The organism is Dellaglioa carnosa (assembly GCF_026948345.1).
Classification (GTDB): Bacteria; Bacillota; Bacilli; order Lactobacillales; family Lactobacillaceae; genus Dellaglioa; species Dellaglioa algida.
In genome coordinates this window covers 461374-519044 of the sequence record NZ_JANXLI010000001.1, presented here as the reverse complement: position 1 = coordinate 519044, position 57671 = coordinate 461374, and the positions used below count along the sequence as shown (strand labels likewise).

Genomic DNA, 57671 nt, shown 5'->3' with positions numbered 1-57671 from the left:
ATCACGGATGAACAGCCGTTAATTAACGAACAAGATCAGTTAAACCAATTACGAAATGATTTTTCGACTAAAAAAACTAAATTTGATTTAGTCGGTAGTAAGTTAGCCAACGAGGAACAAAGAATTGCTGAGTTGAAAACCAATTTAAAAGTTGATGTTAAATCCTATGAAAATCAGCAACGTAATTGGTTTGAGGCATCAAATATATTACAACAAGCAAAAAATAAAAAAGATAATTTACAGTCAATTCAAAATAGTTATAACGGTTACTATCAAGGTGTTAAAGAAATTTTAAAAGAAAAGGCTCAGTTCCCCGGGTTGTATGGTTCTGTTGCCGAGTTAATGACAGTGCCAAAAGAAATTAATACAGCAATTGAAACAGCGTTGGGTGCACAATTGCAACAAGTTGTTGTCCAAAATGAGACCGTCGCTAAAAGTTCAATTAAGTTTTTAACTCAAAAAAATTACGGACGAGCAACGTTCTTACCAATATCAGTTATTAAAGGTCGGATTTTGAGTAGCACACAACGTTCTGTTTTAAGTCATGCTGGTGTAATTGGTGTTGCCGCTGAGTTGGTTCAGGTTGATCCTCGATTCTCCGAGGTTAACAACTACTTATTAGGAAGTACGATTATTGTTCAAGATATGGATGCCGCAATTACGGTTAGCCGTTTATTGAGCCATCGAGTTAAGGTTGTTACACTTACCGGAGAAGTTATGAATGCTGGTGGGTCAATGACTGGTGGTAAGCAACAACGAACGGGTGGCTTATTAAATCAAAAACAAACTATTGTACAGTTGGACGATAGTATCAAAAAAATGCAACAAGAATTGGATACTCGTGAAACTCAAGGTAACCAGACAAGAATGGCTATCGAAAATCAAAAACAGGTTATTGAGTCGATTGAACTATTGATTGTCGATTTAAAAAACCAGTATCAAGAGACGCAGTCGCAGTTAACAACGGGTCGTTTAACTTTAGAGCAACAAGAATTAATGATGAATGAAAAAAGTATTACGTTGAAAGAAAATCAAACTAACCAAATTAATAATGAAAAAAAATATAAAATTAACACGGAAAAAATAACTGATTTGACGCAACAAATTGAGACAGTAAACATCGAAATTACTGAAATTAATGTACAGTTAAAAAATACCGGTCAGTTTGAAAAACAACAACGGGTAAGAAAACAAAATCATCGTGAGAGTTTATTAGTTTTTCAAGAACAATTAAAACAACAAAATGGGCACATTACTCAGTTAAATGCTGAGATTAAACATTTAACGCAAGAGCAGGTGTCAGCTATAGAACGCTACCAAGAACTAATTAAGCGAACTGAAAGTAGCCGGATGCAAGCAGGTGAAATTCAAGAAAAAATTCAAGAATTTCAAAAGAAAATGGACAATTCTGACCAAAAATTAATTAATTTTAAACAAAAACGTTCTGAAATAAATCAGGTGCTGACTGAAGAAAATGAGTATTTATCTCGTATATCTGAATTACAGCGAAATGTTATTGCTGATAAGATAAAAACTGAAAATCAGCGACAACAACTTGATGACTCACTTGATACATCTTTAAATAAGTTAAGTAGCGAGTTTCAGAAAACTTTTGAGGAAGCAACAAAATCAGAAAGTAAGCAGACTTTTGAAGCGATTTTGCTACAACAAAAATTGTTGAAAAAAGGGTTAAAAGAAATTGGTGACGTTAATGTCGCATCAATTGATGAGTTCGAAAGAGTCAATGAGCGTTATTCATTTTTATTGGCGCAACAAGCGGACTTATTAGAGGCTGATGAACAATTGAAAAAAACGATGTTTGATATGGATACGGAAGTTGAAAAACGATTTAAACATAGTTTTGATGAGATTTCAAAGGCATTTGAGGCTATTTTTCCAGTTATGTTTGGTGGCGGTAAAGCACGGCTTCAATTAACTGATCCAGATAATCTTTTGACAACCGGGATTGATATATTGGTTCAACCACCTGGTAAGAAAGTTCAAAGTTTAAGTTTACTTTCTGGTGGGGAACAAGCCCTGACGGCGATAACGTTATTATTTGCTATCTTAAGGGTTAAACCTGTTCCTTTTTGTATTTTAGATGAGGCTGAAGCAGCACTTGATGATGCTAACGTCGCCCGATTTGCGAGTTATTTGAAATCATTCCATCAAGAAACGCAATTTATTGTGATTACTCATCGAAATGGAACCATGGTTGAAGCAAATACGCTGTATGGTGTCACCATGCAGGAATCGGGTATATCTAAGATGGTTTCGGTATCATTAGATAATGTGGTTTGATATACTACCAAAAGACTAGGAGGCGCTAAAATTGGGAATATTTAGTAGAATTAAACAGGCCTTTACGGGTGAAGAACCAGAATCTTCTGAACAAGAAAAATATGATAAGGGTCTCGAGAAATCAAGAAAAACTTTTGGACAACGATTAAATTCGTTGTTTGCAAATTTTAGAACGGTCGATGAGGACTTTTTTGAAGAACTAGAAGAAACTTTAATTGAAGCTGATGTAGGGTTTGAAACGGCTATGACAATTAGTCGCGAATTACAAGAAGAGGTTAAATTACGAAATGTTAGTGATCCAGATGCCGTCTCTGCTGCAATTATTGAAAAGTTGGTTGATTTATACGAATCAGAGGGTGAAAACGAAGATAATTCGATTGCGCAAGCTGAATCGGGTCCAACTGTTATTTTATTTGTTGGCGTAAATGGTGTTGGTAAAACGACCACAATTGGTAAATTAGCACACCGTTACCACGAAGAAGGCAAGAAGGTGCTTTTGGCTGCTGGAGATACATTTAGAGCCGGAGCAATTGAACAACTCGCTGAATGGGGACGTCGTGTTGATGTAGAAGTCGTACGTGGTCCAGAAAAAAGTGATCCCGCATCAGTTATCTTTGATGCCGTTAAACGGGCTAAAGAAGAAGACTATGATGTCTTACTTGTTGATACAGCAGGTCGTTTACAAAATAAAGTTAATTTGATGAGCGAATTGGATAAAATTAAACGCATCATCTCCAGAGAAATTCCTGACGCGCCTCACGAAGTCTTACTTGTCTTAGACGCAACGACGGGTCAAAATGCATTAATTCAAGCTAAGCAATTTAAGGAAACAACTGACGTTAGCGGTATTGTTTTAACAAAACTTGATGGTACTGCCCGTGGTGGTATCGTTTTAGCAATTCGTAATGAAATGCATTTACCGGTAAAACTTGCCGGATTGGGTGAACAGATGGATGATTTACGTGATTTTAATGCGGAAGATTTCGTTTATGGCTTGTTTAAAGGACTCGTTCGAGAACAACCTACAAAAGAGGAAGCAGAAACAACAGAAGAATAAAGTTAAGAAGTCGGATTTAATCTGGCTTCTTTTTGCTATTGACGTTTAGCCTTAAAATCGGTACCCTTCTAATAGGACTAAATGAAACAAAACGAAGGAGTTTTTTTAGTGGCGATTGATAAAACAAATCGAGTAAATGCATTGTTTGAATTTTATGAATCATTATTAACTAAAAAACAAGCTGAATACATGGCTATGTATTATGGCGATGATTTCTCACTTGGAGAAATTGCGGATAACTTTGATGTCAGTCGACAAGCCGTCTATGACAATATAAAGCGAACCGAAAAAATTTTAGAGGATTATGAAGAAAAATTAAATTTATATCATAATTTTATTAAACGTAATGAAAAATTAGATCAAATTAAACAGTACACAGATAGCAACTATGAAGAAGACCAAAAATTAACCGATCTAATTAATCAATTAGAAGAATTAGACGAAGAATAAGGGTAGGTAGTTAAAATGGCATTTGAAGGACTAACAGAAAGATTACAAAATGCGATGACGAAGCTTCGTCGTAAGGGTAAAATCTCCGAGACTGATTTAAAGGAAGTTATGCGTGAAATTCGCTTAGCCTTGCTTGAAGCTGATGTTAACTTTACGGTCGTTAAAGAATTCGTTAAAGTCGTTCGAGAACGTGCAATTGGGTCAGAAGTTCTTGATAGTTTAACGTCATCACAACAAATCGTAAAAATTGTTAATGAAGAGTTAACTAAAGTTATGGGTGAAACGGCTGTTCCGTTAAATAAATCACCTAAAATTCCAACTATTATTATGATGGTTGGGTTACAAGGGGCTGGTAAAACAACGACAGCCGGTAAGTTAGCCTTAAAATTAAAAAAAGAAGAAAATGCTAGACCTTTGATGATTGCGGCCGATGTTTATCGTCCAGCTGCTATTGATCAATTACAAGTATTAGGTCGTGATTTAGAAATTCCCGTTTTTGAATTAGGTACAAAGGTTAATCCTGTAGAAATCGTTCGACAAGGGTTAGCACAGGCCGCAGAAAATAAAAATGATTACATTATTATTGATACGGCCGGTCGTCTACAAATTGATGAGAATTTAATGGATGAATTAGCTCAAATAAAAGCATTAGCCGCACCTAACGAAATTCTTTTAACAGTTGATTCAATGACTGGACAGAGTGCCGTAGACGTGGCTAAGGGCTTCAATGAGCAATTAGACGTTACCGGTATTGTCTTAACTAAATTAGATGGTGATACTCGTGGTGGTGCTGCTTTATCAATTCGCTCCGTAACAGGTAAACCAATTAAATTTATTGGTCAAGGCGAGAAAATGACTGATTTGGATGTATTCTATCCCGATCGTATGGCATCAAGAATTTTAGGCATGGGCGATATGCTCACGCTGATTGAAAAAGCGCAACAAGATTTTGATGAAAAAGAGTCAGCTAAAATGGCTGAAAAATTCCAAGAAAATACATTTGATTTTAATGATTTCTTAAGTCAAATGGATCAGTTACAAAATATGGGTCCTATGGAAGATATCATGAAGATGATCCCTGGTATGGCTAATAATCCAGCCATGAAGAATGTTAAAATGGATCCTAAGGATATTGATCATATGCGAGCAACCGTCTATTCAATGACACCACAAGAACGTGAAAATCCAGATGTCTTAAATCCAAGTCGCCGCCGTCGAATTGCCGCCGGTGCAGGACGTCCAATCGTTGAAGTTAATCGTATGATTAAACAATTCGGCGAGATGAAAAAAATGATGAAGAAAATGAATAGTGGTAATTTTGAGGGAATGGAAGGAATGCTTGGTAAGGGTGTAACAGGTCGTTTAGCTAAGATGTCCATGAATTCAATGGTTCGTAAAAACAAGAAAAACAAGAAAAAACGTATGAAAAAAAATAAAAATTCTAGAAAATAATCGATAAATAAACCAATACCCGTGTGGCTTTAAAGGCATTTTTAAAATTTATTTTAACTGTCAAGAAAAAAACCTTTACAAGCCATTAAATAACTGGTATATTAATTATTGTTGAAGTAGATATCAGGAGGTGTATATTAATGTCAGTAAAAATTCGTTTAAAACGTATGGGTTCTAAAAAGAGACCGTTCTACCGTGTCGTTGTAGCTGATTCACGTTCACCACGTGATGGCCGTTTCATCGAAAACGTTGGTACTTACAACCCATTAACAGAACCACAAACAGTAACACTTGAAGAAGAAAGTATTATTAACTGGTTGAACAATGGTGCACAACCATCAGATACTGTTCGTAACATTCTTTCAAATGCAGGCATCATGAAGAAATTCCATGAAGCTAAATTCTCTAAAAAATAAGGACGATTAAATGACTGAAGCAGAAGTGACAAATTTAATTTTAACAATTGTCAAACCGCTTGTTGAAAATCCTGATGATGTCCAAGTTGGACAGAAGCAAGATGATCATTATGTCTATTTTGAATTATCTGTGAATGCAGATGATATTGGCCGTATTATTGGGAAGCACGGACAGGTTGCGCAAGCTATTAGAACAATAATCTATGGTGTGCGTCTAGCAAGTTCGAAACGAGTGCGTCTAAACATATTAGATTAAAATAGTAACTCTTGAATGAAGCAGGAATGTTTTGTTTAGGAGTTTTTATTTTACAATGAAAAGGAGCAAATATGGATTATTATCAAGTAGGAACCATCGTCAATACTCATGGGATCAGAGGAGAAGTCAGAATTATGGCAACAACTGACTTCGTTTCTGAACGTTTTAAAAAGGGAACCGTCTTGTATCTGTTTGATAAAAACGGTAAACAAGTTATTTCATTAACGGTTATGACCTATAGACATCATAAAAATTTTGAACTCGTGACGTTTGAAGGATTACAAGATATTAACCTGGTTGAAAAATATAAAGGCCTGGATTTAAAAGTGGCTGATGAGGGTCTTCAAGAATTAGAAGAAGGTAATTATTATTACCATCAAATTATTGGGTTAGACGTTCAAAACGAAGACAAAGAAAAAATCGGAACCATTTACGAAATTTTAAGTCCGGGTGCCAACGATGTCTGGGTTGTTAAACGACAAGGTAAGGGTGATTTATTATTGCCCGTTATTAAAGATGTTATTAAAAATGTAAATATCGATAATAATCTTGTAACAGTTGAACTTTTAGATGGATTGGACGACTAAATATGAAAATTGATGTTTTGAGTTTGTTCCCAGAAATGTTTGATGGACCGATGAAACAATCAATTGTTGGTAAGGCAATTGATAATAATGTTCTTGATTTAAAATTAACTAATTTTAGAGATTTTACGACTGATAAACAGAACCATGTTGATGATTATCCATATGGCGGTGGCGCAGGGATGTTACTACAGGCGCAACCGGTTTTTGACGCTCTAGAAGCTGTTCAAAAAGAATCTAACACAAAAGGTAAAGTTATTTTGTTAGACCCAGCTGGCCGTAAATTTGATCAAAAAGTTGCCGAAGAATTTGCCAATGAAGAACATTTAACTTTCATTTGTGGTCATTACGAGGGATACGACGAACGTATTCGTGAACTTGTAACAGACGAGGTTTCACTTGGTGACTATATCTTAACGGGTGGTGAACTCGGAGCAATGGTTATGATCGATGCAACGGTTCGTTTATTGCCTGAAGTTTTGGGTAATAAAGAATCAGCCCCAGGAGATTCTTTCTCAAATGGTTTGTTGGAATATCCACAATACACACGACCAGCGGATTTTAGAGGGATGAAGGTGCCAGATGTATTAACAAATGGAAATCATAAATTAATTGAAGAGTGGCGTCAAAAAGAATCATTAAGACGAACACTTGAGAGAAGACCGGACTTGTTGGAGGATATCCAACTATCTAAGCAACAAGTTGAATGGCTAGCCGATATAAAATCAGAGAAGTAAAGGAAATTACCTTTACGCCTCTAAATTAATATGATACACTTTCAAAAGTGGTTAAAAGCCACATAAAATTACGATATTCCGCTGGCATATAAATGTGTATGAATTTCTGTCGAAAAGGAGATCCAAATTATGAGTCCAATGATCGCAAAACTTACAGAAGCACAATTACGTACAGATATTCCTGAGTTCCGCCCAGGTGATACTGTTCGAGTTCACGCCCGTGTTGTTGAAGGCACACGTGAACGTATCCAACTTTTCGAAGGTGTTGTTTTAAAACGCCGTGGTAAAGGTATTAGCTCAAGCTACACTGTTCGTAAAATCAGTAACGGTGTCGGTGTTGAACGTACTTTCCCATTGCATTCACCTCGTGTTGCTAAAATTGAAGTTATCCGTCATGGTCGCGTACGTCGTGCTAAATTGTACTACTTACGTGCTCTTAATGGTAAAGCTGCTCGTATTAAAGAAGCTCGCCGTTAGAAAGACGTTGAAAAGCCCTGTTAATCAAGGCTTTTTTATTTTAATTTGATTTCTAATTAGTTAGTGAAAATAAATATACTTTTAAATAAATGGCATCATAATCTCAGAATTTTCGGGTCTACGATCTGTCTCCAATTTTGCTATTTGATGAATAATACTAGACAACGTTATCTGACTCATTTCTTTCTCAATAGTTTCTTGAAGTAACGCATATTGGTCGGATAAAACATCTTGAATGTTACCACCGACAAAGCAGGCAGGATTTGTTTTAGGATCTACTTGAATTAAATTGGTATCATCCTCAATACTTTTGTAAATATCTAATAAACTCATTTCTTTGGGTGACTTTGCAAGTAACGCCCCAGCCTGCCCATTAGTGGTTATAATCAAATTAGATTTTTTTAAACGACTCATAATTTTTCTGACATTTGATGGATTCGTTTCAACACTATCTGCGATATTTTGACTGGATAAAAGATTTGTTCCTTGCGACATTTCAATATATGCAAGAATATGAATTGCATCGCTAAATTGGACTGAATATTTCATGATATTAATGCTCCTTCTTAAATGTAAGTCTTGACTATTTGCTCGATAGGTATTATTCTATACCTGTAATAAATAAATGTACAGGTAATTTAAAATATAATTTAAGGGGCGATTAATATGACATATTTAGTAACGGGTGCAACTGGTGGTTACGGTAGTTATGCATTGAAGGTTTTAAAGGAGTTGGTGCCAATCTCAGAGACTTACGTGTTGGCTCGTAGCGAAGAAAAAGGTCAGGCACTGAAAGATGCTGGTTATCACGTTCGCATTGGTACATATTCTGATGAGGTATCAATGAAGGAAGCCTTAATGGGTATTGATCGATTACTTTTTGTTTCAATGGGTACTGACAATCGACAAGCTAATCAAAAAAATGTTGTGAGTGCCGCAAAAGAAGCGGGTGTGTCGTATATTGCATATACAAGTTTTCCAGATGCAGATAACTCTAAGAGCGGTCTTTCAGGTGATCATCGATTTACAGAAAAGCTAATCAAAGATTCTGGAATTGCGCATACTTTTTTACGTAATAACTGGTATTTAGAAAATGAAATGCCTATTATTGGAGCTGCCATGGCTAGCGGTAAATTCGTTTATGCTGCGGGAGAAGGTAAGACGGGATGGGCATTGAAACGGGAATATGCCGAGGTTGGTGCGAAGGCGCTCGCTGGATCCGATTTCCCGGAAGTACTTGAATTATCACGTAAGCCAACAACTTACGTGGAACTCGCTGAAGCATTGGAAAAAGGGACAGGCAAGAAATTAGAAGTGATTTCTGGTAGTGATCAGGCGTTCATTGATAGTTTGATGGCTGTCGGTTTACCTGAAAATGTTGCAGAGATTTTCTTGTCTTTTCAATATGATATTAAAGACGGGCAATTAGACGTTAATTCAACAGACTTTGAGAAAGCTCTAGGTCACGATTTAACACCGTTCCCTGAAGCGTTGAAGGAATTGTTAAAATAATAATAAAATTTTAATGGTGCTTATTTTCCATTTAAAGAATAAGTAATCCATACAGAAACAAAAAAATCCAAGTAGTTACTTTAAACGGAAGTGTTTTATTCTAACCGTTATGTGAGTAGTTACTTGGATTTTCTTATGAATTAAATAGAATAATGCGTTTAAAAAAACTGTCCGATTCCATAATGAATGAGCATTGTGATAAAGCCAATAATAATATTTCGAATGATAGCAACTTTAATTTTACCGTCTCCTAATTTAGAACTAATAAATGCTGTTAGGGCCACAGCTATGGAAACGGCGATTATTGTGCCTATCATTTTCCAATTACTTGGTAAAACGATAATAGCCAATAATGGAAAGACGCCACCTAGTGCCGCAGAAATAAATGAAGAAAAAGCAGCATCCCAGGGATTCATATAGTGTCCTAATTCAAGCCCATATTTAACGCTAATAATAGTTTCTAATGGCTTTTTCTGCATTAATTCTGTTGCAATCTCAAGAGACGTTGTTTGAGAGACACCCTTTGAAGCGTAAAAGGATTGAACTTCTTCAATTTGAGTGGCGCGGTTTGTCAGCATTCTTTGTTGCTCAACAGCGACGGCTGCTTTTTCAGTATCACTTTGTGAGCTTACAGAGGCATACTCACCAGCTGCCATCGAGAATGCGCAGGCAATTAAATCAGTGAGTCCCGCAATAAAAATAATAAAGTTATTTGTTGTGGCGGCGGCAACACTGAATAAAACGCCAACGACGGTTAAAATACCATCGTTGGAACCTAGTATACCTGCGCGAAGTGAATTGAGTTTTTCATCCATTGTTTTATATTTTTTGGTATTAATTTTTGTTTCAGTTGTCATAAATAAAGTGTCCTTTCTTAGTGCGCGAATAAGGTTCCGATGAAATATGTAACTAACATAGTTAAGACGCCAGAAACAATATTACGAATAATGGCCTTTGAACGGTTCGAATTACCTAATGTAGCAGCACTAAATCCAGTAATGGCAAGTGCGATAATAACGGAAATAAATGTGGCCGTAACTTTATATTTAGCAGGGAACATGGTGATAGCTAGTAAGGGCAGCAAAGACCCAATAGGGAAAGAAATCATTGACGCAATGGCAGCTGCATAAGGATCTGTGTAAACCTCGGGGTTAAAACCATATTTTTCACGGACGATAGTCGTTAGTGGGTTGGCAGTCATCATTTCTGTTGTTGCTTTTGAGGCTAACGTTGATGAAATTCCGGTTTTTAAATATTTTTTATAAACAAATGCGTATTCATCATCGTAATTATTTTTTAAATTAAATTCTGAATCAGCTGTGGCAACTTCTTGTGAATCTTTTTGAGTACTTACGGAAACGTATTCGCCCATTGCCATGGAAACCGTACCTGCCAACATACCGGCGATACCTGAAATAAAAATTGAAAAATTATTACTGGTGGCACCGGCGACACCAATGACAATTCCAGCGACTGAGAGAATGCCATCATTGGCACCCATGACACCCGCTCTTAGAACATTTATTTTTTGCGATAAAGATATTTTTTTAGACATAAACAACTCTCCTTTGTTATAATGATTCTAAACATATAATCATTATAAACTAAATTAATCAATAATGTCCATAAATTTTATAAATTATGCGATAATGGTTGTAGCTAATCGAGAAAACGGGGGTCGTTGAATTGACTGATAAGAATTTAGAACAAGCATTAGATATTTTAAAAGATCGTGGTGTAAGGATCACACCGCAACGAAAAGTAATTCTTGAATACTTGGTAACGCAACATAATCATCCGTCTGTTGAACAAATTTTTAATGGCATTAAAGATGGTAGCGTGGGTCTTGGGATAGCGACCGTGTATAATACGTTACAAATACTAGTTGCTCAAAAATTAGTTATTGAATTATCAAATGGTGATGATGGTAAAATGCGCTATGATTACTTCGGTATTCCACATTATCACGCTATTTGTCTTAATTGTGGGAAGATAACGGATATATTTACAGAACTAACTTTTCATGAGGCAGAGCGCGAGGCAGAACAAAAAAGTGGCTATCTAATTGAAAGTACACATGTTGAAACACATGGTTACTGCCCAGAATGCCAAATAAAGCTGGGACTGACGAAGATTAATAAATAATAATGGAAAAAGTATTATCGGGTTACGTTGAATAATAACGCAAGCTAATAATACTTTTTTTATTTGTGCATTTTAAAATAAATGGAAAAGTTTAAAAACTATGCAAAATGCAGACGTTTTTTAATTGTTAATTTATTATACTTAAAAAAGTAATAAGAGTTTAATTTAGAAGGAGTGTATTAATTTGGCAAAAAAAATAACAGATGCGGATGGGAATACGTATGTTAAGAAGAAACCATTCTATAAACGAGTTTGGTTTTGGATACTAATCATTATCTTAGTTATCGCTGGAATTTCAGTATCAAGTGGTGGTTCTTCAAATGGGGGAGAAAAGGTTGGTTCAGACACGCAATCGACTAAAAAAACGACACAATTTTATAAAATTGGTGATTCCGTTAAAGTAGGGAAAGTTACCTATAAATTAACGAGTGTCCAAACGACTACAGAACGTAATGAATACGCTGATACAAAACCAAAGAACGTTTTTATCGTTAAATATACGGTTGATAATCAATCGGAGGATGACGTTCCAGTTGGAACAGATTTAGAGGCTTATGGGCCCGATAACAAAAAACTGGATTCATACGCATTAAATACAACATTTGATGCGGTTGCTGCAGGTAAGCAAATGGATGTAACGGTTGCATATGGGACGGATGAACTTGGACAGATTGAACTCCAATTTTCACCTTTAGTTTCGTTTGATAAGGCTGCTAAATTCAAAGTTAACTTAAAATAATAAAATACATCTAAGAAAAATAAATCTTTCTTAGATGTATTTTATTGTATTTTAATTTTTAATAATGTTGCAATTGTTGTCAGCAGGAAGCCATTAATAGTAAACCAGATGATGATAAACAGGATTATTCCGGTTATTTTTAATGAAAAAGTACCATTTGTGAAATAATTGATTGGTTTAATTCGATTAAAATAAGCTAAATATCTGAAAAAAAGATACGGAAGGAGCATTAGGGTGGAAACAATTACCCAATTGAATCCTGTTTCAGTCAGATTGTTGAGATTAAATTCAGAAAGAAGTGATATGATAAAAAGAATATAGACCGCCCAATCTAAAATGTTGAACATTGGTTTCGATTTTTTTTTGGAAGTTAACGCTTGTTGCATGTCACTAATTGTCTGAAAACGTTGTGCCGGATCAATTTGGGTTGCTTTTCCAATGACAAATCTTAGATTTTTAACTGTTGAACTGGTTAAATCTAAATTTGATTGTAGCAACACTAAATTTAAAACGACTCCCAGGGAATAAATATCACTTCTAACGTCTGTTTCCGCAAAACCAAAGTGTTCTGGTGAAGCAAAGCCAATTGTTCCTAAATGGACGGTATCACTCTGTAAATCGCCCTTATAGATTCTAGCTGCATGAATATCAATTAATTGGTAGTTACCGTCTGTAGTTTGAATAATGTTACTCAATGTAATATCGCGATGTAAAATACCTACCTCGTGTAGGTCCGAAAGGCTATCTAATAATTGGGTGGCAAGCTTAATTATTTGTTGTAAGGTTAAGGGTGTGATATTTACGACATCGGTTAGTGTTGAGCCTGATATGTATTCCTCAATCGTCATTTTAAGTGTTGGCTCCGTAATTATTTCAACAATTTTTGGCATATGACGTGGTATTTTATTGTTGTAAGCAGCAACTAATTGTAAGTCATTGTCAGAAATTAATTTTGCGACAAAAATTTGTGATCTTTTTTTAACAAGCAATGGACTTGGTGAGTCGCTTTTAAGTCTATTAATAACTTGATAGTCGTGGGAAAGTAACAGAGTTTCTATTGTGTCATCTGAAGGAAATATCAAAATATTTCAACCTTTCAAAAAATATAGTTGTAGGGAGTACTAATATAATGGATAAAAATACTAGTGAGTTTATTAATCAAATAAAAAATGCAAACTCAAGTGATCATTTAAATAATTATCAATTTATCCCAAGCGATGCAGCGGGACATTTAAAAAATCTATTAAAATTAAAAAAAACAAAAAAGATTGATGTTATTAGACGTGCTGATTTAAATGCAAGTTCCGCGTATCAATGGTTTGATGGACGACGTAATCCAAATAGAAATGCACTAATTTCGTTAGGATTTGGATTTGAATTATCTCTAGAAGAAATGAATATCTTATTGAAACAAAGTAACTATTCACAATTATACGCAAAAAATAAGCGAGATGCATATATTATTTATTCGCTATTACATTCAGAAAATAAATCTGAATTAGAAACGCACTTGACGACGAACAATCTGGAACCATTGTATGAAGAAAAATAAAAAGCAATGATAACCAACTCAATTGAGCTGGTTATCATTGCTTTTTTTAAAACTTAGATTTCTATCTTTTTTCTAGAGATATTTAAATAAATAATTAATGCACAAAATTCGCAAATTAAAATTAAGATGGTCATTGGAATGTACGAATAATCACCCATAATGCCAACAAACGGTGACAGGATACTTCCGACCAGGTTCATACCTACGCCTAAAACTGCGGACGCACTTCCAGCATGTTGGCCTTGTTTTTGCATTGCTAATGAAAATGCCGTGGTATTGACAAGTCCTACCATTGAGACAATGAGGAATAAACTAATCAATACTAAAGGTAGTGAATTACTGATGAACAGTGATATTGTTAATAACAAGCTTCCAAGTAATGCGAGATAAACACCCAATTTAAGTCCAGTATTTTCGGAAAAACTATCTGAAATTCGGGAACTTAACTGGGACATTAAAACAATACCGAATCCATTGATTGCATATACCAAACTAAACATATTTGATGATAAGCCGAATAGATTTTGTAGAACAAATGAAGATCCTGAAATATAACAGAACATTGCACCAGAAATGAATCCTTGAATCAAAGCGTAACCTAAGAAAAATTTATCAGAGATCAAATTTTTAAGAATGTTACCTGTCGAATCAAGAGCGGCTTCTGATTTAGATTTAGAGAGTGTAACTTCATTTGTTTCAGGTAAGGTTATTAATACGACAAAGAATAGCAGCAGGCCAATGATGGTTAGAATAACAAAGATACCACGCCAAGATGTAAATTTTAAAATGAAGCTACCAATTATTGGCGATATGATTGGGAAAATACCATTCACTGCCATTAAAAGAGAGAAGAACTTTGTTAACTTTTTACCGGTATATAGGTCACGGGCAATTGCTCGTGAAATGACAAGGCCAGCAGATCCAGCTAATCCTTGCAGCAAGCGTATACCAATTAAAATAGTGATATTTTGGCTCGTTGCCGCAATAACGGATGTAACAGCGAATAAGATTAACCCCCATAATAAAGGTTTTCTACGGCCTATTTTATCGCTATATGGACCTACAATCAGTTGACCAAGCGCTAACCCTAACAAACAGGTGGTAATTGTTAGCTGAGTAAGAGAGGCATTTGTATGTAGATGTTGTTGGATAACTGGTAATGCAGGTAAATACATGTCCATTGAAAGTGGCCCAAATGCGCTTAATGTTCCTAGTAATACCGTTAAAAATAACTCATGTTTTTTTGGATTTTTAAAATAAGTTAAAACCAACTGATTCACGTCCTTTTAAATGATTAAGTAAGCATACCATAAATAAATGTTAGTAAGATACGGTATTATCGGTAAAATTTTGGTCCATTACGATTAGTTGTTTAGGACTGACTGATAATCTATTTAAAAGTTCATGGACATCTAATTGACATAGATGTGAACTAATTGAAAATATATTTTTATTTTTGTTGTTCTCAAAATGGTCTGCGAGAACATATCTATTTTCGGGCGCTATAGTAAATAAATCTGAGTTAGCTTTAACGTCTATTAAAATATATTTGGCGGGATTATTTTTAATTACTGGAACACTGGAACTATCTACAAGTAGTGTTTCTGATTCGGGATAAAAGTAAGCTAATAAGTGATTTAACTTGGAATTAAGAACAACTATTTTATCTAATTTTTTAGCCATGACAGTTAAACTATAAACTAAATGAAGATTGTCATTGAATAAAGTAATAGCCGTCAACTCGTTTATTTTAAGCCGTTTAGTGAGGTGGTCTAAAATTGTAATTTCAGTATAATCATTAATATTTGGTTCATAATTAGCATCTAGAATTAGCGCGTCCAAGGGTGATTGATTTATATGACGGATCCATTTTTTTGTTCTCTTCTTATGAGGCCCATTTAACCTTGTATCTCCGGTAAAGAAAGCTCGTTTGTGATCATCATCTTCTATTAAAAATGCCAGAGATCCAGTATGTATAGAATCTGATAAAAAAGCTGTGATCGTAAAATCACTTATAGTTACGGGTACATTAACTGGGATAATTTTATAATTTAATTGCGTTTTTTCAAGTTCACCTAATAAAATGAGTTGTTGTCTCAATTCGAATGCTTCTTTTGACAAGTAGATAGGTAGCTCAGCCATAAGTTTTGATGAGAGAATTTTTTCTTGTGCGTCTATTGAGAAATGCGTTAAAAAAAGAGCAGTTACTTTTTCCGTGGGGACCACATTCATGTTAAATTGGATTGTTGAATGTGAATGCTCAAACTTTAATTGGGTACCGTAACTATTCTTAGTTAAATTAATTGTGGTCATAATGTGCCTCACTTTCTAATTAAGGTTATCATACCACGACATTTAAAGTCGGTATAGTTGTCATAAATATTAGGTGGTGTACAATATAGTTATTAAAGAAAGGTGGTAATCTTATGTATTTAAAAGCTAGCGAAGATGCAAAGAAGAAAATTATGAAACTTGTTGGTGATGATTCGGATATTTTGCTTGATTTTGATGATGGTGTTGGTGCTTTATCAAAAGCAGGAACATGTTCATTGGATTCAAGCTTCAGATTGTTGATCGTCAACAATCAAAATGATAGCGAAGCATATGATGAAATCATCGAGTCTGATTTAGGTCCAGTTAGGGTAAAAGGTTACAGTAAAACTTATATGGACGAAAATATGCAACTCTTGATTAATGAGAGATTTAACACATTATCGTTGCATGGTGATAATTCAGGACTATTAACGGGTACAGTTAAATTAGAAAATTTTGCTAAGAATTAATAAAAATGACGTAAACAATTTCTTGTTTACGTCATTTTTTTATTTATTTTTTAATTTTCGTTCGTAACGAGAATAGTAAAGAAAGGCAACTAATCCAGAAATAACAGGACCGGCGACCATCCAAAGGGCGTTACTTAACGAATCGCTGATGACCGTGAAGATAATTCCAAATGCTAGAACTAACCAGACAAAAATAGTAATAATATTTGTCATAGTTTTATTTTTATATACTTCAAAAGGTCGATTTAAATCTTGGCGTTTTTTGAAAAATGGAAAAGCACCAATTAGGAACAGGTAAGGAACAGAAGTTGAGATATTACCCATTAATGTTAATTTTGAATAAAATAATGTTGAATTTGAACCACCGAACGATACGGCCATGATGATTACGATTACGACTATAGCTTGAACCCACATTGCAAATTCAGGAATGTTATGTTTGTTCAACTTAGTCATTCTTGGTGTCCAGATTTCTTTAGGTGTTCCAAGAATGAAAGATTTAAGTGGTGAGTAGATAAGTACAAAGAAAGCGCCAGTATAAGCCATAAACATGCTTAAACCAGTAATTCTGGCAAGGGTATGACCAAAGATTGTAGAAGCACTTGCACTCATACCGAAGCTTTGACCGGCAAAATTACCAAGGTTTTCCATTAAGACATAAGAAATATTACCCAAGTTAGCATTTTGACCACCAAGTTTACTCCAATTTGTACTAACTCCCCAGAAGAAGATTGAGATGGAATAAGCAAAAAGAATTAATAAAGTTGAAACAATTAATCCTTTCGGAAAATTCTTTTTAGGATTTTTGATACTATCTGTGACACCACTAACTGATTCCATACCACCGTATGCGAAAATAGCAAAAACAATAAATGAAACTAAGGCAATAGGTGATTGATAACTAGGATTTCTAGAAGTAATAATGCTGGTCATACCGTGCCATGGTTCTTGTAGAGCACCATGATTAACGATTAAGATAACAACACTTAATATAAGGAATAAGGCATTTAAACCAAGAATTGCAATACCACCAATGGAAGAAATTTTAGCAATACTGCTGATTCCTCGGCTTGCAACGAATGTAACCATTACGATCCATAGAATAGCGAGAATACCAATAGTTTGTGTTGACGATAAACCAAAGATTGCCCAAGATTGAGTTTGATCACTCCCTGCAAATATTGTGGAAAGTGGGATCCAAACCTTAGAAGCAATTGATACCATCCAGACAATCCATGAGAAAAGCCAGATGAATGTCCCCATGAAAGCAAGTTTAGGGCCAATTGATTCTGCTAACCAAGAGTAAATACCACCTTTTGATTCATTTAATGCTGAACCATATTCGGCAAACATTAGGGCAGTTGGTAAGAAAAAGAAAAATGCGGCTAAAACGTACCAAATAATACTGGCATATCCCATTTGAATAAAAGCGACGGGCGTGTTAGCAAATCCAAAAATTGTTGTAAATATCATTAAAATGAAACTTGTTAGAGAAATCTTCTTTTGTTTGTCCATTAGACTTTGTAATTCCTTTCAGTATCTTATATTTATAAGTTTTGATCAGTTTTGAAATTTAATGGTGAAAAGTCAGTGGACAGGGTGATTAGTTTACCAATTAAGGCTTTAACTTTAATCTCGGCATCGCTGGCAATTTTTAGATTTTCTTTAGTTAAAAAATCAGTAAGTTCTGCGTTGTTTTTTGAAATAGATTTCGACTGAATTGATTTTACGTTAGCGTTAAATTGGCTAGTTATTTCTTTTTGTAAATCCTTTAGTAAAGGTCCGAATTCTAAGTAATGGGAATCAATTAAAATACCCAACTGTTTGTATAACCAATAAGCGGATTTATCGTCATACATATCGGTACCAATTTTGTAATTTTCTGGCGTATCCGTGATACCAGCGAAGAAAGGCACATAAACACTTTGAGCCGTAACGCCCATTGATAGCCAATGAATACCACCAATTTCAAAAGGTAATGCTGGATTAATTTGCAAGATATGTGATTCTTGTGTTTTTGCTAAACTAACGGGTCTAAATTTATGTTTATCTTGGGCTGAACCCGAACCAATTGGATCATATTGAGTTCCCTGGTAGTGTGACCCAAGGATTTGTTCCAAGTCTTCAAGTTGAATTAAGTTATCCGCTTGACGGATGAATGGCAGGTCCATACTCATAGGATCTTGGGTTTCAGATGATGGCGTTAAAAGTAGTTGTCCATACCAAACTCTTGGCGTGCTGTAGATAGCATCAGATTGGTCATGTGTTCCAAATATATTTCTAAAATTAAATGAGTCTCTTTGATTATTAAGGCGATTATCAGCAACAAATTCTTGAATACCAGTGCTGAACATAAAATTCGTAGAATCAGTAAAATTAATTTCTTGAATGGCTAACTGATTGGCAACAACGGCGTATGAATCATCTGGAATGCGTTGAGCAACCCAATGGTGACCAGTTGCAATTTCCATATACCAAACATCTTTTTTATCTGAGAATAAAACACCGTTTGTTTCACTTGAACCGTATTTTTCAATTAAGGCTCCAAGATAGCTAACACCTTCTCTTGCAGAGTGGATGTAGGGAAGCGTTATGGTAACAATAGCTTCTTCACCAATACCATTTTCAAGTAACAAAGGATCATAACTGAGAACGCGACTATTAGCGTATGCACTCTCAGTCGCACTCATGGCGACACCGAATTCATTAAATCCGTCTTCTTCAAAAACGCCAAATTCGGGGGTCCATTCAGGAGTTGCTGAATATTTTCCGCGAATTTTTGGTAAAGTCATTTTAAACTGATTATCAGGTGATTCGAATAAAGGTGATTGGTCAAATTCTGTATGTGGGTGAACAACAAAATGTTTTGGCCAAGCTGTCTTAGCATCTTCATTACGGCCAATAAATGTCGACCCGTCTGCGGTAGCTTTAGAACCAGCTAAAACACTTGTACATGCTGAAAAATTGAAAGGGTCCGTTGTCATGGATATTTCTCCTCCTAATGGATAAATTTATATATCACCATTTTATCATTTAATTGTCATTTTGAACGCCATATGAGAATAAATAATCAAAATAAACCGGTTACCTTGCATAATGTTAGTTTAATAGAAATTTAAAATGAGAGATTTCTCATTTTATTAATAATTTTATCTAATAAAAGGTAAAATAAATAGAATCACATATTAAGGAGGAAAATTTATGAAGTTACCAATTTCTGATACAAGTAAACGATTAGGCATGATCGGATTTTCCGGCTTATTGATTGCCTTAGCACTTAATTTCTTTTTGATTCCTGGAAATATTTTTGGTGCTGGCGCAAATGGTATTGCTCAGTTAATTTCTGCCATCTTTAATGACTTATTTCATATTAAAATCGGCACTGGTTATTTAATTATGTTAATTAATATTCCGATTGGTATTTTAGGTTGGTATAAAATTGGTCGCACTTTTACGTACTATAGTATTTTGACTGTTGCAGTGACAACAATTTTCACTATTATTTTACCAGTACATCAGCTATCAACTAACCCATTAATGGCAGCATTATTTGGGGGAGTTATAACAGGTGCGGGTGTTGGATTTGCATTGAAATATGGATTTTCAACTGGTGGCATGGATATTATTGCGCTAGTTCTCACCAAGACAACAGGACGAACGGTTGGCTCATTAATGTTATTAACGAATATGATCATTATTTTAACGGCGGGTTTTTATTTTAGTTGGGAAAGTGCTCTTTATACAATCATTTCGAATTACGCCATGTCACGAGTTGTTGACAGCATCCATACTTCGCATGAAAAATTAACGGCTTTTGTTGTTACAAAAAAGGCTGATGTCATTATTAGTACGTTACAAAAATCATTAATCCGTGGTATTACGGTTATCGATTCTAAAGGGGCATTCTCAAACGAGAATAGCAAAGTGTTAATGTTAGTTATTACACGTTATGAATTGTATAACTTAAAAATGAGAATTAGAGAAGTTGATCCAAATGCCTTCATAAATTTAGTTAATACGGCTGATATTGAAGGTAACTTCCTGAATTCGGATCAACAGGAATTATTACGAAGAGAACAACTAACGAAATAAGAAAGGAGAATTATTATGCCTATTGTAAATATTGATTTAATTGAAGGACGCTCGCAAGACCAGCTTAAAAATTTAGTTAAAGATGTTACCGATGTTGTCGCAAAAAATACTGGGGCACCTGCAGAACATATTCATGTTATTTTAAATGAAATGAGAAAAGATCGTTATAGTGTTGGCGGTGTTTTAAAAAGTGACGAAAACTAATCACGATTAAAAATGACCTATGGATAATAATATCCGTAGGTCATTTTTTTACAAAAAAGCTAGACCAACATTGGTCCAGCAATAAATAAGTATTATTTAGCTAAGTTTAAGTAATCTTCTAGATAGTGGGCGAGTCCATTTTCTTGATTATTTAATGTAGTGACATCATTAGCCAATCCTCTAATCTCTGGAGTACCATTTTGCATAGCAACACCCCAGCCGGCATATGAAAGCATTTCTTTATCGTTGCTTTCATCGCCAAAGGCAACAATATCTTTCTGCGCGATACCATAGTAATCAGCTAGGTATGAAACGCCAACGGCCTTTTGGATACCCTTTGAAACAACTTCAAGGACTGCTTTTGGGCCACCCCAAGTATTTACTTCAATTACGTCGCCATATTTTTTTAGTAACCGATCCGTAATTAATTGCTTTTTGTCTTGATCAACGAACATAGTAATCGATGTTGGATCACGTTGTAGGTTCTGTTGATTAAGAATCTGATTTGATTTTAAAGCTTGTGGGAAAAAGCCTTCAACTAATTGACTTGCGTTATCTGCTAAGAGCATATGCTTTCCTTCAGCAGCCAGCATGTTAATACCTAGTTCTTTTCTTGAATTCAAGATATCAAAAACAATATCGCGATTAATTGTATATTCATAAGATTTATCCCAATTTTTATGAGGAATGTGAGCCAATGCACCATTAAAATTAATCATTGGTGTTGTTAAGCTTAATGAATCATATATTTGTTTTGAAATTCGATAAGGGCGACCTGTCACAATACTGACAATGTGGCCTTCGGCAGTTGCTTGGTTAAGCACTTTTTTTGTGGTTGAACTAACTTCTGCCTTATTATTTAAAGTGGTACCGTCTAAATCAATTGTAATTAACTTTTTATTCATATGTTTATGTCCTCCATTAACTTAATCTAAAATATCATATAACCGTACTGAATTCTAGTACAATTACTTTTTTACAATGGTAAAGAGTTTAATAACATTAAAATAATTGATTGCATTGCCAAAATATAAACGATAAACTGTAAATATTAGTTCTTCAAGAGGAGGTTAATCCTATGGTAGAGAGACGAAATGTAGAAATAATTAAACAAGATATTTTAGCGCGTTTAGAAAAAGTTATGGATCCCGAATTGGATATGGATATCATTAATTTGGGTTTAGTTTACGAAATAGAGCTAGATAATAAAAATAATTGTAACGTACAAATGACTTTAACAACAATGGGTTGCCCTTTGACAGGGATTTTATCGGATTTAGTTGAAGAAGCTTTAAAACCAATTCTTGAAATACAAAAGGTAACTGTGCAATTTATCTGGAGTCCAGCTTGGTCAATTGATCGTATGTCAAGATACGCGAAGATGGCATTGGGTGTACATTAAAAGTTAAGGGGTAACTGAGTTCATGATGCGAAGACGATACATATTCATAGTGGTTATTTTATTACTAACATTTTTCACCACTTTTTTATTTTTTAAGATGCAGGAAAAGGATTTAATTACAAAATTAGATAACCATAATCTTTCTGAAAATGCTTATGTCCTTAAAACAAAGGAACAAAATTTGGATAACTACAATGCAACATTGGTTAATTCAAAAAAAATAACTGATTTTCAAATTCATTATCAAGTGAAAAATAAGAAAAACGTTTCTTATTTTTACGCGAAAGGTAGTTATGAACAACCACCTATGATTTCCGGAACTTTTTTCTCAAGTAATGATTTCTTGTCAGAGGTGCCTGTTGCCGTAGTAGGGCGAAACGTCAGCAAGACGCTGTATTCACCATTTCACCAACAATATTATAAATTAAATGGTCAATATGTCGCTGTTATCGGGATTATGGGAGACAAATACAATTCTGAGTTAGATAATCAAATTTTTATTGCAATGTCAGATGCTAATCCAAGTAAATTAAAGGCAGATAATACAAACATTGTACTTGATTCAAAGGATGTTATGACGAAACCGACATTAACTTCGAAATTGGCTAATACAACTGTTTCTAAACAAGTTAAGGCTGATCTTATTTTAACTAACCATTCATGGATTCGTCGGCACTGGCAACAAACAATTGGGTTGTTAGCAGTAATCGCTGGTGTTGCTCTCGCAACTTACATTTGGATTGTAGGGGTTAGCAAACAAATTCGAAATCAGAAATTTATTAAACAATCAAATAAACTTATTATTTGGAATAATTTGCTAATTTATATGGGGTCGTTTTTGGTTGGTGGGTTGTTAGGGACAGCTATTGGACAATCGCAGTTTTCGATTAAAACAAATACGATGATTCTATACGAATTTGAGGGTAGTCTGTTTATTATTGCGTCCGCTATTTTCTATTTTGTCATTAACAGGAAAGTTACTAAACAGAATAAGTAATAAAAAACTTTAAATCATTGTTAGCAAGAGCTAACTGATTTAAAGTTTTTTTTATTGTTTTTGGTTTTTAAAATTTTGTAACTCAGACGATAAAATATATCTGACGCCTGTTAAATCAGTTATCTTTTTGACACCAAGTAGTGTCATAAGCATCTTAATTTTTGTTTGGTAGTCAAAAATAGTTTCTGTTAAAGCGTCTTGACCTTGTTTATTAAGAATATGTAAGAATGTTCCTGATAAACCAACACTTTTGGCACCTAAAACCAAACATTTTACAATATCTAACGGTGTGCGAACACCGCCTGAAGCAAAGATTGTTAAGTTATTTTGAAATGAGCTTGTATCAATAAGACTTTCGGCAGTTGACAAACCCCAGTCTCTGAGAAAAGAAAAATCTTTATTATGTCTACGTTCATTTTCAATCATCGCAAAATTTGTGCCGCCATGACCAGAAATATCAACATAACGGACACCAATATCAGATAATTTTCTTACTGTTTCATGAGACATCCCAAAACCGACTTCTTTGACAATAACGGGAACTTCAAGCTTATTTACGAGTGTCTCGATATTTTTTAACCAATAAAATTCACGTTCACCTTCTGGCATAACTATCTCCTGAGCAGCATTGATGTGAATTTGGATTGCATTAGCATCAATCATATCAATGGCTTTTTTTGCTTGATCTAGGGTAGCATTTGCGCTCAAATTAGAAAAGATAATTCCGTTTGGATTTTTTTCACGTAACACTTTAAATGTGTGTGCAACGGAAGGATCTTTCAATGCGATACTTTGAGACCCCGTCGCAATTATTGTATTTGTAATCGCCGCCACCTCAGCTAGTTGTTGATTCAAAATACCAGTCCGCTCACTGCCACCAGTCATAGCATTAATATAAAAAGGAGATTTAAAAGAAAAATCAGGGAGTTCGACACTTGATTGGATGTCGTTAACGGAAAGTTCAGGAAGATTTGAAGGAATAAGTTTAATTTCGTTTAATCGATTATTCGATTCTTCAGTGAATAGTTTTTCTGCAATAAACACATGCTCATCTTTTCTATGACTTTGAATTAAATTAGCGTCTTTACCCATGAGTGAACTCCTTACTTTCTTAATTTAATAACGTTACTTTGATGTCGAGAGGTTGGATGGCATTATTTAACCAATCGTTAAATAATGCGCTGCGATTTGTTTTTGAAGTTGCCAGGGCAATTCCGCAATCACCACCGCCTGCACCTGATGTTTTTGCGGCGGCGTGCTGTGATTCCGATAAATCGCAAAGCGCGGTTAAGGCGGCAGTCTCAATTACAATCTGACTAGCGTGGGCTAGTTGTTGTAAAATCAAGCGATTATGTGTCACTTCTTTTTGAATCATTGCTGAGTCGTTTCGCTCAAAACCTTTAATCATAGCGTTTACACATTTTTTTGAATCTTCTAAAAATTTAAGGTATGTTGATTTTTGTTTTCCTTTAAAAAGAGCCATTTTATCTACAAAAATAGATGTTGAAGCCGGAGAACCAGTCCAACCAATTAACAATTCGAGGTCATGAGGCTGTTCTAGACGCTCAATGGAAAGCATTGGCCAACTCATCACTAACAGGTCAACTAATGGCGTATCTTGTCGCATAATCCTTAACCAATCCCGGTCAAATGAATGATAAGCAATCCAACCCCCATAAACGCTTGCGGCGATATCCCCAAGTGAGCCATTTCCTTGAACGTCTAGGTGGGCCATAGATGCTAACTTAAACAGAGAATCATCTGTTAATTTTAAGTTATAAAATAACGAAAGGGCTTTGACGGTGGCTACGGTTACCGCAGCGGAACTACCAAGACCATATTTTTTACCATCAGTACTATCTAAATCACTATCAATATTGACGTGATAGTTAACCATCTGTTTTCCGATGGACTGCGCGTATAATTCCGTTAAACGTATCGCGGATAATATGTAATGAAAAGGATTGTCCCGGTTATCAAAAATAATTTTGTTTCCTCGTCGATGCCAAGATAAAGAATTTTCTTGATATTGTTCCGATGAAATACTACCAGTTTCTTTACTTTCCTTAATTGTGACTGTCACAAATTGATCAATGGCAACAATAATTGCCGGTGACCCGGGTTCAACAATTGCATATTCTCCTGCAATATAAAGTTTTCCTGGTGCTTTAGCGGTTATCAAATAACTCAATTCCTTTCAATCCAGGTAACGCTAGATAATCGTTGCTCCTGGTCCTGGTTTGGCGACTAAAAGATTATCTGCGCCAAAAAGAGGGCTTAGTTTATTTAAAATATAAGGTGTTTCGGCTTTAGAACAAATAATTTTAACGTTAGGGCCGGCATCCATTGTAAAATAACAGGTAATACCACTTTTACGTAGGTTCTTTACGGCATCCATTGCGCGGATACTATCTGGATTAAAATAAGTGAAACTGGGATTAGCACTAAGGGTTGTTGCGTGCATTTTCATAGCGTTATTTTCAGCAATTTGGCCGACCTTGGCAAGATCCCTTTTTGAAATAGCATCCTTCATATCAATTAAATCTTGTTCCGTAGTTTTGACCCAGTCGTGATAAAAAGGGGACGTATCCACGGAATGTTGCATGCCGGAACGAGAATCAATTTCTTTTTCATGACTATTAATCATGATGGCAATCATTTGGATATCCCAAGTAACATTTTCTTCAATTGGAACGGCAAAAGAATCTTCATCGTTGTGCCCTTTTTCCCATTCAACGAGTCCTCCAAAAATAGAACGACTAGCTGAACCAGAGCCACGTCGTGCTAAGCGCGATAATTCTCGTTTAGTTAATTGCAAGCCAATTGCCGAACTAGCCGCGAGTGCTAAGGCAGCATATGCGCTAGCTGAAGATGCAAGACCAGCTGAGGTTGGGACGTGATTTGTTGATTCTACTTTGGCAAAAACATTTTTTTGTGCTTTATCTCGAACGATATCTAAAAAATGAACCACTTTTTTATCATTTATACGCTGATCGTTCAAAAAGAAGGTATCTTCAGATAACGTGTCATCAAAAGTGACAGTAGTATCTGTATAAAAATGTTCTAATGTTAAAGAGAGACTATTATTGTAAGGAATAATTAAATCTGGGTCTTGTTTACCCCAGTATTTAATGAGCGCTATATTAGTATGCGCTCGAGCTGAAACTTTATTTTTCAATGTCTTGAGACTCCTTCGTAAGGGGTTGAATCCAGGTCGAAATAGCACCATTTCGATTCAAGAGATGGCTTAAATTGAGAGCTTCTTCCGGCGTCTTAACTAGGGCAATCATACAACCACCGCCACCGCCGCCAGTAAGTTTTGCACCTAAAGCCCCGTTTGACAAGCTAGTTTCAACGAGAAAGTCTAATTTTGGATGACTGACTCCTAAATCCTTTAATAATTCATGTGATCTGGTTAAGGTATGTCCTAAACTGATGGCATCGTCAGTTGTGATTTGGGATTTAGCCATGCTCGTTAGTTGACCCAGTTCGGCAATTATTTTTTCAGTTGCGTCGGGACTCGATAAGACACGATCTCGCACTTGTCCAACTGTTAAACCCGTTTGTCCCTTAATGCCTGTATCTGCAACCACTAAAGTGGCCTCTATATTCAATGGAACGGAGTACGCTTCTTTGTGTTTAATAAACCAAATTGGTTCATGACTGCTTGTGGTTGCTGCATCAATTCCGCTGGGAGAACCATGGGTGGTTGTCTCCGCAATGTTGGCAATAAACAGAAGTTCTTCACGACTAATTTCAGTATTAAAAAAAGCATAAAGGCTTCGAATAATGGCAATTATTGTTGCTGCGGAAGATCCCATCCCACGTTCAGAAGGAATTTCACTTTCAATCGTTAATTTGAAAGATTGTTTTTGTTTGTTTAATAAGCTCAGTATATAATGAACGACTTTTTTTATACCGTGCATATTCATAGGAACATTTTTAATTTCACCGCTATAAAAACGACTTGCGATCCACTGTTTATCGGCTATGGCCTCTGTGGTAACGGATATTTTTACGTTCGATAAAGGGAACGCAATGGCCGGTTGACTATAAACAACGGAGTGTTCGCCGATTAGTATAATTTTTGCATGACTTGTGCCAATTGATTTTGGCATTAAATTATCTGATGAATTGTTCAAAAAAAGAGTCCTCTCCGGATAAATTTACTTCCATTATCATACATTAAATTTAGTGTTATGGCTATAATGTGTTGGATGAACTTAGGAAATTTATAATGATTTAGGGTTTATTATAGGATTTATTAAGCAATATGGTAAAATGAATTACATAGAAGCGTTAACTTAAAAAGACTGGTGATAGACTGCAATGAATAAAAATACGATTTACGCCGTAGTGGATATCGAAACGACCGGAACGAATCTAAAAAAGGGCGATCGAATGATCCAATTTGGCTGCGTTTTGGTTCAAAAAAATAAAATAATAAATTCATTTTCATTTGATATTAATCCTGGGATGGCAATTCCAAAAGCAATCACGGAATTAACTGGTATCACAAACCGTCAAATTAGAAAAGCTACTTATTTTGAGGATGTCGCTGCAACTATCTATGCGATCCTTCAGGATACTGTTTTTGTTGCGCATAATATTAATTTTGACTTACCTTTTATTAATAGTGAACTGGAGAGGGTTGGTTATCCCGCGTTAATGATCAAGGGGATTGATACTGTGCAACTTAGTCAGATTTTATTACCAACATCGCCCAGCTTTAAATTGAAGGATTTAAGTCAGTACTTAAATCTAACTCATGAAAATCCGCATCACGCTGATAGTGATGCGCATGTAACCGCCGAATTATTTATTTATTTATTGAAGCGCCTAGAGGAAATTCCAAGCGAAACCTTATTTGAAATAAATCGATTGAGTTCATTTTTGTTAAGAGACACAAAAGAGTTATTTACTGACGCATATGCTGTAAAACAAGCGAACCAAGAAAGGTTATCAGAAGAGCAACACATTGTTGGTGGACTCGTTCTACAGCGCAGTAAACAACAAACGTTTAATTTAACGAATTATGAGTATCCTGAAAATGAAACCGATAAGAAAAAAATAATTGAACCACAGTTGAGCTGGCGATCAGAACAAGCTAAAATGATGGATTTAATCGCAAACCATTTGAAAAGTCGTGAACGAACGCTAATTATTGAGGCGCCAACGGGAATTGGCAAAACACTTGGGTACTTAATTCCCGCTGCTTACTATGCTCAAAAGCAAAAACAAATTGTTATTAGTAGCGCAACAACCTTACTTCAAACTCAGTTAATGAATCAGTCCTTGCCATTATTGAATAAGTTGTTGCCTTTTCAAACGTCTGCAATAAGTTTAAAAGGAAGTAACCATTATATTAATCTGGCAGAGTTTAAAAAAGAATTAACTCAAAAAGAAACGTCCGGGCAGATAGCGCTAATGAAAATCCGAATTTTGGTATGGCTAGCTGCTACTAAGACAGGTGACCTAGATGAGTTAAGACTTTCGAGTTATCAAAATCCTATTTTTAATCAAATTAAACATCGCGGTGTCGGAAGTTTAGTGTTAACCGATCAATTTTTTGAAGTCGATTTTATTAATGTGCTATACAGGCAAGTTGAATCAACGTCAATCGTTTTTACAAATCATGCCTTTTTAATGAAACATCCTGATTTATTCAATTCAGACCGTACAATAAATGCACCTGAATTAATCGTGGACGAAGCACAGCACCTGGCCGATGTTGCACTTCAGGCTAACAAAGGTCGAATTCGCTTTTGGAAGATCATTAACCTATGTGATTCGCTCTTGACGAGTATCCAAAGTTCGCAGAAATTTTCATTTAATAATTTAATGGAAATTAATTTTTTAACAGTTGGTGAAAACAGACAATTGTTAACTGATATTAGAAAGCTACGTGAATCAATTGATACGTTGATTAGACAGTTCACAAGGGAATATGGGCGACGAATTAATAGAAATGCCGTTAATAAAAATGAAACAAATGATAAAGCACTTATTTTAAAATCAACGGAATTGGCTGATTTAATTAATAGAAATAAAATAGCAATTGAATCCGTCTCAAAAACGGTCCTTCTTTTGAAAAAAAACGATAGCATTCTACAAGATCGTTATGTTGCTGCAAAAAAACAACAACAGATTGGTCGGGATGAAAATCAACTTTTAAATCGAGTTCATCGATTTTTTAAGCAGTTATTCACCGAACTTGAGGTTTGGAACGTATTTGATCAGGATCAAACTAAATTGAATGAAAAAGTACTTTGGTTAAGTTTTCCAATTAATGGGCAAACGGATAAAATGCAATTTGAATTTAGCCTGGCAGACTCTACTCATTTTCTATCTGATTCAATTTATCGACATTTTAATCATTTGACGTTTACTGGGGCGACATTGCTACTACCTGGGAATAAAAATTATATTGTTGATCAATTAGATATTCAAGAAGATAATTACAAAATAGAAAAACTGGGCAGTCCTTTTGACTATAGTAAACAGGCTAAATTGTATATAGCAAACGATTCGATTGATGTTCGATCATCAAAAGAAATGTACGAATCATATTTGGCGGATTCAATTTATCAATTGATAAAGGCACAACGTAGACAAACCTTGATTCTTTTTAATTCGCTTGAAACAATCGCAAATGTATACGAATTATTAGCTAAAAAAGGACTACATATTGACCGTGAACTGTTAGTTCAAGGAATTACAGGACGACCTGAAAAATTAACAAAGCGTTTCTTATTAGGAAAAGATGCAATCTTGTTGGGAACAGGTAGTTTTTGGGAAGGCGTCGATTTGCCTAATGATAGGTTAGAACTATTAATTGTGACAAGGTTACCATTTGAATCACCGGAATCTTTGAACGTTAAGGCGAAGGAAAAAGAATTTGAAGGACAAGGCAGGGATGTATTCAGTGAATACTCATTGCCAAGGGCTACAATGAGGCTTAAACAAGGGTTCGGGAGATTAATTCGAACCTCGACCGATAAAGGAGTAATGGTGGTGTTGGATAGTCGGTTAATTAACCAAAGTTACGGTAAACAGATGATTGGTGTATTACCGGATAAACTGCCAATATTCAATGAACCGTTGTCAGATATTATCGATAATTTAAATGAATTTTTTGATTTATCTTGATAGTTAAATGCCTGGATGAGATGTCTGGTATAATGGAGCAATAGAAAATTAAGACAGGAGTAATTAGACATGCAAAGATCCCAAAAGAAATCAAAAAATATTATGTTTCTTTCCATACTTGGCGCTATAGTTGTTATTGTAGTGGGAGCTTTCATCTTGTATAGCCGGGCAAAATCGCCAATGGTTACTGCTGAAAAAGAGGCTGTTACAATTGCTAAAAAGTATGCAAATTTAGACAAAGAATCAGAATTTTATAGATATAATAGAGATGCGACGTACTTTACCGTTGCAGGAACGACAAAAGCAAATAAAAAAATTTATGTGATCGTTGCTCAAAAGGGTGGCAAGGTTAAGGTTCTAACGCAAGCAAATGGGAAGTCAAAGAATGATATTTTAACTTACATATGGGATAAAAAAAACCCAAGTAAGATATTAAATATTGGACTTGGCATATACAATGATGTGCCCGCGTGGGAAGTCAGTTATCTGAATAAGAAGAAGGAACTTAGTTATGAGACGATTCAATTTTCAGATGGGAAAGTTTTGAAATCTGTCGAAAATATCTAATTGTCTTATGGACTAACATATCCGACTAATGATATTATAAAAGGAATGAATCGATCTTGAGACTCAGATCGTGATGAGGAGGAAGTTTATTGAAAACAATTAGTATAATTGATGCTAAAAACCATGTAGACGAAGAAGTGAAAATCGGTGTTTGGCTCACTAATAAAAGATCTAGTGGTAAAATCGCATTTTTACAATTACGAGACGGAAGTGCCTTTTTCCAAGGTGTTGTTGTAAAAAGTAACGTCAGCGAAGAAACTTTCGAGATGGCAAAAGAATTACATCAGGAATCTAGCCTGTATGTTATTGGCGAAATTCATGAAGATAAACGCTCTCCATTTGGTTACGAGATTGAAGTTAAATCACTTGAATTAGTTGGTGAAAGTCAAGATTATCCAATTACACCCAAAGAACATGGAACTGAGTTTTTAATGGATCATCGTCATTTATGGTTACGTTCAACGAAACCATATGCCGTTATGCAAATTAGAAATGAAATTATTCGTGCAACATATGAATTTTTCAATAAAGAAGGATTTATTAAAATTGATGCTCCCATTTTGACTGGTAGCGCACCAGAAGGGACTACTGAACTCTTCCATACGAAATATTTTGATAAAGATGCTTATTTATCACAATCAGGTCAATTATACGAAGAAGCTGGCGCAATGGCTTTCGGTAAAGTGTTCTCATTCGGGCCAACTTTTAGAGCTGAAAAATCTAAAACAAGACGTCATTTGATTGAATTTTGGATGATTGAACCCGAAATGGCATTTATGCATCAGGAGCAAAGTCTTGAAGTTCAAGAACAATATATTGCCTTTTTAGTACAAAATGTTTTGGATAACTGTGACTATGCCTTAGATATTCTCGAAAGAGATAAAGAAGTCTTGAAAAGTTATACAAAAACACCGTTCCCTAAAATTTCGTACGATGAGGCCGTTGAGTTGTTACAAAATTCTGGTGAATTCCCTGACACTAAATGGGGCGATGATTTTGGATCTCCTGAAGAAACTTATTTGGCAGAACATTTTAGCATGCCGGTATTTGTTTTAAACTACCCCAAAGCAATCAAACCATTTTATATGAAACCACATCCAACAAGAGAAGACGTTGTTATCTGTGCTGATTTATTAGCACCTGAAGGTTACGGCGAAATTATTGGTGGTTCAGAACGTGAAACGGATTTAGATAACTTAACTGCACAAATTAAAAAAGCTGGACTTAATGAAAAAGATTACGAATGGTACTTGGATCTTAGAAGATATGGTAGCGTTCCTCATTCAGGATTTGGCCTTGGCCTAGAACGTGCAACAACTTGGATTACAGGTGAAGAGCATATTCGCGAAGCCATCCCATTCCCACGTTTATTAAACCGTATTTATCCATAAAGTAGATAAAAAGAACCTTAACACGAAAATGTTTAAGGTTCTTTTGCTATAAAGAAGGAGGTTTACTATGGATCAATTTATGAGTCAATTTTTAGAGGCAGGAGAGACACATATTTCCAATTTAATTTTACAAAATTATCGAAAAATTGGATTAACAAGTGATGAACTAATTTTTTTGATTCATCTACTAAGTTTTAATCAGGCCGGTAATAAATTTCCAGATACGAATCAGATAGCCAGTCAAATGGGTGTAACCACCCAAGAAACGTATACGTTATTGCAGAAATTAATCGAAAAAAAAATAATTTCAATTAAAACGATTGATGACCCTAATGGATACAGTACTGATCAATTTAATTTTAATGCATTATATGAAAAATTGAATAATTTAAACCAGCGAACACAAGAAAAGGTTGAGGTTATTGAAAAAAATAATTCTCGAAAAGACGTCTACGAGAAAATTGAAGTTGAATTTGGGCGTCCTTTATCGCCAATGGAGTTAGAAAGTATTAGTATGTGGATTGATCAAGATCACTACAAGCCAGAGCTCATCTTAATGGCGCTTAAGGAAGCTATATTGAATCAGGCATATAGTTTGAAATACATGGACAGAATTCTATTAAATTGGGAAAAGAAGCATATTAAGACAAGTCAGGATGTTAAAAAAGATAAAGAAAAAAGACAACAACGAAACTTTTCGAACGATGTAAGTAACAAAGATATAGCAAAAAATACCAATGATAAACCAGAAATTCCACTTTATCATTGGTCGAATTAAAAAATGTATAAAAATAAAAAACGACAATATTTAGTTTTTAAACTAAATATTGTCGTTTTTTTAATTAGAAGCGGATGAAGCTGAGCTACTTGTACTTGTTGACTCTTTAGGAGCTGAACTTGAACTAGCAGCTGAACTTGAACTACTTTCTGGTTCGCTACTACTTGATTTTTCAGAAGAACTTGAACTACTACTGCTACTTAAACTAGATGCACTCGACATTTCAGGGATATCGTATGAACTATCGTCAGATGTCGTTGTATCAGTGGATGAATCAGTTAAAGATAATTCACCATGATTTAGATAAACGTCAGAAGGCTTTGTCCAATCCGAATTTGAAACAGATTGAGAAACATATTGCATTAAGTTTTTATAAATACCTGTAGCTATATGTTGAGAAGTCACATCCAAGTAATTATTTGCAACTAACGGAGAATCGTATCCCGTCCAAACTGAGATAGAGTAATTCTTAGTATAACCAGAGAATAATGAATCCATGGCCGCGTTAGATGGGAATTTAGAAGCAACGTTAGAAGGATAATCAGTTGTTCCGGTTTTACCAGCTTGATAAAGTCCAGGAATTTGTGCTGCTGTACCTGTACCACTAGAACTGTCAATAACGCCTTTAAGCATGTCCGTAATCATGTAAGCCGTTGAGATTTTCATGGCTCTACTACCTGAACTAGAATAATTTAAAACAGTACCATCTTTTTTTACAATATCTGAAATATAAGACCCTTTACGGTAAGTACCACCGTTTGCGAAGGCCGCATAGGCTTCAGCATTTTGCGTAGTTGATATGTTACCACCAATACCAGATGAATAAGTTTCAACTTGATTCTTTGAAATACCAAGTTTTTTAACAAACGTTTGTGCCTGTGGTAGCCCAACTGCTTCAAGCGTTCGAATAGCAGGGATATTACGCGATTGAACTAACGCACTTCTCATTGTCATTGTGCCTAAATGACCGTGATCAAAATCGTTTAACTCTTTTGTGCTTGCATCAGGATAGTAATATTTTGTATCATTAACTTTTTGATTTGTAGGGTAGTTCAAATACTCAATAGCGGGAGCAAAATCCATAATTGGCTTCATAGTTGAACCATTACTTCGACTTGTTGCCACGGCACGATTGTATCCGAATGTTACATTCGTTTGTTTACGTCCACCAATCATCGCAGATATAGCACCCGTTTTTGAATCAACCATTGTAACGGCTAATTGCATTTTATCATCGGGATAGTTAACATAATCGTCTGTATTAGCTATATCGTAAAGTCGTTTTTGGGCATCTAAATCTAAGTTGGTATGAATTTTAAGGCTACTATTGTAAGGATCTAAACCTTTATCTTTAACTGTTTGAATAACTTCTTTTAAATATGAATCAGAAATTTTAGCATTATAAGTATCTTTTTCAGCGGAATGAGACGTTCTCAATCCGGAAGTAATTGGTGTCGCTTTTGCTGTACTTGCATCACTTGCTGATATTTTGTCATTTGATACCATGGCATCAATAACTTCATCTCGTCGTTCCTTTGAGTATTTTGGATGAGCATAAGGATTGTAAGATGATGGCGCATTAGGAATTCCAGCAAGCATCGCAATTTGTGCGATATTTAATTTATCTAATTTTTTACCAAAATAATAGTTTGAAGCGGTCTGCATACCATAAACACCATTACCCATAAATACTTTGTTAGCATAGAACGTTAGTATTTGAGATTTACTGTATTTACGCTCAACTTGTAAAGCTAACCACGCTTCTTGCGCTTTTCGCTTCATGGTTTGATCAGACGCTTTCGTTGAAAAGACAGATAGTTTAATAAGTTGTTGGGTTAAGGTACTACCACCTTGTAGTCCAGCTGAACCGCCGGTAACATTTGCCAATGCTGCACCTGCGATTCGAACAGGATCAACACCATTGTGTTTGTAGAATCGCTTATCTTCAATAGAGACAATCGCATCCTTCAATGTTTGTGGAATATCGGAAGATTCGGCATAGACTCTTGAGGTTCCAAGAGTCGTAATGACTTCATCATTTTTAGCGTATATAACACTGGCCGGTGTACTTTCTAAACTACTTGACGTTATTTTGGGTGAATCTTTAGCGTAGTAGAAAAATAAGCCAACACTTGCGATTACACCAACAACGAACAAACCAATTAGACTAAGAAAAATACGTTTGAAAAGTTTTTTCTTAGTAGGTTTCCCCGTTTTTCCTTTTTTGTTAGTATTTAATTCTTGCTCGCGTCGCGCAACGCGAGTTTTACCTTTATTATCAGCTGTTGCCATAAATAAAATTCTCCTTTAATTACATAAAGCCTTAATTATAGATGCTCTATCATTTTATCAACGTATTTTAAATAGGGGATAACCGGATTTAAAGTATATTGTAGTTCGAATCCTTCAGTTTGGATCGTTTTCAATGGAATTGATTTACGACCATCTTTATTCTGTTGATCCCAGTAGCTAAAAAGTGTTTTTGATGGTAACAAGTATAGTTTATCCAAGGTTGCAAACTTTATTATAACAAAACTAATTCCCTTTTGTAACACGCAAGCTTTCATGTGTTCAATCTGATGTTCGTGAAAGTTGCTCAATGGAAACGATGATTTATTTTTTGTTTCCTTTGCCTCAAAATCTAAATAATGACCATTGTAAATACCATTATAATCTGTCGTTGATGCTGTTTGAAAGTAGGCTTCTTTAATGACAGCCGCACTTCGTTTGGGGTAATCAACTTTTACAATTTTAATAGGTGTTGGTTTTTTATGGATGACGGCCACGTTATTAGCAAGATAAAATGCATTACTTGCGTTAATATCATCTTCTAATGACATGCCTCGTTTACCAAACAACAATAGATTTGATTTTTTTGGCGTATTTAAAGGTGATTGTTCATAAATTTTTCCATTCGGATAGTTAATACTCACGATTATCTCACACTCCAATCTAAAATATTATAACAATAAGTGATATAATTTAATAGCTTTAAAGGATTTGGTAACATATTCTTAATATAAGGAAAGGATGCCTAATTAATTATGAAACGTTTATGGGTGACCGGTTATCGAACATATGAGTTGGGTATTTTTAACGAAAACGATCCTAAAATAACCATAATAAAAAGTGCAATCAAAAAAAATATTATTAACGAAATTGAAAATGGGTTGGAGTGGGTTATAACTGGACCACAACTTGGTATCGAGCAATGGACAGCGCAAATCTGTCTGGATATACAAACAGATTATCCGGACTTTAAAGTATCGCTTATGTTACCGTTCAAAGAATTTGGTAATAATTGGAAGGACGACAAAAAAATAGTTTTAAGTCAAATTTTAAATGAAGTTGATTTCTCTGGTTATGTTAGTAAGGATGTTTATCAGTCACCACAACAGTTAAAGAATTATCAATCATTTATGATTGAACATACGGATGGTGCTTTACTAGTATACGATTCAGAAAATGAGGGTAAAACAAAATTTGATTTGCTGAAAATTAAAAATGTCAAGGAATCAAAAGAGTATCAGTTACGGATGATAGATTTCATGGAATTAGAGGATGTTGCAAATGAAATTGAAGAAGAACGAAAAAATCATTTGAATTATTGAATAATTCTGCTATAATAAACGAGTATTAACATTATTTATGAGAAATTAGTGATGAGGTGTACGAATATGACGGATGTTAATTTTTCACCTAAAGATATCCTACAAAAGCATTTTGAAACAAAAATGCGTGGATATGATTCTAAAGAAGTTGACGAATTTCTTGATGACGTTATTAAAGATTACGAAACCTTTGATAAAGAAGTCAAAAAAGTTCAAGAAGAAAATGATCGTCTAATTGCGCAAGTTGATGAACTTACGAAACAGGTAACTGTGGGTAAGAGTTCACAAACAACTCAAACAACGTCTACAACTTCAAATATGGATATTCTTAAACGTTTATCAAATTTGGAACGTCGCGTATTTGGTGCTCAACTAGATGAAAATGAAAATTCTAGAAATCAATTTTAAATTAATTGAATGATGTAGTAATATAGATTTAGTGTAAATTTCGGGTAATTGCGGTCTATTAAGTTAGGCTGAGGAAAGTCCATGCTTGCACAAGCTGAGATGCTTGTAGTGTTCGTGCTTGGTGAAAAAATAAGCCAAGGTACCTTCGGGTAACGGCGGATAAAATGACTAAGGCTTCGGCTATGTCAAAGTAATCTGTAAAGTGCCACAGAGACGATACAATATTGGAAACGGTATTGCTGGAACGCGGTAAACCCCACGAGTAGGCAACCCAAACTTTGGTAGGGGCGCTTCATGACGGAAATGAACAAATCATGGGGGCAGATAATATCTGGAGATAGATGATTACCACTGATTTCATCGCCTGAGATGGATGACGTACAAAACATGGCTTATAGAAATTTACATGATTTCAGGATGAACTAGGATGAAGGATTTTCTTTTATCCTAGTTTTTTTTATTAAAAAAATTAAATTATAGTGAAGGTGCAAAATGGAAACTTTTAAATTATTGGCAACCGCAGCTAGCGGTATTGAGTCAATTGTTGGAAACGAACTTAAACATATGGGCTACAATGTCCAAGTTGAAAACAGTCGTGTTCGTTTTGAAGGAACGATGGAAGATGTAATCAACACCAATCTTTGGTTGAGAAGTGCCGATCGCGTTAAAATTATTGTAGGTGAGTTTACTGCGACTACTTTTGATGACCTATTTGAACAAACAAAGGCGATTTCTTGGGATAAATTTTTACCATTAGATGCTGAATTTCCAGTCCAAGGTAAATCTCAAAAATCGACGCTTTACAGTGTGCCAGATGCGCAAGCGATTGTTAAAAAAGCAATCGTTGATCAATTAAGCGATGTTTATCATCGAACAACGCGCCTACCTGAGACGGGAGCTAAATACCCATTAGAAGTTGCGATTAATAAAGACAACGTTCTTTTAACGCTTGATACGACGGGTAGCAGTTTATTTAAACGTGGTTATCGTGTTGAAAAGGGTTACGCACCATTAAAAGAAAATATGGCTGCCGCTCTAGTTATGTTAACAAATTGGTACCCGGATAAACCATTCGTTGATCCAGTGTGTGGTTCGGGAACAATTCCAATTGAAGCAGCATTGATTGGGCACAATATTGCACCAGGTATTGGTCGCTACTTTGTGTTTGAAGATTGGGATTTTGTTGAAAAAGGACTCTTCGACCGATTAAGAGAAACAGCAAAAGGTGAAGCAAACCTTGATGTTGTTTTAGATATTGCAGGATATGATATCGATGCCGGTATGATTGAAATCGCTAAAAAGAATGCGGCTGAGGCCGGCGTTTTAGATAGTATTGAATTTAAACAACTTGCTGCAAAAGATTTCACAACTGAAAAAGAAAATGGCGTTTTAGTTGCCAATCCCCCATATGGTGAACGATTAAGTGATACTGAATCTGTTCGTGTCTTATATAAACAGATGGGTGTTGTTTATAAACAAATGCCAACTTGGAGTAAATATATTTTAACAAGCGATTTAACTTTTGAAGAATTTTATGGCTCAAGAGCATCTAAAAAACGTAAATTATATAATGGTTCGTTAAGAACAGACTACTTCCAATATTGGGGCAAACGTAAACCCAGAGTCTAACGAGTTGAATTGCATCTAACTTAATAATAATTGGATGTCTAAACAGTTATAAGTTTTCGTTAGAAGTATTATTGATAAAAAAAGAAGCCTGCTATTAAATAGCAGGCTTCTTTTTTTATCAATAAAGAGCATCACGAATTTTTATATTTTTGATTAGTTTAACTAAGATTGTTGTTATTTTATATATTTTGTGCTTAACAGATAACGCTAAGAATACTACAAAATCAACTCTTAAGACCGCACATGCATTCCGTATAAATAAAAAAATAACATTTAACGCTTTACTTATTAAAAGTAAGTGATATACTAAGTATATTCAATTAGAGAAGGAGAACTTAACTATGAAAACTCAATTATTAGATCTTATGGAACAACGTCGCACAATCTATGCTTTAGGTGATAATGTAAGTCAAACACCCGACGAAATTAGCAGTGTTATCGAAGGTGCTGTTAAACAATCACCAACTTCATTTAATAACCAATCAATCAGAGCAGCTGTTTTATTCGGTAAGAACTCAGATAAAGTTTGGGACATTGTTGAAAAACGTCTTGAATCTGAAGTGCCTAATGCAGATGCCTACAAAAAAACGCAAGAAAAAATTGCTTCATTCCGTGCCGGATTTGGAACAGTATTATACTTCATAGATACTAACGTTATTGCTCAAAACGAAAAAGATTTTGCATTATACGCTGATAACTTCAGAGTATGGGCAGAACAAGGTTTGGGTGGCGCTCAACAAAGTGTTTGGACAGCATTAGCTGAAAATGGTATTGGCGCAAGCTTACAACATTACAATCCACTTATCGATGTTGAAATTAGAAATGCATTCAATATTCCAGAAAACTGGGAATTACGTGCACAAATGCCATTTGGTTCAATTGAAGCAGTAGCAGGCGATAAAGATTTTATGTCTGATGACGATCGTTTCTTAGTAATCAAATAATAATTAAAATGGATGAAACTTAAGGTTTCATCTTTTTTTGTGTAAAAATTTAAAAATAACTGTTTAGTTATGTTAGACTTTAAACATGAATAAATTATCTTAGATTGGCGGAGAGGGATAACGCGTATGCAAAGACATCAAAAAACATATTTTTACCAGCCTGAACTAGCAAAAACGGTTATTTTATGGTCATGGACATTTTGTTTATTATTGAGTAGTTTATTATTATGGTTGGAGATAACGACGTTACAGATTTGGACAATCGTTTTATTTGTTATTTTTCTTATCGTATCGGTCATTCAGATTTTTAGTCGAAAATTAATAATTGACGATAAACATATTAAATTGACGAAAGTTATTCGAAAATATAATGAAACAATTGATATTTCTGAAATTAAAAAAGTTAAACTAAGAAGATTTGGACTTTCTTTTTACTTTTCAGATGGAAAAAAATCAATTGTTTTAAACTCTAGAAGTAAGTTACAACTATATACGGATTTACAAAAAGATAAATAAACGATGCCAGTTGGTTTCGTTTATTTTTTTGTAAAAAAGAAATATTAAAAATAAAATGACACAATACGGTCGCTAAAATACGAACTATTTTTATCATATTTTAAATATTATCCTTTTTTTGCTTTGACACAACGCTTAGTTGCTGATAAGATAGGCTTATTAAAATTGGAGGTAATCTAATGGCAGATATAGCGATTGTAATGGGCTCAATTTCTGACTGGACCACAATGATATTTACGGCTAATATATTAGATGAGCTTAAGATTACATATGATAAGAAGGTTATCTCGGCACATCGAATGCCAATTGAAATGTCTGAATTTGCAATGAATGCGGACGAAAATGGGTATAAGGTCATTATCGCGGGTGCCGGGGGTGCCGCGCATCTACCTGGAATGATTGCTGCTTCAACCAGTCTCCCCGTAGTAGGTGTACCCGTGCAGTCTCATGCACTGAATGGGATGGATTCTTTATTGTCAATTGTACAAATGCCATCGGGAACGCCAGTAGCAACCATGGCTATTGGTAAGGCTGGTGCAACAAATGCTGGCATTTTTGCCGCAAAAATTTGTGGTTTATATAATTCAAAAATAAATGATACATTAAAAGCATATCAACTGCAGATTCGTCAAAAATCCTTGGAAAGTAGTGATCTACTTGACTGAAAAAATATTACCAGGACAGATAATTGGAATCATAGGCGGTGGGCAGTTAGGTAAAATGATGACGACATCAGCAAAAGAGATGGGTTATCGTGTTATTATTTTGGATCCAGAAGCGGATTGCCCTGCCGCTCAGGTTGCTGATGAACAGGTTATCGCCAGTTACGATGATGAAGGTGCTATCATAGATCTCGCGAAAATATGTGATGTTTTGACTTTTGAATTTGAAAATGTAAATGCGGATACGATTGATATGGCAACACGCTACTGTTATATACCACAGGGATCAACTGCATTACGCATTTCACAAGATAGAATTAGTGAGAAACGTTTTTTAGACGTACATAATTTCCCGATTGCACCGTTTAAAGTAATTCAAAATTCATTTAACTTACAAGATGCAATCAAGATGATGGGTTATCCAGCTATTTTAAAAACGGTTCGTGGTGGGTATGACGGTAAGGGGCAAGTTATCCTGAAAGATGCTCAAAATTTAACCGAAGCGATAAAATTGCTTCAAAATGGTGAGTGCGTGTTAGAGGGGTTCGTTCAATTTGATCGTGAAGTTTCCGTTATTATAGCTAGGAATGAATCAGGGCAGCAAAGTATTTTTCCAATTATTGAGAATCGACATCGAAACAATATTTTACATGAAAGTTTTTGTCCAAGCTTATTGTCCGCCGAAATGGTTAACCAAATCGAAATGATTGCCAGCGAAATCGCTGATAATTGTTTGTCTGTCGGAACGATGGGTATTGAATTTTTCATCTCAGATTCAGGAAATATTTACGTTAATGAAATAGCGCCCAGACCTCATAATTCTGGTCATTTGACGATGGAAGCCTGTTCACTATCACAATTTGAAGCGCATATTCGGGGTATTTGCAATCTACCAATGCCAAATCCGCAATTACTATCTGGTGCTATTATGATTAACGTTTTGGGACAGCATGTTTCAAAAGCAATGAATGAAATTAAAAATAAATCACAATGGCATTTTCATTTTTACGGTAAAAAAGAAGTGAAACAAAATCGTAAAATGGGTCATATAACAGTTTTAACAAATAATTTGGAACAGGCAACAACAGATATTTATCAAACAAAAATTTGGGATTAAGAGAGGAAGATAATAATGATTGATCGTTATACGAATGCTGAAATGGGTGCCGTTTGGTCGGATGAAAATAAATATAATGCGTGGTTAGAGGTTGAAATTTTAGCCAGCGAGGCTTGGGTCGAGTTAGGGCACGTGCCGGCCGAAGATGCGGGTAAAATTCGTAAAAATGCCAGCTTTGATATTGATCGTATTTTAGAAATTGAACAAGAAACAAAACATGATGTTGTTGCCTTTACGAGAGCCGTTTCGGAATCTCTTGGAAAAGAACGTAAATGGGTTCATTATGGGTTAACATCTACTGATGTGGTTGATACGGCCTATGGTTCTATTTTAAAACAGGCCAATAATATCTTACGTAAGGATATTGAAGAATTTATGACAGTTTTAGCCGATAAAGCAGTTGAGTATAAAGATACCGTTATGATGGGTAGAACACATGGGGTACATGCCGAACCAACAACTTTTGGATTAAAAATTGCTTTATGGTATTCAGAAATGAAACGTCATCAAACACGCTTTGAAGCTGCGGCCTCAGAAGTTGAAGCTGGTAAAATAAGTGGTGCAGTTGGAACTTTTGCGAATATTCCAATGTTTGTTGAAACTTTTGTATGTGACCATCTTGGAATTAGGCCACAAGAAATTTCAACACAAGTTCTACCACGCGACCTGCATGCTAACTATGTATCAGAAATGGCCTTACTTGCGACGTCAATTGAAAAAATGGCAACAGAAATTCGTGGACTACAAAAAAGTGAAACGCGCGAAGTTGAAGAATACTTTGCTAAAGGACAAAAAGGGTCATCTGCCATGCCGCATAAACGCAATCCAATCGGATCCGAAAATATTACAGGATTAGCACGCGTTATTCGAGGTCACATGGTGACGGCTTTCGAGGACGTTACACTATGGCATGAACGTGATATTTCGCATAGTTCTGCGGAACGGATTATTTTACCTGATACAACTATCTTATTAGATTACATGTTACGTCGATTTACAAAAATCATTAAAGAGTTAACCGTATTTCCAGATAACATGAAAAAAAATATGGGGCGGACTTTTGGTCTTATCTATAGTCAACGAGTTTTACTTAAATTAATTGATAGCGGGATGTCCAGAGAAGCCGCGTACGATTTAATTCAGCCTAAAACCGCAATTTCATGGGATCAACAGATCCAATTTCGACCATTGTTGGAAGCAGATGAACAAATTATGTCGGCACTGACTCAGGAGGATTTGGATGATGCGTTTGATTATCATTATCATATTCGGAATGTTGACGCAATCTTTAAACGCATTGGTCTCATTTAGTCTTGTTTTAAAGGGATTTTAAGTTTTGTAGTTCTCAATGTGAATTGTTAGTGATCATAGTAATGAATGGAATGATTTAATAATGACGTTATCGGAAAGTGTCCTTAATCGGGAAATACTTCTGATAATGTTTTTTTAATCGTTGATAGTGTTGCTAATGGAATATTCAGCTCAAGATTACTTTATACGGATTAGGCATATATCTAGCCGAAAAAACACTTCACGTCAGGATTAATTACTACAATCTTGACTAATAAAATGTTTTTTACGGTCTAATACATTTTTGCTTTAGCATTACTGTTAATCTTTAGTTAGAATTTAATTTTACGAAGTGCAGCTTCGCGTTTAGCGAGCTTAGCATCACCATCAAAGGTCAGCCATTTAAATTTTTTTAAACCAATTTTATGAAAAGTTCCTACCCAGAATGAGTAGAAGACAGGTTTATGATAATGTAATTTATAATAAAAAGGCGGGGTTCCCATAGTTGTCATCATGATAACCGTGGGATTTTTAGGAAAAGGTGATTTTCCATGCTTAGGTAAAATTGAACGTGATAAAACTTTGTCTAAAAAACCTTTTGTCATAGCAGGCATAAGTTCCCACCAAATTGGAAAAATAAAAATAATTTTATCCGCGTCTAATAGGCGGTTCTGGTAATCTAATGTTTGTGGATCTAAAGAATGCCCCGTTCGCCAACTGGCTAAATCTTCAGCTGACATAATGGGGTTAAAATGATCTGCATGTAAATCGATAATATCAACGTCTTCACCTTTTGCCTTAAGCATGTTAACTGTCTGCTTAAGGACAGCGGCGGCATAGGCACGATTATGGGGTTCATTTTCACTGGCAATTGCAGTGTAAGGGTGGTCAAAAATAATAATATTTTTAATTTTATTTCCTTCTTTCTGTTTATATTCTTTGGAATATAAACTATAATAATACGTGGCGGTATAAATGTCAAATATATATTCCTTGGAATTAAAAAGAGGCTTACTATGAATGAAGAATTATTGCAGGCATTACGTGAATTTAGAGAACGTGACGATGAATTAGATATTGAACATCAATGGATTGTTGACCATTTAGAAAGCGTAAATTTAAAAAAAAGAACTGAGACAATTAATTCTAGTGATTTGGGTGTTTTATCACTCATTTCAGAACGTCCCATTGCTTTAAAAGAAATTGTTTCAAATGTATCAATGACGCAAGGAGCAGTTTCTAAAATAATCTCTAAGTTAGAAAAAAAGGGATTAATTGAAAGGATCAAACGACCGACTAATCAGAAGGCTATTTATCTGTTATTAACGACGGATGGAATCGAATTAAAAAAAGTCCATCAACAAATGCATTTAGATCTAGATAGAAAATATGCGCAATTAGAAGACGAATTTACACCAGAACAATTAGCGGTTATCCTAGAGTTCATACAGAAAGTTAATCATCTACGTTATGATATAAAATAAAATTTACCGAAATTCAATTGTTAAATAGATTGGTTGCTTGCTTTGTTCTAATGGGACAGTCTATTTATGATAAAAATTATTTGTGAAAAGATAACTCCGTTCTAGTATTTTACTAGAGTGGAGTTATCTTTTTTTGTAGTTATTAGTTTTTTGTAATTATGTAAATGATTCTTTGGACCGTATATGCCAATTAAACTCAAAAATATTTCTACATTTAGTTAAACACGAACTATTTATTTATTATTTTGAAAATATATCGTATTTAACTATTGATATTTCTTTAATATATTGTTAAACTTACTTTATTATTAACGAACAATTATTAATATTTTTATTAAATTGTTAAGTGATTATCTAAGGGAGGCCATTTGATTGGAGCAATTAATTTACGAGGGAAAAGCTAAGGATGTCTACCAAACAAGTGATAATGAAGTGCTAAGAATAGTTTATAAAAACCAAGCAACTGCTCTTAATGGTAAACGAATGGAAGAAATATCGGGTAAAGGGTCCTTGAATTGTCAAATCTCTAATATCATTTTTGCTTATTTGGCGGAGAACGGAATTAAAACACATTTCATTAAGAATGTGTCAAAAGACGAACAATTGGTTAAAAAAACTAATATCATCCCAATTGAATTTGTTTTACGAAATGTAATTTCTGGCAGTTTTGCTCGTAAGTTTAATCAAATTGAAGGAACCAAACTATTATCACCAGTTCTTGAATACTATTATAAAAGTGATGCACTTGATGATCCGGTAATAAATGAATCCCAAATTTTTGCGTTAAAATTTGCAACGGAACTCGAAATAATTGAGATAAAAAAACAAGTACTACTTATAAATCAACTATTGGTTCAACTCTTTAAAAAAATAAACATTGATTTGATTGATTTTAAACTTGAATTTGGTCGTTACCATGGTGCCATCATCTTAGCAGATGAGTTCTCACCAGATAATGCGCGTTTATGGGATACAACGACACACGATTCATTAGATAAAGATATTTTTAGAAAAGAACAAGGAAGTATTATTCCAGCGTATGAGGAAGTATTAAACCGATTGAAAACGGAAAAGGGGCTAACTAATGTATAACGTAAAAGTATATGTCACCTATAAAGAATCAGTTTTAGATCCACAGGGGCAGGCTGTTAATGAAGCAATCAGTCGATTGGGCTTTTCAGGCGTGAGTGATGTCCGGGTTGGGAAATACTTCGTAATGAACATTAAGGCAACTGAACTAGAAATCAATCGAAAGGTTGATGATATTTGTGATCAATTGTTGGCTAATCCCAATATGGAACATTATCGCTATGAACTTGAAGAATTGGGGGAATAAGTATGAAATTTGCGGTTATTGTATTTCCAGGTTCGAATTGTGATGATGATCTGTTTTATGCCATTCGGGATGGCTTGCATGAGCAGGTAGCGTTCGTATCGTATACGGAAACATCGCTCGATGGATTTGACGGCGTTCTACTTCCCGGCGGATTTTCATATGGGGATTATCTAAGAAGTGGTGCAATCGCAAGTTTATCGCCAATTATGAATGAAGTGAGACGGTTTGCTGATGAGGGTAAACTTGTGTTTGGAACGTGCAACGGCTTTCAGATGTTAACTGAAATGAACTTACTTCCGGGAGCCCTAATTCGAAATAAAAAAATTAAATTTATTTGTAAACCTGTTTCATTAAAAATCGTCAATAATCAAACAAGTTTTACAACCGGTTATAAAAATCAAACATTAATCGAATTACCAATTGCGCACGGTGAAGGTAGTTATTATTGTGATGATGAAACTTTAGTTAAATTAAAGAAAAACAAACAAATTGTTTTTAGATATGAAGATAACCCAAACGGAAGTATCAATGATATTGCTGGAATTGTTAATGAACGGGGGAATGTTCTTGGTATGATGCCTCATCCAGAACGGGCAATCGAAGCATTACTGGGTTCAACCGATGGACTTGATTTATTTAAATCGATGCTAATGACTTACAGAGAGGGAGTGAGGTAATTTGGTTATGATGCAAGAACCGACAGCGCAGGAAATCGAAGAAACCAAACTGTATCAAGAATGGGGTTTAACGGACTCGGAATATAGATTAATTAAAAATGATATTTTAAAGCGTCAACCGAATTATACCGAGTCCGGTCTGTTTTCAGTCATGTGGAGCGAACATTGTTCATATAAAAATTCTCGACCCGTTCTAAGTCGTTTTCCAAATTCTGGTCCACAGGTTTTACAGGGACCAGGAGAAGGTGCAGGTGTTATTGACATTGGTGATGGTAAGGCGGTTGTTTTCAAAGCTGAAAGTCATAACCATCCTTCGGCCGTCGAACCGTATGAAGGAGCCGCAACAGGTGTCGGAGGTATTATCAGAGATATCTTTTCAATGGGTGCTACCCCAATTGCGCTGCTGGATAGTTTGCGTTTTGGTGAATTAGATAACGAGCACACAAAGTATCTTATGTCAGAAATTGTTGCCGGTATTGGTGGCTATGGTAACTGTATTGGGATTCCAACCATTGGTGGCGAAACGAGTTTTGATCCTTGTTATGAAGGAAATCCACTTGTAAATGCCATGTGTGTGGGACTCATTGATCACAAAAATATTCAAAAAGGTCAAGCAAAAGGAAATGGTAATTTGGTCATTTATGTTGGCGCAAAAACAGGTCGTGATGGTATTCACGGGGCAACGTTTGCTTCCGACGAATTCGCTGATGATAAAGAAACGCAACGTTCAGCTGTTCAGGTGGGAGATCCATTTATGGAGAAATTACTGATGGATGCCTGTCTGGAACTTATTTTGGACCATCCCGACTGGTTGGTAGGTATTCAAGATATGGGTGCTGCTGGATTAGTTTCGTCGACGGCCGAAATGGCTTTTAAAGCCGGTTCCGGTATGGTTCTTGACCTGGATAAAGTGCCACAACGAGAAACGAATATGTCTGCTTATGAAATGATGTTATCTGAATCTCAAGAGCGCATGGTTCTCTGTATTAAACCCAAATTTGAAACAGAAGTAACGGATTTATTTAAAAAATATGATTTAGAGGCCGTTAATATAGGCTATGTAACGGAAAGCACGGATTACATATTAATACATGAAGGAAAAATTGTGGCCAATTTACCAGTTGATTCTTTGACAAGTGACGTACCCGTTTATCACAAAGAACAAAAAGAACCGGCTAGAATTAATCAATTTAAAAATCAGGATGATTTTATTCCTGAAATTAAAAATGTGAAGGAAACTTGGCTAGCTTTATTGAGGCAACCAACAATTGCATCTAAAGCATCGTTGTATGAAACATATGATTCGCAAGTTAAGGTTAACACGGTTGTTAAACCCGGTAGTGATGCCGGTGTCATCCGTATTAGAGAAACGAATAAGGCGCTCGCAATGACGACGGATTGTAATGCACGATACATTTACTTAAATCCGAAAATTGGTGGACAAATTGCTGTTTCTGAAGCCGCACGTAATATTGTTGCATCTGGCGGGAGACCGCTGGCAATTACTGACTGTTTAAACTATGGTCGCCCAGAGAACCCAGAAATATTTTGGGAATTTGACCAAAGTGCCATTGGTATTTCAGAAGCTTGCGAGTTGTTTAATACACCAGTTATTTCTGGAAATGTCTCGTTATATAACGAATTTAATGAACAGGCTATTTATCCGACACCCATGATTGGGATGGTTGGTTTAATTAATGACGTTAAACACATAACAACACAGGATTTTAAACATCCTAACGATCTACTGTATCTGATTGGTACAACATACGATGATTTTAATGGTTCAGAAATTCAGAAAATGGTGTCCGGCGAGATTTCTGGTGATCTCACACATTTTGATTTAAAGCAGGAAAAACGTAACCAAGAATTAGTGTTGGAAGCTATAGAGTCTAATCTGGTCGAAAGTGCTCATGATTTGGCTGAAGGGGGCCTGGCCGTTGCCTTAAGCGAGTCGGCGTTTAAAAATGACCTGGGTATGTCAGTCGAGCTAGACATACCCGATGCACAACTTTTTTCGGAAACGCAATCACGCTTTATCTTATCGGTTAATCCAGAGAACACAGAAGCATTTGAAAAGTTGATGGAACTAAATGCCCAAAAAATCGGTCGCGTAACAGCGACACGGATGATTGACGTAACGACAAAAGATAAGCATATAGTAATGGCTGTTGCTGAAGCAAAGCATGCCTGGGAGGATGCCATTCCATGTCTAATGAAGTAAGAAGCTTAAACGAAGAATGTGGTGTTTTTGGTGTTTGGGGTCATGAAGATGCTAATCAAATAACTTATTTTGGCCTTCATAGTTTACAACATCGTGGACAAGAAGGTGCCGGCATTGTCTCGAATGATGAAGGCACGTTAATTGGGTACAGGGGATTGGGATTATTATCAGATGTTTTTAGAAAGCCCGAAAAGATTAAAAAATTAACGGGGAATGCGGCCATTGGTCACGTTCGGTATGCAACGGCTGGAAGTAATGGAATTGATAATATTCAACCTTTCTTGTTTGATTTTTATGACGCACAATTTGCGTTAGCACATAACGGTAATTTAACAAATGCAACTACCCTCAGAAATGAATTAGAACAAGATGGTGCCATTTTTAAATCAAGTTCAGATTCGGAAGTTTTGATGCATTTAATTCGGCGTTCGAACGCGGACACTTTGCATGAACAAGTTAAGGAAGCATTAAATCAAGTTCGTGGTGGTTTTGCGTACCTATTAATGACATCTGACTGCATGATTGCAGCGCTAGATCCAAATGGGTTTAGACCCCTATCAATTGGGCAAATGGTTAATGGTGCTTATGTTGTTGCGAGTGAAACATGTGCGCTGGATTCCGTTGGCGCAGCGTTTGTACGTGACGTTAATCCCGGGGAAATTGTTACGATCAGTGATGAGGGATTATCAATTGATGTATACACAACGGATACAAAAATGGCAATTTGTTCAATGGAATATATTTATTTTGCCAGACCGGATTCAGATATTTGTGGGATTAATGTCCATTCAGCACGTAAAAGAATGGGTCGTCAATTGGCAAGAGAGACAAGTATTGCTGCGGATATGGTTATTGGTGTGCCAAATTCATCACTATCTGCGGCGAGTGGGTATGCGGAAGAAAGTGGCATCCCTTACGAAATGGGATTAGTTAAAAATCAATATGTTGCTCGAACCTTTATTCAACCGACACAAGCGCTGAGAGAACAAGGTGTGAGAATGAAATTATCAGCCGTTAAAAGTGTTGTTAGAGGTAAAAAAATTATATTAGTGGATGACTCAATCGTTCGGGGGACAACGAGTAAACACATCGTTCGCTTGTTGAAAGAGGCCGGGGCAGCTGAAGTTCATCTGAGAATTGCTTCACCACCCCTTAAATATCCATGTTTTTATGGAATTGATATACAAAAACAATCTGAATTGATTGCTGCTCACAAATCAGTAGAAGAAATGCGGGCCATTATTGACGTAGATTCATTATCATTTTTAAGTGAAACCGGGTTAATTGACTCGATTGGGCTGAATTTAGATGCCTCTTATTCAGGGTTATGCATGGCATATTTTAATGGAGACTACCCAACGCCATTGTACGATTACGAAACCGAATATTTGGCGAATTTAACGGCAGAAAAGTGAGGATTTTAAGATGGTAAATGCTTATCAAAAATCGGGTGTTGATGTAACTGCAGGATATGACGTTGTTAAGCGAATCAATAAGCAAATGTCATTAGTTAATGGAGCGAGTGACATTTCCGGATTTGGTGGACTGTTTGATCTGAGTACGAAACAGATTCAAGAACCACTGATGGTTTCAGGGACGGATGGCGTTGGCACAAAATTGATGGTAGCTTTTGAAGCAAACAAGCATGACACAATTGGTATTGACTGTGTGGCAATGTGTGTTAATGATATTGTCGCGCAGGGCGCAACGCCTTTATATTTCTTAGATTACTTAGCAACGGGTAAAACTAATCCCGAGAAAATCGAAAAAATTGTATCTGGCGTGATCAAGGGATGTCAAATAGCTCACATGGCCCTTATTGGTGGTGAAACGGCCGAAATGCCAGGGATGTATCAAGAAACACATTATGATATGGCAGGATTTGCAGTTGGGGTTGTCGAAAAACAACACTTAGTTGATGGACATTTAATTCAGGCCAATGACGTCTTAATCGGTATCTCATCCACGGGTATTCATTCGAACGGGTTTTCATTGGTTAGAAAAATATTCCTTGAAGATAATCGGTTTAAGTTAACTGAACCTCTACCAGAAAATCTAAATGAAACACTTGCTGAGACATTACTGACACCCACTAAAATATATGTTGATGACTTACGCCCTTTATTCCAAGCTAACCTGATTAAAGGTGCTGCTCATATTACGGGGGGCGGCTTCATTGAGAATATTCCAAGGATGTTACCCAATGGTCTTCAGGCAAAGATTCAATTAAATACGTGGCCAGTGTTACCTATTTTTGAGGCCATTGAAAAATATGGCGAGATCCCGCATTCGGACATGTACGAAATTTTTAACATGGGAATTGGGATGGTTTTAGCGGTCGGTGAATCTAAGGTAGAAGCTGTCTTGACGAGCCTAAATAAGCAAACGGTTCAAGCTTTTGAAATAGGACGTGTAGCCATTAAAACTAATGATGAAGTCATCAGTTTAGAGGGGGCCTGAAATGCTGAAAGTTGCTGTTTTTGCGTCAGGAACCGGGTCTAATTTTGAAAACATTGCGGATGATCAAACGCTGAAAGATAGGGGATTAAAAATTGAAATCCTGGTCTGTGATCGACCAAGAGCCGCCGTAATTGAAAAGGCTAGGCGTAGAGGAATCCAGACGTTCATCGTAAAACCTAAAGATTTTGAAAATCGAAACTATTATGAACAAGCAATTGTTAAGGAGTTAGCTAATTATCAAATTGACTTCATCCTGTTGGCAGGATATATGCGGGTAATAACAACTACGTTACTTGATGAGTATCCAATGAAAATAATTAATATTCATCCCGCTTTATTGCCTCTTTTTCCAGGAATTCATGGGATTGAAGATGCTTATAATGCTGGGGTAACCGAAACAGGTGTAACCATTCACTATATTGATGAAGGCGTAGATACGGGGCCAATTATTGCGCAACAAAAGGTCCCAGTCCTAGCACATGAAACGTTAAAACAATTAGAAGTTAAAATTCATCATATAGAACATCAGTTATATCCGAGTGTTATTTTGAATTTATTAAATAAATGATGAAAAGGGAGATTGATTAAGATGAGAAGAGCGTTGATAAGTGTTTCCGATAAAACAGGTATTATTGATTTTGCTGAAGGATTAATTGAGCGCGGCTTCGAACTTATTTCCACGGGTGGGACATTTAAAGCTTTGAAGAATGCAGGGCTTTCGGTTATTGAGGTTGAGAAAGTAACTCATTTTCCAGAAATGCTTGACGGGCGAGTTAAAACGTTACATCCTATGATTCATGGTGGTTTATTAGCGAAACGTGATAATCCCACGCATATGGCTAAATTAAAAAAAGAGTCGATTACGCCAATTGATTTAGTTTGTGTCAACTTATATCCTTTTAAAGAAACAATTGAAAAACCTAACATAATTGAGTCTGAAGCAATTGAACAGATTGATATTGGTGGCCCGGCAATGTTAAGGTCCGCCTCTAAAAATTTTCAATCAGTGTATGTTGTGGTTGATAAGGATGATTATGCGGCTGTTCTAATTGAACTTGACGGCGAAAAACAAAATCATCATTTTCGTCGTCAGTTGGCTGCCAAGGCATTTCGACATACAGCAGCATATGACGCGCTTATTGCAGATTATTTAACAAAAGAATTGGAAGTTGCTTTTCCTGAAAAATTATCGTTAACATATGATTTCAAGCAAGGGATGCGCTATGGTGAAAATGCTCATCAGAGTGCTGCTTTTTATCAGGCTGGGATACCTAATGTCTTTTCTATTGCCTCAGCTAAACAATTGCATGGTAAAGAATTATCATACAACAACATCAAGGACGCAGATGCTGCATTAAAGGTTGTTTCCGAGTTTAAACGTCCTGCTGTAGTAGCGATGAAACACATGAATCCTTGCGGCGTTGGTGTTGGCGAGAACATCTATGAAGCATGGCAAAAAGCATTTGATGCTGATAAAACATCTATTTTTGGTGGCATTATTGCCTTAAATCGTGAAGTCGATTTGGCGACCGCGACTGATTTACATCAGTTATTCTTAGAAATCATCATTGCACCTAGCTTTACTGATGAAGCTTATGATATTTTAACAAAAAAGAAAAATCTACGCGTGATGACACTCGATTTCAGTCAAAAGGATCAAGCTGATAAATATGAATATGTATCAGTTCTAGGGGGACTACTGGTTCAAGAACGTGATCAAGTCATCGATCAAATGTCAGAATTAAAAACGGTCACCGAAAAATTACCAACAATTGACGAGAAGGAAGCTCTGTTGTTTGCACAAAGAATTGTTAAACATGTTAAAAGTAATGCAATTGTGATAGCCACAAAAGATCAGACGTTGGGAATTGGGGCTGGCCAAATGAATCGTATTGGTTCCGTTAAAATTGCAATTGAACAAGCCCTTGAACATGGGATGGTAGAACCATTTGTTTTAGCTTCAGACGCTTATTTTCCGATGGACGATAGTGTTGAGTATGCTGCTGATCATGGCGTAACTGCAATTATTCAGCCGGGTGGATCGATTAAGGATCAGGATTCAATTGACATGGCTAACCGTAAGGCAATCGCAATGGTCTTTAGTGGTCGTCGTCACTTTAAACATTAATCAATTCAAGCAGGTTAAATGATTAATTCTGAAAGGATTATTGAATACTATGAAAATATTGGTGATTGGTTCTGGTGGTCGTGAGCATGCTATTGCGCGAAAATTCGTTGAAAGTAATACTGTATCTGAGGTTTATTGTCTTCCGGGAAATCCTGGGATGAGTAATAACGGGATTAAGTCAGTTAAAATTGATATAACTAATTTTAAGGATATAGCCAATTTTGCCCGTGAAAATGAAATCGATTGGACTTTCGTAGGTCCAGAAATCCCATTAATTGCCGGTATAACTGATTTTTTCCAGCAGGAGGGTTTAGCTATTTATGGGCCTTCGCAAGCTGCTGCTCAGTTAGAAGGATCTAAAGAATTTGCGAAACAAATTATGAAATCAGCTAACGTTCCGACGGCAGACTATCGAAGGTTCACAGACTACCAAATGGCAATGGATTACGTTGGTATGGAACCATTCCCGTTAGTTATTAAAGCAAACGGATTGGCTGGGGGGAAAGGAGTCGTTATCGCTCAAAACCACTCAGAGGCAAAGCATGCTTTAAATTCATTTTTACTGCAGCATCAATATGGTACGATAGAAGTTTTAATTGAAGAGTATCTTGAGGGAGAAGAATTCTCCTTAATGGCATTTATTGATCGCGACAAGGTTTATCCGATGCCTATCTCCCAAGATCATAAACGCGCATTTGAAGGAGATAACGGGCCAAATACTGGTGGAATGGGCGCCTATTGCCCCGTACCACAGATCTCTGAAGATATTGTTACGATGGCTATCCAAAAGATTGTGCAACCGACGGTAGATGAAATGATGAACAGGCGTATCCCATTTATGGGTATTTTATATGTCGGGTTAATTTTGACAAAAGCTGGACCTAAAGTAATTGAATATAATGTTCGATTTGGAGATCCCGAAACTGAAGTAGTAATTCCAAGATTAAAATCAGATTTGGCAGTAGTAATTTCGCAATTATTACAACATAAGGAACCGGTTCTCGAATGGGAAACGGAAGGGGTTACATTGGGAGTAGTGCTCGCTGCAGAAGGTTATCCGGAGCAGCCCTTGAAGAATATCGTATTACCAGGTCTTGAGGATTTTAAACCTATTGTTGATAAGATTGATTTTGCAGGTGTTGATACAGTCAAGAACGAGTTAGTCACCACTGGTGGACGAATTTATATTCTGCACGAAACGGGTTCAGATATAGTCGATGCACAAAAAAAGGTCTATAATTTAATGACTGATTTTGAGGTTCCGAAAACATTTTATCGGTTAGATATTGGTTATCGGGCCACAGTAAAATAAAAAATCATCCATCCTTACTTATGGGTACGAGTAAGGATGGATGATTTATCGTTTATGAAAGATTATTATTTTATAATTGTAACGTTGGCAGCTTGTAAACCACGGCTACCTTCTTTAACTTCAAATGTTACGTGTTGACCAGTTCCAAGGACCTTAAATGCGTCAGACTGTATAGCAGTGTAATGAACAAATATTTCTTGCTCATCACCATAAGCAATGAAGCCATAACCTTTTTGCGCGCTAAACCATTCAACAATACCAGATTCCATATCAAACGCCTCCCAAAATTGGTCATACAATTGAGTACCCTTCCAGTATATGTAACTTTAGTCCGTAGTGCAACTAATGACAATCGCCGTTTTCTCAGTTATACTTAAGAAATTGAATATGGAAGGATGATAAACTTGAACGATATAGAAATTGCACAAAAAAATGTGATGAAACCTATAGAAGATATAGCTAATGAGATTGGTTTGAAAAGAACTGATATTGAACCATATGGTAACTTCAAGGCGAAAATAAATTTACCTTTAGATTTACCTGAAAAAAAGGATTCTAAGTTGATTCTAGTCACTGCAATTAGTCCCACTCCAGCTGGAGAAGGTAAATCAACGGTAACTGTTGGTTTAGGGGATGCTATGCATCGTTTAAATAAAAAAGTTATGATTGCACTCAGGGAACCTTCATTAGGCCCGGTTATGGGGATGAAAGGTGGCGCAACTGGTGGTGGTTATTCTCAGGTTGTTCCAATGGAAGATATCAATTTGCATTTTACGGGTGATATGCATGCTTTGACAACCGCAAATAATACATTGGCTGCCTTAATCGATAATCATATTCAACAAGGTAATGATTTAAAAATTGATCAAAGACGAATTATTTGGAAACGAGTCCTTGATATTAATGATCGCGCACTTCGAAATGTCGTTGTAGGTCTTGGTGGCCCAATGCAAGGTGTGCCTAGAGAAGATGGATTTGATATCACGGTCGCTAGCGAATTAATGGCTATTTTATGTTTGGCAAAAGATATTAAAGATTTAAAATCTAGGATAAATGGTATAGTTGTAGCATACAATTATGATAAAAAACCAATTACTGTATCTGATTTGGGAGTGACAGGTGCAATTAGTCTGTTACTAAAAGATGCGATTAAACCTAACTTAGTCCAGACATTAGAACATACACCCGCAGTTATTCACGGCGGTCCCTTTGCTAATATTGCGCATGGATGTAATAGCGTTCTCGCAACACAGACGGCACTTCAATTGGGTGACTACGCAATTACAGAAGCTGGATTTGGTGCTGATTTAGGTGCCGAAAAATTCCTCGATATCAAGACACCAGTTTTAGGTAAGACGCCAGATACAATTGTTATTGTGGCCACAATTCGTGCGTTAAAAATGCATGGTGGTGTTTCTAAAACTGATTTAGAATTAGAAGATGTCGATGCATTAAAAGTAGGGTTTTCAAACTTGAAAAAGCACGTTGAAAATATGCAACGTTACAATATTCCAGTTGTTGTTGCTATTAACAAGTTTACTGCTGATACGAATCTTGAAGTACAAACGTTGATTGATCTTTCTGCCGAAATTGGTGTTTCTGCTGTACCCGCAGACGTATGGGGTCAAGGTGGTACCGGCGCAATTGATTTAGCCAATAAAGTGATTGAAACAACAAGTGAGGTTCATGAATTTAAGGCATTATATGAAGCCGACGATTCCGCAGAAACTAAAATTGAAAAAATTGTTAAAACAATCTATGGCGGTACTAATGTTGAGTACGCACCTAAGGCAAAACAACAATTACGCCAGTTTAATGAACTTGGTTGGGACAAATTACCAATTTGCATGGCAAAAACGCAGTATTCGTTATCTGATAATGCTAAACTGTTAGGAGCACCCACCGATTTTACGATTCATATTCGTGAGTTTAATCCTAAACTGGGTTCACAGTTCTTAGTTGCTCTAACTGGTAATGTATTAACAATGCCAGGATTGCCCAAAGTACCTGCTGCGAACCATATGGATATTGATGATAACGGTGTAATTTCAGGACTATATTAATGAATAATTAAGAGGGTTTAATATGTTTATATATGCACTGTTAGCGGCAATTATATTAGTTGCCGACCAAGTTGTGAAATACGTCGTCTCAGCAAATATTGCGTTAGATACGAGTCAAACGGTTATACCTAATCTATTTTCTATCGCGAATATTAGAAATGATGGGGCAGCTTGGAGTTTAATGGCTGGTAAGCAATGGTTCTTTTTCATTGTTTCCATTTTGGCTTTAGGATTGATGCTTTATTATTTCTACAAATATAGAGCAAATACAGGATATAAAATTAGTATTGCTTTAATGATCGCTGGAACACTTGGTAACTTCATCGACCGTTTGAGATTTGGCTATGTCGTAGACATGTTTCAAACCGATTTCGTTAACTTTCCAATTTTTAATGTGGCGGATATGTCGTTAACGGTCGGAGTTATTATTTTATTAATAATTGTTTTAAAGGAAGACGATAAATGACAGAATTAGTGATTCAAAATGAAACGGGACGGCTTGATAAAGTTGTCTCACAGTTAATGCCTGAAATATCTAGATCTAAATTACAACATTGGATTAGAAGTGGCGACGTATTAGTTAACGGGAAAATGGAAAAAAGTAAATATGATGTTCAATCGGGTGACAAAATTAGTTTAATTGAACCGGATCCTGTTGCATTAGATTTAGTACCCCAGGATATCCCGTTAGACATTGTCTACGAAGATGACGACGTTATTGTTGTCAATAAACCGCAAGGCATGGTCGTGCATCCATCACCGGGGCATC

At 35.7% G+C, this 57671-nt stretch carries 60 protein-coding genes and 1 other RNA gene (2 of these 61 only partly in view); 44 read left to right on the top strand and 17 right to left on the bottom strand.

Annotated features, from left to right (window positions below; translation table 11 throughout):
* From smc to rplS, 9 genes are all read left to right on the top strand, one after another.
* A protein-coding gene (gene smc, locus N0K80_RS02510; RefSeq protein ID WP_269023674.1) for a chromosome segregation protein SMC crosses the window boundary here: on the top strand, positions 1-2301 show its 3' portion. It extends 1230 nt beyond the left edge of the window; the window shows 2301 of its 3531 coding nt (coding positions 1231-3531); the start codon falls outside the window, past its left edge; its stop codon occupies positions 2299-2301.
* A 31-nt stretch (positions 2302-2332) separates the two neighbouring features.
* Positions 2333-3358 carry a signal recognition particle-docking protein FtsY gene (ftsY, locus tag N0K80_RS02505; RefSeq protein ID WP_112249740.1) on the top strand — a complete coding sequence of 342 codons (1026 nt, stop codon included), beginning with the start codon at positions 2333-2335 and terminating at the stop codon, positions 3356-3358.
* A 108-nt stretch (positions 3359-3466) separates the two neighbouring features.
* Entirely contained in the window at positions 3467-3808 is a 342-nt protein-coding gene (locus tag N0K80_RS02500) for a putative DNA-binding protein (protein WP_146302794.1), read from the top strand.
* A gap of 15 nt (positions 3809-3823) precedes the next feature.
* Positions 3824-5260: a signal recognition particle protein gene (ffh, locus tag N0K80_RS02495; RefSeq protein ID WP_057973463.1), complete on the top strand. Its 1437-nt coding sequence runs from the start codon at positions 3824-3826 to the stop codon at positions 5258-5260.
* 140 nt (positions 5261-5400) lie between these two features.
* Complete coding sequence (rpsP, locus tag N0K80_RS02490) at positions 5401-5676, top strand: 30S ribosomal protein S16 (protein WP_057973464.1); 276 nt, start codon at positions 5401-5403, stop codon at positions 5674-5676.
* A gap of 10 nt (positions 5677-5686) precedes the next feature.
* Entirely contained in the window at positions 5687-5932 is a 246-nt protein-coding gene (locus tag N0K80_RS02485) for a KH domain-containing protein (protein WP_057973465.1), read from the top strand.
* A 71-nt stretch (positions 5933-6003) separates the two neighbouring features.
* Positions 6004-6519 (top strand): ribosome maturation factor RimM, encoded by a 516-nt coding sequence (gene rimM, locus N0K80_RS02480; RefSeq protein WP_057973466.1) that lies wholly within the window; start codon positions 6004-6006, stop codon positions 6517-6519.
* A 2-nt stretch (positions 6520-6521) separates the two neighbouring features.
* Positions 6522-7253, top strand: a complete 732-nt coding sequence (gene trmD / locus N0K80_RS02475; RefSeq protein WP_112249742.1) for a tRNA (guanosine(37)-N1)-methyltransferase TrmD — start codon at positions 6522-6524, stop codon at positions 7251-7253.
* A gap of 129 nt (positions 7254-7382) precedes the next feature.
* The gene (gene rplS / locus N0K80_RS02470) at positions 7383-7730 is read left to right on the top strand and encodes a 50S ribosomal protein L19 (protein ID WP_057973468.1); all 348 of its coding nucleotides are present in this window, start codon (positions 7383-7385) and stop codon (positions 7728-7730) included.
* Between the two features lie 81 nt (positions 7731-7811).
* On the opposite strand, the gene N0K80_RS02465 is transcribed toward rplS, so the two are convergent.
* Positions 7812-8279: an Rrf2 family transcriptional regulator gene (locus tag N0K80_RS02465; RefSeq protein ID WP_269023673.1), complete on the bottom strand. Its 468-nt coding sequence runs from the start codon at positions 8277-8279 to the stop codon at positions 7812-7814.
* A 117-nt stretch (positions 8280-8396) separates the two neighbouring features.
* Between N0K80_RS02465 and N0K80_RS02460 the strand changes: the two genes are divergently transcribed.
* Complete coding sequence (locus N0K80_RS02460) at positions 8397-9242, top strand: SDR family oxidoreductase (protein WP_269023672.1); 846 nt, start codon at positions 8397-8399, stop codon at positions 9240-9242.
* Positions 9243-9400: 158 nt separating this feature from the next.
* Here the strand turns inward: N0K80_RS02460 and N0K80_RS02455 are convergent, their stop codons facing one another.
* Positions 9401-10099, bottom strand: coding sequence for a VIT1/CCC1 transporter family protein (locus tag N0K80_RS02455; protein ID WP_269023671.1), 699 nt, complete (start codon positions 10097-10099; stop codon positions 9401-9403).
* Positions 10100-10116: 17 nt separating this feature from the next.
* Complete coding sequence (locus N0K80_RS02450; protein ID WP_146342039.1) at positions 10117-10797, bottom strand: VIT1/CCC1 transporter family protein; 681 nt, start codon at positions 10795-10797, stop codon at positions 10117-10119.
* 131 nt (positions 10798-10928) lie between these two features.
* Here N0K80_RS02450 and N0K80_RS02445 point away from each other — a divergent pair, with 131 nt between their 5' ends.
* Positions 10929-11387: a Fur family transcriptional regulator gene (locus tag N0K80_RS02445; protein ID WP_269007866.1), complete on the top strand. Its 459-nt coding sequence runs from the start codon at positions 10929-10931 to the stop codon at positions 11385-11387.
* A 184-nt stretch (positions 11388-11571) separates the two neighbouring features.
* The gene (locus tag N0K80_RS02440) at positions 11572-12126 is read left to right on the top strand and encodes a DUF4352 domain-containing protein (RefSeq protein ID WP_269023670.1); all 555 of its coding nucleotides are present in this window, start codon (positions 11572-11574) and stop codon (positions 12124-12126) included.
* Between the two features lie 41 nt (positions 12127-12167).
* Here the strand turns inward: N0K80_RS02440 and N0K80_RS02435 are convergent, their stop codons facing one another.
* Positions 12168-13115: a protein kinase domain-containing protein gene (locus N0K80_RS02435; protein WP_269023669.1), complete on the bottom strand. Its 948-nt coding sequence runs from the start codon at positions 13113-13115 to the stop codon at positions 12168-12170.
* Positions 13116-13255: 140 nt separating this feature from the next.
* Between N0K80_RS02435 and N0K80_RS02430 the strand changes: the two genes are divergently transcribed.
* On the top strand, positions 13256-13678 hold the full coding sequence (locus tag N0K80_RS02430) for a hypothetical protein (RefSeq protein WP_269023668.1): 423 nt from the start codon (positions 13256-13258) through the stop codon (positions 13676-13678).
* Between the two features lie 53 nt (positions 13679-13731).
* Here N0K80_RS02430 and N0K80_RS02425 read toward each other — a convergent pair whose 3' ends face one another.
* Positions 13732-14949, bottom strand: a complete 1218-nt coding sequence (locus tag N0K80_RS02425; RefSeq protein ID WP_269023667.1) for a multidrug effflux MFS transporter — start codon at positions 14947-14949, stop codon at positions 13732-13734.
* A 49-nt stretch (positions 14950-14998) separates the two neighbouring features.
* Positions 14999-15991: an MBL fold metallo-hydrolase gene (locus N0K80_RS02420; protein WP_269023666.1), complete on the bottom strand. Its 993-nt coding sequence runs from the start codon at positions 15989-15991 to the stop codon at positions 14999-15001.
* Between the two features lie 113 nt (positions 15992-16104).
* Here N0K80_RS02420 and N0K80_RS02415 point away from each other — a divergent pair, with 113 nt between their 5' ends.
* Complete coding sequence (locus tag N0K80_RS02415; RefSeq protein ID WP_269023665.1) at positions 16105-16461, top strand: iron-sulfur cluster biosynthesis family protein; 357 nt, start codon at positions 16105-16107, stop codon at positions 16459-16461.
* A 39-nt stretch (positions 16462-16500) separates the two neighbouring features.
* Here the strand turns inward: N0K80_RS02415 and yjeM are convergent, their stop codons facing one another.
* Together yjeM and N0K80_RS02405 are read right to left on the bottom strand one after the other, a co-directional pair.
* Positions 16501-17976 carry a glutamate/gamma-aminobutyrate family transporter YjeM gene (yjeM, locus tag N0K80_RS02410; RefSeq protein ID WP_146342046.1) on the bottom strand — a complete coding sequence of 492 codons (1476 nt, stop codon included), beginning with the start codon at positions 17974-17976 and terminating at the stop codon, positions 16501-16503.
* 32 nt (positions 17977-18008) lie between these two features.
* Entirely contained in the window at positions 18009-19445 is a 1437-nt protein-coding gene (locus N0K80_RS02405; RefSeq protein WP_269023664.1) for a C69 family dipeptidase, read from the bottom strand.
* Between the two features lie 217 nt (positions 19446-19662).
* On the opposite strand from N0K80_RS02405, the gene N0K80_RS02400 reads away from it, so the two are divergent.
* Together N0K80_RS02400 and N0K80_RS02395 are read left to right on the top strand one after the other, a co-directional pair.
* The gene (locus tag N0K80_RS02400) at positions 19663-20553 is read left to right on the top strand and encodes a YitT family protein (RefSeq protein WP_057973483.1); all 891 of its coding nucleotides are present in this window, start codon (positions 19663-19665) and stop codon (positions 20551-20553) included.
* Positions 20554-20568: 15 nt separating this feature from the next.
* Positions 20569-20757 carry a 2-hydroxymuconate tautomerase gene (locus N0K80_RS02395; protein ID WP_057973484.1) on the top strand — a complete coding sequence of 63 codons (189 nt, stop codon included), beginning with the start codon at positions 20569-20571 and terminating at the stop codon, positions 20755-20757.
* 92 nt (positions 20758-20849) lie between these two features.
* Here N0K80_RS02395 and N0K80_RS02390 read toward each other — a convergent pair whose 3' ends face one another.
* Entirely contained in the window at positions 20850-21662 is an 813-nt protein-coding gene (locus N0K80_RS02390) for a Cof-type HAD-IIB family hydrolase (RefSeq protein WP_269023663.1), read from the bottom strand.
* A gap of 173 nt (positions 21663-21835) precedes the next feature.
* Between N0K80_RS02390 and N0K80_RS02385 the strand changes: the two genes are divergently transcribed.
* Positions 21836-22159 carry a metal-sulfur cluster assembly factor gene (locus N0K80_RS02385; RefSeq protein WP_269023662.1) on the top strand — a complete coding sequence of 108 codons (324 nt, stop codon included), beginning with the start codon at positions 21836-21838 and terminating at the stop codon, positions 22157-22159.
* Between the two features lie 97 nt (positions 22160-22256).
* On the top strand, positions 22257-23156 hold the full coding sequence (locus N0K80_RS02380) for an ABC transporter permease (RefSeq protein WP_269026181.1): 900 nt from the start codon (positions 22257-22259) through the stop codon (positions 23154-23156).
* Positions 23157-23207: 51 nt separating this feature from the next.
* On the opposite strand, the gene fni is transcribed toward N0K80_RS02380, so the two are convergent.
* Genes fni through mvk form a run of 4 tightly spaced genes read right to left on the bottom strand, consistent with a single transcriptional unit; the run spans position 23208 to position 27298 of the window.
* A complete protein-coding gene (gene fni / locus N0K80_RS02375; RefSeq protein ID WP_269023660.1) occupies positions 23208-24248 on the bottom strand; it encodes a type 2 isopentenyl-diphosphate Delta-isomerase in 1041 nt (346 codons plus the stop codon).
* Positions 24249-24267: 19 nt separating this feature from the next.
* On the bottom strand, positions 24268-25338 hold the full coding sequence (locus N0K80_RS02370; RefSeq protein WP_269023734.1) for a phosphomevalonate kinase: 1071 nt from the start codon (positions 25336-25338) through the stop codon (positions 24268-24270).
* 30 nt (positions 25339-25368) lie between these two features.
* Positions 25369-26334 (bottom strand): diphosphomevalonate decarboxylase, encoded by a 966-nt coding sequence (gene mvaD / locus N0K80_RS02365; protein WP_269023659.1) that lies wholly within the window; start codon positions 26332-26334, stop codon positions 25369-25371.
* Positions 26324-27298, bottom strand: a complete 975-nt coding sequence (gene mvk, locus N0K80_RS02360) for a mevalonate kinase (RefSeq protein ID WP_225429350.1) — start codon at positions 27296-27298, stop codon at positions 26324-26326. Before mvk ends, mvaD begins: the two co-directional genes overlap by 11 nt.
* A gap of 187 nt (positions 27299-27485) precedes the next feature.
* Between mvk and N0K80_RS02355 the strand changes: the two genes are divergently transcribed.
* The 4 genes from N0K80_RS02355 to N0K80_RS02340 all read left to right on the top strand — a co-directional run bounded on the left by N0K80_RS02355 (position 27486) and on the right by N0K80_RS02340 (position 33041).
* A complete protein-coding gene (locus N0K80_RS02355; RefSeq protein ID WP_269023658.1) occupies positions 27486-30305 on the top strand; it encodes a helicase C-terminal domain-containing protein in 2820 nt (939 codons plus the stop codon).
* A gap of 69 nt (positions 30306-30374) precedes the next feature.
* On the top strand, positions 30375-30872 hold the full coding sequence (locus N0K80_RS02350; RefSeq protein ID WP_112249778.1) for a cell wall elongation regulator TseB-like domain-containing protein: 498 nt from the start codon (positions 30375-30377) through the stop codon (positions 30870-30872).
* A gap of 89 nt (positions 30873-30961) precedes the next feature.
* Positions 30962-32263 (top strand): asparagine--tRNA ligase, encoded by a 1302-nt coding sequence (gene asnS, locus N0K80_RS02345; RefSeq protein ID WP_112249781.1) that lies wholly within the window; start codon positions 30962-30964, stop codon positions 32261-32263.
* Positions 32264-32330: 67 nt separating this feature from the next.
* Positions 32331-33041 carry a DnaD domain protein gene (locus tag N0K80_RS02340; protein ID WP_112249783.1) on the top strand — a complete coding sequence of 237 codons (711 nt, stop codon included), beginning with the start codon at positions 32331-32333 and terminating at the stop codon, positions 33039-33041.
* A gap of 60 nt (positions 33042-33101) precedes the next feature.
* Here the strand turns inward: N0K80_RS02340 and N0K80_RS02335 are convergent, their stop codons facing one another.
* Both N0K80_RS02335 and recU read right to left on the bottom strand, forming a co-directional pair.
* Complete coding sequence (locus tag N0K80_RS02335) at positions 33102-35333, bottom strand: transglycosylase domain-containing protein (RefSeq protein ID WP_269023657.1); 2232 nt, start codon at positions 35331-35333, stop codon at positions 33102-33104.
* Positions 35334-35368: 35 nt separating this feature from the next.
* Complete coding sequence (gene recU / locus N0K80_RS02330; protein WP_269023656.1) at positions 35369-35974, bottom strand: Holliday junction resolvase RecU; 606 nt, start codon at positions 35972-35974, stop codon at positions 35369-35371.
* 111 nt (positions 35975-36085) lie between these two features.
* On the opposite strand from recU, the gene N0K80_RS02325 reads away from it, so the two are divergent.
* From N0K80_RS02325 to purB, 9 genes are all read left to right on the top strand, one after another.
* Positions 36086-36652: a DUF1273 domain-containing protein gene (locus tag N0K80_RS02325; protein ID WP_269023655.1), complete on the top strand. Its 567-nt coding sequence runs from the start codon at positions 36086-36088 to the stop codon at positions 36650-36652.
* A 66-nt stretch (positions 36653-36718) separates the two neighbouring features.
* Positions 36719-37060, top strand: coding sequence for a cell division regulator GpsB (gene gpsB / locus N0K80_RS02320; protein ID WP_057973499.1), 342 nt, complete (start codon positions 36719-36721; stop codon positions 37058-37060).
* 36 nt (positions 37061-37096) lie between these two features.
* Positions 37097-37460, top strand: an RNA gene (gene rnpB / locus N0K80_RS02315) — RNase P RNA component class B.
* Between the two features lie 92 nt (positions 37461-37552).
* Complete coding sequence (locus N0K80_RS02310; RefSeq protein WP_057973500.1) at positions 37553-38689, top strand: THUMP domain-containing class I SAM-dependent RNA methyltransferase; 1137 nt, start codon at positions 37553-37555, stop codon at positions 38687-38689.
* A 341-nt stretch (positions 38690-39030) separates the two neighbouring features.
* Positions 39031-39633, top strand: coding sequence for a nitroreductase family protein (locus N0K80_RS02305; protein ID WP_112249815.1), 603 nt, complete (start codon positions 39031-39033; stop codon positions 39631-39633).
* Positions 39634-39759: 126 nt separating this feature from the next.
* On the top strand, positions 39760-40149 hold the full coding sequence (locus N0K80_RS02300; RefSeq protein ID WP_269023654.1) for an EbsA family protein: 390 nt from the start codon (positions 39760-39762) through the stop codon (positions 40147-40149).
* A 179-nt stretch (positions 40150-40328) separates the two neighbouring features.
* Positions 40329-40814, top strand: coding sequence for a 5-(carboxyamino)imidazole ribonucleotide mutase (purE, locus tag N0K80_RS02295; RefSeq protein WP_269023653.1), 486 nt, complete (start codon positions 40329-40331; stop codon positions 40812-40814).
* Positions 40807-41928, top strand: coding sequence for a 5-(carboxyamino)imidazole ribonucleotide synthase (gene purK / locus N0K80_RS02290; protein WP_269023652.1), 1122 nt, complete (start codon positions 40807-40809; stop codon positions 41926-41928). The genes purE and purK overlap by 8 nt, the downstream gene beginning before the upstream one ends.
* Before the next feature lie 15 nt (positions 41929-41943).
* Positions 41944-43239: an adenylosuccinate lyase gene (gene purB, locus N0K80_RS02285; RefSeq protein ID WP_269023651.1), complete on the top strand. Its 1296-nt coding sequence runs from the start codon at positions 41944-41946 to the stop codon at positions 43237-43239.
* Between the two features lie 311 nt (positions 43240-43550).
* Here the strand turns inward: purB and N0K80_RS02280 are convergent, their stop codons facing one another.
* On the bottom strand, positions 43551-44090 hold the full coding sequence (locus N0K80_RS02280) for an NAD(P)H-dependent oxidoreductase (RefSeq protein ID WP_330166147.1): 540 nt from the start codon (positions 44088-44090) through the stop codon (positions 43551-43553).
* Between the two features lie 144 nt (positions 44091-44234).
* Here N0K80_RS02280 and N0K80_RS02275 point away from each other — a divergent pair, with 144 nt between their 5' ends.
* The 10 genes from N0K80_RS02275 (at position 44235) to purD (ending at position 54839) form a co-directional block, all read left to right on the top strand.
* Complete coding sequence (locus N0K80_RS02275; RefSeq protein WP_269023650.1) at positions 44235-44702, top strand: MarR family winged helix-turn-helix transcriptional regulator; 468 nt, start codon at positions 44235-44237, stop codon at positions 44700-44702.
* Between the two features lie 372 nt (positions 44703-45074).
* On the top strand, positions 45075-45794 hold the full coding sequence (purC, locus tag N0K80_RS02270; RefSeq protein WP_269023649.1) for a phosphoribosylaminoimidazolesuccinocarboxamide synthase: 720 nt from the start codon (positions 45075-45077) through the stop codon (positions 45792-45794).
* Complete coding sequence (gene purS / locus N0K80_RS02265) at positions 45787-46038, top strand: phosphoribosylformylglycinamidine synthase subunit PurS (RefSeq protein WP_269023648.1); 252 nt, start codon at positions 45787-45789, stop codon at positions 46036-46038. The genes purC and purS overlap by 8 nt, the downstream gene beginning before the upstream one ends.
* Positions 46039-46040: 2 nt before the next feature.
* The gene (purQ, locus tag N0K80_RS02260) at positions 46041-46715 is read left to right on the top strand and encodes a phosphoribosylformylglycinamidine synthase subunit PurQ (protein WP_269023647.1); all 675 of its coding nucleotides are present in this window, start codon (positions 46041-46043) and stop codon (positions 46713-46715) included.
* Between the two features lies 1 nt (position 46716).
* Entirely contained in the window at positions 46717-48939 is a 2223-nt protein-coding gene (gene purL / locus N0K80_RS02255) for a phosphoribosylformylglycinamidine synthase subunit PurL (RefSeq protein WP_269023646.1), read from the top strand.
* Entirely contained in the window at positions 48924-50354 is a 1431-nt protein-coding gene (gene purF, locus N0K80_RS02250) for an amidophosphoribosyltransferase (RefSeq protein WP_269023645.1), read from the top strand. Before purL ends, purF begins: the two co-directional genes overlap by 16 nt.
* Before the next feature lie 10 nt (positions 50355-50364).
* A complete protein-coding gene (gene purM, locus N0K80_RS02245) occupies positions 50365-51399 on the top strand; it encodes a phosphoribosylformylglycinamidine cyclo-ligase (RefSeq protein ID WP_269023644.1) in 1035 nt (344 codons plus the stop codon).
* A gap of 4 nt (positions 51400-51403) precedes the next feature.
* Positions 51404-51967, top strand: a complete 564-nt coding sequence (gene purN / locus N0K80_RS02240; RefSeq protein WP_269023732.1) for a phosphoribosylglycinamide formyltransferase — start codon at positions 51404-51406, stop codon at positions 51965-51967.
* A gap of 21 nt (positions 51968-51988) precedes the next feature.
* Positions 51989-53527 (top strand): bifunctional phosphoribosylaminoimidazolecarboxamide formyltransferase/IMP cyclohydrolase, encoded by a 1539-nt coding sequence (gene purH / locus N0K80_RS02235; RefSeq protein ID WP_269023643.1) that lies wholly within the window; start codon positions 51989-51991, stop codon positions 53525-53527.
* 49 nt (positions 53528-53576) lie between these two features.
* Entirely contained in the window at positions 53577-54839 is a 1263-nt protein-coding gene (gene purD / locus N0K80_RS02230; RefSeq protein ID WP_269023642.1) for a phosphoribosylamine--glycine ligase, read from the top strand.
* A gap of 65 nt (positions 54840-54904) precedes the next feature.
* Here purD and N0K80_RS02225 read toward each other — a convergent pair whose 3' ends face one another.
* Complete coding sequence (locus tag N0K80_RS02225) at positions 54905-55108, bottom strand: cold shock domain-containing protein (protein ID WP_057973516.1); 204 nt, start codon at positions 55106-55108, stop codon at positions 54905-54907.
* A gap of 135 nt (positions 55109-55243) precedes the next feature.
* On the opposite strand from N0K80_RS02225, the gene N0K80_RS02220 reads away from it, so the two are divergent.
* The 3 genes in view from N0K80_RS02220 to N0K80_RS02210 are tightly spaced (at most 22 nt apart) and all read left to right on the top strand, a layout consistent with a single transcriptional unit that may run on beyond the window.
* Entirely contained in the window at positions 55244-56902 is a 1659-nt protein-coding gene (locus tag N0K80_RS02220) for a formate--tetrahydrofolate ligase (RefSeq protein ID WP_269023641.1), read from the top strand.
* A gap of 22 nt (positions 56903-56924) precedes the next feature.
* Positions 56925-57368 carry a signal peptidase II gene (lspA, locus tag N0K80_RS02215; RefSeq protein ID WP_269007835.1) on the top strand — a complete coding sequence of 148 codons (444 nt, stop codon included), beginning with the start codon at positions 56925-56927 and terminating at the stop codon, positions 57366-57368.
* Positions 57365-57671: the start of an RluA family pseudouridine synthase gene (locus tag N0K80_RS02210; RefSeq protein WP_269023640.1), read on the top strand. It continues 596 nt past the right edge of the window; 307 of the gene's 903 nt are visible here — the first part of the coding sequence; its start codon is at positions 57365-57367; the stop codon falls past the right edge of the window. The genes lspA and N0K80_RS02210 overlap by 4 nt, the downstream gene beginning before the upstream one ends.

Excerpts from the sequence above, each read along its gene's own strand:
- ffh (WP_057973463.1), top strand. The coding sequence starts at position 3,824 with ATGGCATTTGAAGGACTAACAGAAAGATTACAAAATGCGATGACGAAG.
- rpsP (WP_057973464.1), top strand. The coding sequence starts at position 5,401 with ATGTCAGTAAAAATTCGTTTAAAACGTATGGGTTCTAAAAAGAGACCG.
- N0K80_RS02485 (WP_057973465.1), top strand. The coding sequence starts at position 5,687 with ATGACTGAAGCAGAAGTGACAAATTTAATTTTAACAATTGTCAAACCG.
- rimM (WP_057973466.1), top strand. The coding sequence starts at position 6,004 with ATGGATTATTATCAAGTAGGAACCATCGTCAATACTCATGGGATCAGA.
- trmD (WP_112249742.1), top strand. The coding sequence starts at position 6,522 with ATGAAAATTGATGTTTTGAGTTTGTTCCCAGAAATGTTTGATGGACCG.
- rplS (WP_057973468.1), top strand. The coding sequence starts at position 7,383 with ATGAGTCCAATGATCGCAAAACTTACAGAAGCACAATTACGTACAGAT.
- N0K80_RS02465 (WP_269023673.1), bottom strand. The coding sequence starts at position 8,279 with ATGAAATATTCAGTCCAATTTAGCGATGCAATTCATATTCTTGCATAT.
- N0K80_RS02460 (WP_269023672.1), top strand. The coding sequence starts at position 8,397 with ATGACATATTTAGTAACGGGTGCAACTGGTGGTTACGGTAGTTATGCA.
- N0K80_RS02455 (WP_269023671.1), bottom strand. The coding sequence starts at position 10,099 with ATGACAACTGAAACAAAAATTAATACCAAAAAATATAAAACAATGGAT.
- N0K80_RS02450 (WP_146342039.1), bottom strand. The coding sequence starts at position 10,797 with ATGTCTAAAAAAATATCTTTATCGCAAAAAATAAATGTTCTAAGAGCG.
- N0K80_RS02430 (WP_269023668.1), top strand. The coding sequence starts at position 13,256 with ATGGATAAAAATACTAGTGAGTTTATTAATCAAATAAAAAATGCAAAC.
- N0K80_RS02420 (WP_269023666.1), bottom strand. The coding sequence starts at position 15,991 with ATGACCACAATTAATTTAACTAAGAATAGTTACGGTACCCAATTAAAG.
- N0K80_RS02415 (WP_269023665.1), top strand. The coding sequence starts at position 16,105 with ATGTATTTAAAAGCTAGCGAAGATGCAAAGAAGAAAATTATGAAACTT.
- yjeM (WP_146342046.1), bottom strand. The coding sequence starts at position 17,976 with ATGGACAAACAAAAGAAGATTTCTCTAACAAGTTTCATTTTAATGATA.
- N0K80_RS02405 (WP_269023664.1), bottom strand. The coding sequence starts at position 19,445 with ATGACAACGGACCCTTTCAATTTTTCAGCATGTACAAGTGTTTTAGCT.
- N0K80_RS02400 (WP_057973483.1), top strand. The coding sequence starts at position 19,663 with ATGAAGTTACCAATTTCTGATACAAGTAAACGATTAGGCATGATCGGA.
- N0K80_RS02395 (WP_057973484.1), top strand. The coding sequence starts at position 20,569 with ATGCCTATTGTAAATATTGATTTAATTGAAGGACGCTCGCAAGACCAG.
- N0K80_RS02390 (WP_269023663.1), bottom strand. The coding sequence starts at position 21,662 with ATGAATAAAAAGTTAATTACAATTGATTTAGACGGTACCACTTTAAAT.
- N0K80_RS02385 (WP_269023662.1), top strand. The coding sequence starts at position 21,836 with ATGGTAGAGAGACGAAATGTAGAAATAATTAAACAAGATATTTTAGCG.
- N0K80_RS02380 (WP_269026181.1), top strand. The coding sequence starts at position 22,257 with ATGCAGGAAAAGGATTTAATTACAAAATTAGATAACCATAATCTTTCT.
- fni (WP_269023660.1), bottom strand. The coding sequence starts at position 24,248 with ATGGGTAAAGACGCTAATTTAATTCAAAGTCATAGAAAAGATGAGCAT.
- N0K80_RS02355 (WP_269023658.1), top strand. The coding sequence starts at position 27,486 with ATGAATAAAAATACGATTTACGCCGTAGTGGATATCGAAACGACCGGA.
- N0K80_RS02350 (WP_112249778.1), top strand. The coding sequence starts at position 30,375 with ATGCAAAGATCCCAAAAGAAATCAAAAAATATTATGTTTCTTTCCATA.
- N0K80_RS02340 (WP_112249783.1), top strand. The coding sequence starts at position 32,331 with ATGGATCAATTTATGAGTCAATTTTTAGAGGCAGGAGAGACACATATT.
- N0K80_RS02335 (WP_269023657.1), bottom strand. The coding sequence starts at position 35,333 with ATGGCAACAGCTGATAATAAAGGTAAAACTCGCGTTGCGCGACGCGAG.
- N0K80_RS02325 (WP_269023655.1), top strand. The coding sequence starts at position 36,086 with ATGAAACGTTTATGGGTGACCGGTTATCGAACATATGAGTTGGGTATT.
- gpsB (WP_057973499.1), top strand. The coding sequence starts at position 36,719 with ATGACGGATGTTAATTTTTCACCTAAAGATATCCTACAAAAGCATTTT.
- N0K80_RS02310 (WP_057973500.1), top strand. The coding sequence starts at position 37,553 with ATGGAAACTTTTAAATTATTGGCAACCGCAGCTAGCGGTATTGAGTCA.
- N0K80_RS02305 (WP_112249815.1), top strand. The coding sequence starts at position 39,031 with ATGAAAACTCAATTATTAGATCTTATGGAACAACGTCGCACAATCTAT.
- N0K80_RS02300 (WP_269023654.1), top strand. The coding sequence starts at position 39,760 with ATGCAAAGACATCAAAAAACATATTTTTACCAGCCTGAACTAGCAAAA.
- purE (WP_269023653.1), top strand. The coding sequence starts at position 40,329 with ATGGCAGATATAGCGATTGTAATGGGCTCAATTTCTGACTGGACCACA.
- purB (WP_269023651.1), top strand. The coding sequence starts at position 41,944 with ATGATTGATCGTTATACGAATGCTGAAATGGGTGCCGTTTGGTCGGAT.
- N0K80_RS02275 (WP_269023650.1), top strand. The coding sequence starts at position 44,235 with ATGAATGAAGAATTATTGCAGGCATTACGTGAATTTAGAGAACGTGAC.
- purS (WP_269023648.1), top strand. The coding sequence starts at position 45,787 with ATGTATAACGTAAAAGTATATGTCACCTATAAAGAATCAGTTTTAGAT.
- purQ (WP_269023647.1), top strand. The coding sequence starts at position 46,041 with ATGAAATTTGCGGTTATTGTATTTCCAGGTTCGAATTGTGATGATGAT.
- purF (WP_269023645.1), top strand. The coding sequence starts at position 48,924 with ATGTCTAATGAAGTAAGAAGCTTAAACGAAGAATGTGGTGTTTTTGGT.
- purM (WP_269023644.1), top strand. The coding sequence starts at position 50,365 with ATGGTAAATGCTTATCAAAAATCGGGTGTTGATGTAACTGCAGGATAT.
- purH (WP_269023643.1), top strand. The coding sequence starts at position 51,989 with ATGAGAAGAGCGTTGATAAGTGTTTCCGATAAAACAGGTATTATTGAT.
- purD (WP_269023642.1), top strand. The coding sequence starts at position 53,577 with ATGAAAATATTGGTGATTGGTTCTGGTGGTCGTGAGCATGCTATTGCG.
- N0K80_RS02225 (WP_057973516.1), bottom strand. The coding sequence starts at position 55,108 with ATGGAATCTGGTATTGTTGAATGGTTTAGCGCGCAAAAAGGTTATGGC.
- lspA (WP_269007835.1), top strand. The coding sequence starts at position 56,925 with ATGTTTATATATGCACTGTTAGCGGCAATTATATTAGTTGCCGACCAA.